46 protein-coding genes and 1 pseudogene are annotated in these 44,473 nt (G+C 71.4%); 27 read left to right on the top strand and 20 right to left on the bottom strand.

Annotated elements, in window-relative coordinates; translation table 11 throughout:
• Nucleotides 1-55: 55 nt before the first annotated feature.
• Both AB0J36_RS27075 and AB0J36_RS27070 read right to left on the bottom strand, forming a co-directional pair.
• Nucleotides 56-595 carry a phospholipase gene (locus tag AB0J36_RS27075; protein ID WP_357172313.1) on the bottom strand — a complete coding sequence of 180 codons (540 nt, stop codon included), beginning with the start codon at nucleotides 593-595 and terminating at the stop codon, nucleotides 56-58.
• A gap of 177 nt (nucleotides 596-772) precedes the next feature.
• Nucleotides 773-2,419: a family 10 glycosylhydrolase gene (locus AB0J36_RS27070; protein ID WP_363661266.1), complete on the bottom strand. Its 1,647-nt coding sequence runs from the start codon at nucleotides 2,417-2,419 to the stop codon at nucleotides 773-775.
• A gap of 198 nt (nucleotides 2,420-2,617) precedes the next feature.
• Between AB0J36_RS27070 and AB0J36_RS27065 the strand changes: the two genes are divergently transcribed.
• Together AB0J36_RS27065 and AB0J36_RS27060 are read left to right on the top strand one after the other, a co-directional pair.
• Nucleotides 2,618-4,114 carry an amino acid permease gene (locus AB0J36_RS27065; protein ID WP_357134457.1) on the top strand — a complete coding sequence of 499 codons (1,497 nt, stop codon included), beginning with the start codon at nucleotides 2,618-2,620 and terminating at the stop codon, nucleotides 4,112-4,114.
• Nucleotides 4,115-4,232: 118 nt separating this feature from the next.
• Nucleotides 4,233-5,240 carry a LacI family DNA-binding transcriptional regulator gene (locus AB0J36_RS27060; RefSeq protein WP_357134455.1) on the top strand — a complete coding sequence of 336 codons (1,008 nt, stop codon included), beginning with the start codon at nucleotides 4,233-4,235 and terminating at the stop codon, nucleotides 5,238-5,240.
• On the opposite strand, the gene AB0J36_RS27055 is transcribed toward AB0J36_RS27060, so the two are convergent.
• The 3 genes from AB0J36_RS27055 to AB0J36_RS27045 all read right to left on the bottom strand — a co-directional run bounded on the left by AB0J36_RS27055 (nucleotide 5,237) and on the right by AB0J36_RS27045 (nucleotide 8,299).
• Nucleotides 5,237-5,962 (bottom strand): methyltransferase domain-containing protein, encoded by a 726-nt coding sequence (locus tag AB0J36_RS27055; protein WP_357172308.1) that lies wholly within the window; start codon nucleotides 5,960-5,962, stop codon nucleotides 5,237-5,239. The genes AB0J36_RS27060 and AB0J36_RS27055 overlap by 4 nt on opposite strands.
• 352 nt (nucleotides 5,963-6,314) lie before the next feature.
• Complete coding sequence (locus AB0J36_RS27050; RefSeq protein WP_363661265.1) at nucleotides 6,315-6,623, bottom strand: hypothetical protein; 309 nt, start codon at nucleotides 6,621-6,623, stop codon at nucleotides 6,315-6,317.
• Nucleotides 6,624-6,661: 38 nt separating this feature from the next.
• On the bottom strand, nucleotides 6,662-8,299 hold the full coding sequence (locus AB0J36_RS27045; protein ID WP_363661264.1) for an ABC-F family ATP-binding cassette domain-containing protein: 1,638 nt from the start codon (nucleotides 8,297-8,299) through the stop codon (nucleotides 6,662-6,664).
• 62 nt (nucleotides 8,300-8,361) lie between these two features.
• Here AB0J36_RS27045 and AB0J36_RS27040 point away from each other — a divergent pair, with 62 nt between their 5' ends.
• The 3 genes from AB0J36_RS27040 to AB0J36_RS27030 all read left to right on the top strand — a co-directional run bounded on the left by AB0J36_RS27040 (nucleotide 8,362) and on the right by AB0J36_RS27030 (nucleotide 9,972).
• Complete coding sequence (locus AB0J36_RS27040) at nucleotides 8,362-9,132, top strand: ROK family protein (protein WP_357397312.1); 771 nt, start codon at nucleotides 8,362-8,364, stop codon at nucleotides 9,130-9,132.
• Between the two features lie 89 nt (nucleotides 9,133-9,221).
• Nucleotides 9,222-9,590 carry a tetratricopeptide repeat protein gene (locus AB0J36_RS27035; RefSeq protein WP_234582401.1) on the top strand — a complete coding sequence of 123 codons (369 nt, stop codon included), beginning with the start codon at nucleotides 9,222-9,224 and terminating at the stop codon, nucleotides 9,588-9,590.
• Between the two features lie 127 nt (nucleotides 9,591-9,717).
• Nucleotides 9,718-9,972, top strand: coding sequence for a Smr/MutS family protein (locus tag AB0J36_RS27030; protein WP_088987488.1), 255 nt, complete (start codon nucleotides 9,718-9,720; stop codon nucleotides 9,970-9,972).
• 43 nt (nucleotides 9,973-10,015) lie between these two features.
• Here the strand turns inward: AB0J36_RS27030 and AB0J36_RS27025 are convergent, their stop codons facing one another.
• Both AB0J36_RS27025 and AB0J36_RS27020 read right to left on the bottom strand, forming a co-directional pair.
• Nucleotides 10,016-11,125: a site-specific integrase gene (locus AB0J36_RS27025; RefSeq protein WP_363661263.1), complete on the bottom strand. Its 1,110-nt coding sequence runs from the start codon at nucleotides 11,123-11,125 to the stop codon at nucleotides 10,016-10,018.
• Nucleotides 11,112-11,573, bottom strand: coding sequence for a helix-turn-helix transcriptional regulator (locus AB0J36_RS27020; protein WP_363661267.1), 462 nt, complete (start codon nucleotides 11,571-11,573; stop codon nucleotides 11,112-11,114). The genes AB0J36_RS27025 and AB0J36_RS27020 overlap by 14 nt, the downstream gene beginning before the upstream one ends.
• A gap of 89 nt (nucleotides 11,574-11,662) precedes the next feature.
• Here AB0J36_RS27020 and AB0J36_RS27015 point away from each other — a divergent pair, with 89 nt between their 5' ends.
• From AB0J36_RS27015 to AB0J36_RS26985, 7 genes are all read left to right on the top strand, one after another.
• A complete protein-coding gene (locus AB0J36_RS27015; RefSeq protein ID WP_363661262.1) occupies nucleotides 11,663-11,851 on the top strand; it encodes a helix-turn-helix domain-containing protein in 189 nt (62 codons plus the stop codon).
• Nucleotides 11,848-12,141 carry a hypothetical protein gene (locus AB0J36_RS27010; RefSeq protein WP_363661261.1) on the top strand — a complete coding sequence of 98 codons (294 nt, stop codon included), beginning with the start codon at nucleotides 11,848-11,850 and terminating at the stop codon, nucleotides 12,139-12,141. The genes AB0J36_RS27015 and AB0J36_RS27010 overlap by 4 nt, the downstream gene beginning before the upstream one ends.
• The gene (locus tag AB0J36_RS27005) at nucleotides 12,138-13,985 is read left to right on the top strand and encodes a YfjI family protein (RefSeq protein WP_363661260.1); all 1,848 of its coding nucleotides are present in this window, start codon (nucleotides 12,138-12,140) and stop codon (nucleotides 13,983-13,985) included. The genes AB0J36_RS27010 and AB0J36_RS27005 overlap by 4 nt, the downstream gene beginning before the upstream one ends.
• Nucleotides 13,982-14,287: a hypothetical protein gene (locus AB0J36_RS27000; RefSeq protein WP_363661259.1), complete on the top strand. Its 306-nt coding sequence runs from the start codon at nucleotides 13,982-13,984 to the stop codon at nucleotides 14,285-14,287. The genes AB0J36_RS27005 and AB0J36_RS27000 overlap by 4 nt, the downstream gene beginning before the upstream one ends.
• A gap of 284 nt (nucleotides 14,288-14,571) precedes the next feature.
• Nucleotides 14,572-14,703, top strand: coding sequence for a hypothetical protein (locus AB0J36_RS26995; RefSeq protein WP_363661258.1), 132 nt, complete (start codon nucleotides 14,572-14,574; stop codon nucleotides 14,701-14,703).
• Entirely contained in the window at nucleotides 14,700-14,825 is a 126-nt protein-coding gene (locus AB0J36_RS26990) for a hypothetical protein (protein WP_363661257.1), read from the top strand. The genes AB0J36_RS26995 and AB0J36_RS26990 overlap by 4 nt, the downstream gene beginning before the upstream one ends.
• Before the next feature lie 202 nt (nucleotides 14,826-15,027).
• A complete protein-coding gene (locus AB0J36_RS26985) occupies nucleotides 15,028-16,185 on the top strand; it encodes a phage major capsid protein (RefSeq protein WP_363661256.1) in 1,158 nt (385 codons plus the stop codon).
• A gap of 1,160 nt (nucleotides 16,186-17,345) precedes the next feature.
• Here AB0J36_RS26985 and AB0J36_RS26980 read toward each other — a convergent pair.
• The 5 genes from AB0J36_RS26980 to AB0J36_RS26960 all read right to left on the bottom strand — a co-directional run bounded on the left by AB0J36_RS26980 (nucleotide 17,346) and on the right by AB0J36_RS26960 (nucleotide 19,459).
• A complete protein-coding gene (locus tag AB0J36_RS26980; protein ID WP_363661255.1) occupies nucleotides 17,346-17,726 on the bottom strand; it encodes a hypothetical protein in 381 nt (126 codons plus the stop codon).
• Nucleotides 17,723-17,974 (bottom strand): hypothetical protein, encoded by a 252-nt coding sequence (locus tag AB0J36_RS26975; RefSeq protein WP_363661254.1) that lies wholly within the window; start codon nucleotides 17,972-17,974, stop codon nucleotides 17,723-17,725. The genes AB0J36_RS26980 and AB0J36_RS26975 overlap by 4 nt, the downstream gene beginning before the upstream one ends.
• Nucleotides 17,974-18,267 carry a hypothetical protein gene (locus AB0J36_RS26970; protein ID WP_363661253.1) on the bottom strand — a complete coding sequence of 98 codons (294 nt, stop codon included), beginning with the start codon at nucleotides 18,265-18,267 and terminating at the stop codon, nucleotides 17,974-17,976. Before AB0J36_RS26970 ends, AB0J36_RS26975 begins: the two co-directional genes overlap by 1 nt.
• The gene (locus AB0J36_RS26965) at nucleotides 18,267-19,013 is read right to left on the bottom strand and encodes a hypothetical protein (RefSeq protein ID WP_363661252.1); all 747 of its coding nucleotides are present in this window, start codon (nucleotides 19,011-19,013) and stop codon (nucleotides 18,267-18,269) included. The genes AB0J36_RS26970 and AB0J36_RS26965 overlap by 1 nt, the downstream gene beginning before the upstream one ends.
• 137 nt (nucleotides 19,014-19,150) lie before the next feature.
• Complete coding sequence (locus AB0J36_RS26960; protein ID WP_363661251.1) at nucleotides 19,151-19,459, bottom strand: hypothetical protein; 309 nt, start codon at nucleotides 19,457-19,459, stop codon at nucleotides 19,151-19,153.
• A gap of 149 nt (nucleotides 19,460-19,608) precedes the next feature.
• On the opposite strand from AB0J36_RS26960, the gene AB0J36_RS26955 reads away from it, so the two are divergent.
• Entirely contained in the window at nucleotides 19,609-19,818 is a 210-nt protein-coding gene (locus AB0J36_RS26955) for a hypothetical protein (RefSeq protein WP_363661250.1), read from the top strand.
• Nucleotides 19,819-20,048: 230 nt separating this feature from the next.
• Here the strand turns inward: AB0J36_RS26955 and AB0J36_RS26950 are convergent, their stop codons facing one another.
• A complete protein-coding gene (locus tag AB0J36_RS26950) occupies nucleotides 20,049-20,618 on the bottom strand; it encodes an AAA family ATPase (RefSeq protein ID WP_357397308.1) in 570 nt (189 codons plus the stop codon).
• Between the two features lie 60 nt (nucleotides 20,619-20,678).
• Here AB0J36_RS26950 and AB0J36_RS26945 point away from each other — a divergent pair, with 60 nt between their 5' ends.
• Nucleotides 20,679-21,155, top strand: coding sequence for a DUF4279 domain-containing protein (locus AB0J36_RS26945; protein WP_357397306.1), 477 nt, complete (start codon nucleotides 20,679-20,681; stop codon nucleotides 21,153-21,155).
• Nucleotides 21,156-21,207: 52 nt separating this feature from the next.
• Here AB0J36_RS26945 and AB0J36_RS26940 read toward each other — a convergent pair whose 3' ends face one another.
• Entirely contained in the window at nucleotides 21,208-22,377 is a 1,170-nt protein-coding gene (locus AB0J36_RS26940) for a helix-turn-helix domain-containing protein (protein ID WP_357172297.1), read from the bottom strand.
• A gap of 129 nt (nucleotides 22,378-22,506) precedes the next feature.
• On the opposite strand from AB0J36_RS26940, the gene AB0J36_RS26935 reads away from it, so the two are divergent.
• Together AB0J36_RS26935 and AB0J36_RS26930 are read left to right on the top strand one after the other, a co-directional pair.
• Nucleotides 22,507-22,662: a hypothetical protein gene (locus AB0J36_RS26935; RefSeq protein ID WP_357134411.1), complete on the top strand. Its 156-nt coding sequence runs from the start codon at nucleotides 22,507-22,509 to the stop codon at nucleotides 22,660-22,662.
• A 68-nt stretch (nucleotides 22,663-22,730) separates the two neighbouring features.
• The gene (locus AB0J36_RS26930; RefSeq protein WP_357397303.1) at nucleotides 22,731-22,958 is read left to right on the top strand and encodes a hypothetical protein; all 228 of its coding nucleotides are present in this window, start codon (nucleotides 22,731-22,733) and stop codon (nucleotides 22,956-22,958) included.
• Nucleotides 22,959-23,105: 147 nt separating this feature from the next.
• On the opposite strand, the gene AB0J36_RS26925 is transcribed toward AB0J36_RS26930, so the two are convergent.
• Entirely contained in the window at nucleotides 23,106-23,921 is an 816-nt protein-coding gene (locus AB0J36_RS26925; RefSeq protein WP_357397301.1) for a hypothetical protein, read from the bottom strand.
• Between the two features lie 177 nt (nucleotides 23,922-24,098).
• Nucleotides 24,099-24,275 (bottom strand): hypothetical protein, encoded by a 177-nt coding sequence (locus AB0J36_RS26920; protein WP_355053517.1) that lies wholly within the window; start codon nucleotides 24,273-24,275, stop codon nucleotides 24,099-24,101.
• Nucleotides 24,276-24,577: 302 nt separating this feature from the next.
• Between AB0J36_RS26920 and AB0J36_RS26915 the strand changes: the two genes are divergently transcribed.
• Nucleotides 24,578-25,378, top strand: coding sequence for a hypothetical protein (locus tag AB0J36_RS26915; RefSeq protein ID WP_357134406.1), 801 nt, complete (start codon nucleotides 24,578-24,580; stop codon nucleotides 25,376-25,378).
• 16 nt (nucleotides 25,379-25,394) lie between these two features.
• The gene (locus AB0J36_RS26910) at nucleotides 25,395-26,336 is read left to right on the top strand and encodes a threonine/serine dehydratase (protein WP_357397298.1); all 942 of its coding nucleotides are present in this window, start codon (nucleotides 25,395-25,397) and stop codon (nucleotides 26,334-26,336) included.
• 4 nt (nucleotides 26,337-26,340) lie between these two features.
• Here the strand turns inward: AB0J36_RS26910 and AB0J36_RS26905 are convergent, their stop codons facing one another.
• A complete protein-coding gene (locus AB0J36_RS26905) occupies nucleotides 26,341-28,488 on the bottom strand; it encodes a tetratricopeptide repeat protein (protein WP_363661249.1) in 2,148 nt (715 codons plus the stop codon).
• A gap of 284 nt (nucleotides 28,489-28,772) precedes the next feature.
• On the opposite strand from AB0J36_RS26905, the gene AB0J36_RS26900 reads away from it, so the two are divergent.
• The gene (locus AB0J36_RS26900) at nucleotides 28,773-29,264 is read left to right on the top strand and encodes a hypothetical protein (protein ID WP_357134400.1); all 492 of its coding nucleotides are present in this window, start codon (nucleotides 28,773-28,775) and stop codon (nucleotides 29,262-29,264) included.
• Between the two features lie 69 nt (nucleotides 29,265-29,333).
• Here AB0J36_RS26900 and AB0J36_RS26895 read toward each other — a convergent pair whose 3' ends face one another.
• Complete coding sequence (locus tag AB0J36_RS26895; RefSeq protein ID WP_357397292.1) at nucleotides 29,334-31,754, bottom strand: M28 family peptidase; 2,421 nt, start codon at nucleotides 31,752-31,754, stop codon at nucleotides 29,334-29,336.
• A 250-nt stretch (nucleotides 31,755-32,004) separates the two neighbouring features.
• Between AB0J36_RS26895 and AB0J36_RS26890 the strand changes: the two genes are divergently transcribed.
• From AB0J36_RS26890 to AB0J36_RS26860, 7 genes are all read left to right on the top strand, one after another.
• A complete protein-coding gene (locus tag AB0J36_RS26890; RefSeq protein ID WP_357172283.1) occupies nucleotides 32,005-33,249 on the top strand; it encodes a fused response regulator/phosphatase in 1,245 nt (414 codons plus the stop codon).
• 5 nt (nucleotides 33,250-33,254) lie between these two features.
• Entirely contained in the window at nucleotides 33,255-34,979 is a 1,725-nt protein-coding gene (locus AB0J36_RS26885; RefSeq protein ID WP_357172761.1) for an ATP-binding protein, read from the top strand.
• Nucleotides 34,976-35,428 carry a response regulator gene (locus AB0J36_RS26880; RefSeq protein WP_088950306.1) on the top strand — a complete coding sequence of 151 codons (453 nt, stop codon included), beginning with the start codon at nucleotides 34,976-34,978 and terminating at the stop codon, nucleotides 35,426-35,428. Before AB0J36_RS26885 ends, AB0J36_RS26880 begins: the two co-directional genes overlap by 4 nt.
• Nucleotides 35,421-36,230, top strand: a complete 810-nt coding sequence (locus AB0J36_RS26875) for an inositol monophosphatase family protein (protein ID WP_357134394.1) — start codon at nucleotides 35,421-35,423, stop codon at nucleotides 36,228-36,230. Before AB0J36_RS26880 ends, AB0J36_RS26875 begins: the two co-directional genes overlap by 8 nt.
• A gap of 254 nt (nucleotides 36,231-36,484) precedes the next feature.
• Nucleotides 36,485-37,447: a hypothetical protein gene (locus tag AB0J36_RS26870; protein ID WP_357134464.1), complete on the top strand. Its 963-nt coding sequence runs from the start codon at nucleotides 36,485-36,487 to the stop codon at nucleotides 37,445-37,447.
• 36 nt (nucleotides 37,448-37,483) lie between these two features.
• A complete protein-coding gene (locus tag AB0J36_RS26865; protein ID WP_357397289.1) occupies nucleotides 37,484-39,037 on the top strand; it encodes a fused MFS/spermidine synthase in 1,554 nt (517 codons plus the stop codon).
• A gap of 71 nt (nucleotides 39,038-39,108) precedes the next feature.
• Nucleotides 39,109-40,752 (top strand): serine/threonine-protein kinase, encoded by a 1,644-nt coding sequence (locus AB0J36_RS26860; protein WP_357397285.1) that lies wholly within the window; start codon nucleotides 39,109-39,111, stop codon nucleotides 40,750-40,752.
• Between the two features lie 39 nt (nucleotides 40,753-40,791).
• On the opposite strand, the pseudogene AB0J36_RS26855 reads toward AB0J36_RS26860, so the two are convergent.
• A pseudogene (locus AB0J36_RS26855) lies at nucleotides 40,792-41,372 on the bottom strand (TrkA family potassium uptake protein).
• Nucleotides 41,373-41,475: 103 nt separating this feature from the next.
• The gene (locus AB0J36_RS26850) at nucleotides 41,476-42,810 is read right to left on the bottom strand and encodes a potassium transporter TrkG (protein ID WP_357397282.1); all 1,335 of its coding nucleotides are present in this window, start codon (nucleotides 42,808-42,810) and stop codon (nucleotides 41,476-41,478) included.
• A gap of 141 nt (nucleotides 42,811-42,951) precedes the next feature.
• Here AB0J36_RS26850 and AB0J36_RS26845 point away from each other — a divergent pair, with 141 nt between their 5' ends.
• Nucleotides 42,952-44,064 carry a glycerophosphodiester phosphodiesterase gene (locus AB0J36_RS26845; protein WP_357397279.1) on the top strand — a complete coding sequence of 371 codons (1,113 nt, stop codon included), beginning with the start codon at nucleotides 42,952-42,954 and terminating at the stop codon, nucleotides 44,062-44,064.
• The last annotated feature ends 409 nt before the right edge of the window (nucleotides 44,065-44,473 follow it).

Below are 44,473 nucleotides of genomic sequence, written 5' to 3'. Positions count from 1 at the left end.
GGAGGGGGTGGGGAGGGGGGTGGGGGTGGGGGGTGGGGGTGGGGTGGGGTGGGGGTTAGGGGCGGGTGTGGGCGTTGGATTCGGCTTGGGCCTTTAGCTGGGCGGCTCGGTCGAGGTCGGCCTGTTGGACTGCGGCTACCGAGCCGAAGATGTGGACCGCCTGGTAGTAGGTCCAGGCCAGGCTGTAGCAGGCCGGGCGGACGATTGTGTTGTACGTGGCGCAGACCCGCTTCAGGTCGGCGTAGAAGGCGCTGTCGAGGCGGGCCTTGTTGGCGGAGAACTGACCGACCGCCTTGTAGTTGCGGTAGCCGAAGTCGTGCCGGTAGCAGCCCAGGTTGAAGGTGAAGCCGAGCGGGTTGTCCGGGCTGGACGAGCAGTAGTCGGTGGACCAGACGAAGTTGTACTCGGCCCAGGGGGCCCGGTTGAGGCGGGCGCTGTTCCAGGAGTTGTAGCTGGACGCGCTGGTCTGGGTCCAGCTCGACAGCACGGACAGCTTCTCGGCGGGGGTGACGGCGGCGGCGGGGGAGGCGATGGCGAGGGTGGCGAGCAGCGCGAGCGCGCCCGAGGCGAACAGGGTGGCGAGACGTCGGGGCACGGTTTACCTCCGCGGGGTGTGCGGTGGGACGGAAGTTACCGGCTGGTCACCGGATGTCGACAAGTTTCGATCAACTGATCAGCCTGCCGGTATGCGCCTCGCCAACTATCTGTGACATGCGTTGAAACAGACGAATGCCCCGGACGCGGGTGCGTCCGGGGCACTCATCGGACCTGGTCAGCGCAGCAGGAACGCCGGTGGGCTGACGTGGCTCTCGTTGGCCGTCCGGTCCAGCGCGGTCACCAGGTAGGTGTAGCGCCGGCCCGGCTCGGCCGACGTGTCCACCCAGGACTGGACGCCGCCCGGGGTGGCCCGGACGGTGTCGACCAGTCCGGTGGCGTCGGCGGTGGCGCACTGTCCGGGCAGCGTGGTCCCGTCGAACCGGTAGATCGCGTACGAGGTGGCCGTGCCCAGGGGGCCCCTGCCGTCGGCCGGCTGACGCCAGGTCAGCCGTACCCCGTCGGTGTCCCGCGCGACCCGGGTGACCACCGGCGGGAGCAGCGGCTTCGCCGGCAGGTGCGGCATGGCCGGTACGAGGGCCGGGCGCGAGTAGTGCTCGGCCGCGTAGATGTCGGTGGCGTCGAGCCGGTTGGCCCGTACCTGGACGGCGGAGAAGTGCACGTTGCCCTGCACCTCGGGGTACGACCGGTTGAGCGTCAGGTGGTCGGACAGCTCACGCGGGTTCTGCCAGTACGGCCCGTACGCGGGGTCGCCGCTCTTGTAGTCGGCCTGGCCGATGTAGAGCTGCACCCTGGTCCCACGTACCGTCTCGGCCCACCACGGCACGAGTCGCGCGTAGTCGGCCGCCGGGTACTGGCCGATGTACCAGTAGAGCTGCGGCACGACGTAGTCGATCCACTCCTGCTTGATCCACTTTCGGGTGTCGGCGGAGATGATGTCGTACGACTGGCTGCCGGTGGTGTCCGAGCCGAGCGGGTCGACGCTGGCGTTGCGCCAGATGCCGAACGGGCTGACCCCGAACTTCACCCACGGCTTCGCCGCCTTGATCTTGCCGTTCATCTCCTGGATCAGCAGGTTGATGTTGTCCCGCCGCCAGTCGGCCGGATCGGTGAAGCCCCGGTTGTGCGCCGCGAAGGTGGCATCGTCGGGCACCTGGTAGCTGCCGCTGGGGTAGGGGTAGAAGTAGTCGTCGAAGTGGACGCCGTCGATGTCGTACCGCTGGACCGCGTCCATCATCGCGGTCTGGACGAACTCGCGGACCTCGGGGATCCCGGGGTTGTAGTAGAGCCGGCTGCCGGCGACGCCGGCCGGCGGATAGGCGAAGGTCCAGTCGGGGTGCTGCCGGGCCGGGTGGCCGGGCGCGAGCTGGCCGGGGTCGGCGCCGGCGCCGCCGGGGGCCGGCATGGAGACCCGGTACGGGTTGAACCAGGCGTGGAATTCGAGGTTGCGCTTGTGCGACTCCTCGACGAGGAAGGCCAGCGGATCCCAGCCGGGGTCCTGGCCGCGCACCCCGGTCAGGTACTCCGACCACGGCTCGTACGGCGAGGGCCAGAGCGCGTCGGCGGTGGGCCGGACCTGTACGACCACGGCGTTGTGGTGCAGTCGTTCGGCGAGGTCCAGCAGGCCGCGGTACTCGGCCTGCTGGGCGGCGATCCGGTCCGGGCTGGTCTGGGAGGCCTTGCTGGGCCAGTCGATGTTGACCACCGACGAGATCCACATGGCCCGGAACTGGCGCTTGGGGGTGGCCGGGTTGGTGACACAGGCGGCGGTGGTGGGGGTGGTGGCGCTGGCGGGGGTCGCGGCCGCGAGTGAGCCGAGCAGAATCGCGGTCAGGCCGGCGGCGGTGACGCGGAGTGCTTTCATGCGGTATGTCCCTTCGTTGGGGCTCCCGGCGCAGTCGGTATGCGGCAAGATTCGCCGCTGCCTATCTGCGTACAGAAGGAAATTTTCACAATCGCGTCGCCGCCGCAAGTGTTCGTGGTTGACCATTCGCCCCGCTGGGTAGCAACGCCGGTCACCGGCCGCCACGGTGGTGGTCGCGCGGTGTGAAGGGGTGAGCGCATGTCCGTGCTGCGAACCAAACCGATCAAGGACGTCATAGCCCAGGGCGAGGCCGACGGCAGCGACGGCGGAGTCGGACTCAAGCGGCGACTCGGCGCCCTCGACCTCACCGGCTTCGGCATCGGCATCGTGATCGGCACCGGCATCTTCACGCTCACCGGCATCGAGGCCCGCGACAGCGCCGGCCCCGGCGTGGTGATCTCCTTCGGGATCGCCGGCGTGGTGGCCCTGCTCGCCGCCCTCTGCTACGCCGAGCTGGCGTCCAGCGTGCCGACCGCCGGCAGCGCCTACACCTACGCGTACGCCACGATGGGCGAGATCGTCGCCTGGATCATCGGCTGGGACCTGCTCCTGGAGTTCGCGCTCGGCGCGGCGGTGGTGGCCCGCGGCTGGTCCGGCTACCTGGCCGAACTGCTCGACCTGCCGACCCGGTGGTTCGGCGAGGAGGGCAGCGTCGTCAACGTGGGCGCCATCGCCATCGTGCTGATCCTCGGCATCGTCGCGATCGTCGGCATCCGGGAATCCGCCCGGATCACCAACCTGCTGGTGCTGGTCAAGGTGGCGATCTGCGTCTTCGTGGTGGTCGCCGGCCTGTTCTTCGTCAAGGCCGCCAACCTCACCCCGTTCATCCCGCCGGCCGAGCCCGCCGGCAGTGGCGACGACGGCATCAAGCAGCCGGTGACGCAGGCGCTGTTCGGGTTGGAGCCGTCGGTCTTCGGCTTCGTCGGGGTGCTCAGCGCCGCCGCGGTGGTCTTCTTCGCGTACACCGGCTTCGAGGCCGTCGCGAACCTGGGCGAGGAGACCCGCAAGCCCAAGCGGGACCTCACCCTGGGTCTGCTCGGTACGCTGCTGATCTCCACCGTGCTCTACATCGGCGTCTCGCTGGTGGTCGTCGGCATGGTGCCGTACACCGAGATCGACCGGGGCGCCCCGATCGCGTCGGCGTTCGAGTCGGTGGGCGCCGGCTGGGCGGCGACGCTCGTCTCCATCGCGGCGGTCGCCGGTCTGACCAGCGTCATCCTGGTCGACCTGGTGGCGATGGGTCGGATCGGCTTCGCCATCGCCCGGGACGGGCTCATCCCGCCCTCGATCGCGGCCGTGCACCCGCGCTGGGGCACCCCGTACCGGATCTCGGCGATCATGACGGTGGCGGTCGCGCTGCTGGCCGGTTTCCTGCCGCTCTCCGCCCTGGCCGACCTGGTCAGCATCGGCGCGCTCTGCGCGTTCGTACTGGTCTCGCTCGCCGTACCGATCCTGCGCCGCAAGCGTCCGGACCTGGACCGGCCGTTCCGGGTGCCGTTCTCGCCGGTGCTGCCGATCGTCTCGGCGGTCGCCTGCCTCTACCTGATGCTCAACCTGTCCGTGGAGACCTGGCTGCGGTTCCTGGCCTGGATGCTGCTCGGCGCGGTGATCTACTTCGGCTACGGCTACCGCCGCAACCGCCTCGCCCGCCACGAACCGGCCGTCGCGCCGGAGCAGCGCGAGCCGAGCGCCTGACCCCTCCGGCACACCACAAGGGCCCCCGCCACGCGGGGGTCCTTCGTGCGTGCCGGACCCCTTCTACAACGTTGTAGAGCGGGTATCGTGCGCGGGGCTACATCGGGGAGGTTGCGGGGTGCGACACAGGCTCAAGGACGTGGCCGAGCGGGCCGGCGTCTCGGTGAAGACCGTCTCCAACGTGGTGAACGGCTACCTGCACGTACGTCCGGACACCCGGGCCCGGGTTGAGGAGGCCATCGCCGAGCTGAACTACCGGCCCAACCTCTCCGCCCGTCACCTGCGCAAGGGGCGGACCGGGGTGATCGCCCTGGCGGTGCCGGAACTGGACATCCCGTACTTCGCCGAACTCGCCCGGCACGTCGTCACCGCCGCCGCCGAGTACGGCTGGACCGTGCTCGTCGACCAGCAGGCCGGCGGCCGGCGTGAGCAGGAGCGGGTCGTTGCCGCCGGCATCACCGACCACCTGATCGACGGGCTCATCTTCAGCCCGCTGGCGCTCACGGCGGAGGATCTGGCCAGCCTCGACGGCACCCCGATGGTGCTGCTCGGCGAGCGCGTCGACCACGGCCCCGCCGATCGCGTGGTGATCGACAACGTCACCGCCGCCCGGGAGATCACCGACCACCTGATCCGGCTCGGCCGCCGCCGGATCGCGGCGATCGGCGCGCAGCGCACCGACGAGGGCGCCAGCGCCCGCCTCCGCCTGGCCGGCTACACCGAGGCGCTGCGCGCTGCCGGCCTGGCCTACGACGAAACCCTCGTGGCGTCCGCGGCGGCCTGGCACCGCGCCGACGGCGCGGCCGCGATGCGCGGCCTGCTCACCACGGGAGTACGCCCCGACGCCGTGTTCTGCTTCAACGACACGCTCGCCCTGGGCACCCTGCGCGCCCTGCACGAGGCCGGCCTGCGCGTGCCCGAGGACGTGGCGGTGGTCGGCTTCGACGACATCGAGGACGGGCGTTTCTCGGTCCCCACCTTGAGCACCGTCGCTCCCGACAAGGAGCAGATCGCCCGGCTGGCCGTCGAACTCCTCGCCAATCGCCTCGACGGCGACCGCGCTGCCCCCGCCCGCGCGCTCAAGGCCCCGTACCGGCTGGAACTGCGCGAATCCACCAGGTCCTAGTCGAAGAAGCGGGCCAGGTGGAAGTTCGGAGCGGGCTCGGCGTCGGCGGGCAGGGGCGTCAGGTCGGCGAAGATCGACGCGCCGTCGCACCCGGCGTGCAGCGGATACCAACGCGGCGTGCCCGGCGGTCGGAGCTGGCAGATCCCCTTGAAGGTCTGCACGTCCATCAGCCGGACGTGGGTGGGGTCGGCCACCGCGTTGACGTGCCCCCACCACGGGCTCATCACGTGCAGGACGCCACCCGGGCGCAGCACCCGGTGACACTCGTCCACCAGGGGCAGGAAGTCGATCAGGTGCTCCAGGATGTGCACCGCGAACAGGACGTCCACCGAGTTGTCGGCCAGCGGCAGCGAGCCGGAGAGGTCCGCCACCGCGTCCACCCCCGGCGCGGGATAGATGTCCAGCCCGAGGTTGCCCGACCACTGCTTGGTCGGGCCGCAGCCGAGATCCACCACCACCGGCGCGCGTCCGCCGACCCCGACCCTGCACCAGACGCCGTAGACGCCGGCCAACCGTCCCACCAGGTCCCGCACCAGCCGTAGGTCGGCCGGCTCGGCCACCTCTCCGCTGAGGTGGGCGACCCCGCGGTCGAACCGCACCTCGACGGCCAGGCCCCGGAGCCGGTCGTCGTTCCGGACCTGGTCCGCCCACGCCTGCGCGAGGAATTCGTCGATCAACCGCAGCCGGTCGGCCGAGGGCGGAGTCTGTGCCAAAGCGACCATTCGGGCCACCTCCCGCCGCGCGTTACCCGCCTACGCGCCCGGTATTCCCGTTTCGCCGTCGCGCGACCGCCGACGGGCGTGTCGGGGCGTCCCGAGCACCTACCTGTCGAGCCTGATGACTGTGCGGCATCAAGATGCCCCATAGTCATCACGCCCGTCGGAGTGCCCGCGCTCCGGGCGCAAGGCCCGCGCTCCGGGCGCAAGGCCCGCGCTCCGGGCGCAAGGCCCGCGCTCCGGGCGCAAGGCCCGCGCTCCGGGCGCAAGGCCCGCGCTCCGGGTCCAGGGCCCGCGCTCCGGGTCCAGGGCCTGCGCTCCGGGCCCAAGGCCCGCCCCGGCCCGGCAGCGTCGAGGGTCAGCCCGACAGCGTCCGGCGACCCCCGCGCATCCGCTGGCGGGGTGGGGGAGTGGCGGGCTTTGGCCGCTTGAGGTGGTAGCGGTGCAGTTCGTGGTTGCCGGGCAGCGACGGGTCCTCACTCATCGCGACCAGCTCCCAGCCCTGGTCGCCGGCCCGGTTGAGGTGGGCCAGCGACGTGTCGCCGTACGGCGTGACGTCGACCATCGAGCCGTCCGGGCCGTACCAGACGAAGACGACCTCCCAGCCGAGGTCGTTGGTCGCGGCCTGGCGGCGGCGGACCAGCAGGGCGTACTCCCACTTGAGCATGGCGTCATTCTCACCCCACGCCGGCCCGCCGGCACGGATCAATCCTCGGCGATCCGCCCGGCGTCGACCCGCAGCCGCCGGTTGGTCTCGACGGCGGCCAGCATCCGCCGGTCGTGCGTGACCAGCAGCAGCGTTCCGGGGTAGCTGGCCAGCGCCGATTCCAACTGCTCGATGGCGGGCAGGTCCAGGTGGTTGGTGGGCTCGTCCAACACGAGCAGGTTGACCCCACGGCCCTGGAGCAGAGCCAGCGCCGCCCGGGTGCGCTCGCCGGGGGAGAGGGTCGCCGCCGGTCGGGGGACGTGCGCCGCGCGCAGCCCGAACTTCGCCAGCAGGGTCCGCGCGTCCGCGGGCGACATGTGGGGTACGGCCGCCTGGAACGCGTCGATCAGCGGCGCGTCGCCGAGGAACAACCCCCGGGCCTGGTCCACCTCACCGACCACCACGCCCGGCCCGAGCGAGGCGGTGCCCTCGTCCACCGGCAGCCGCCCCAGCAGCGCGGCCAGCAGGGTGGACTTGCCGGAGCCGTTCGCCCCGGTAACCGCGACCCGGTCCGCCCAGTCGATCTGGAGGTTGACCGGCCCGAGGGTGAAAGCTCCCCGGCGTACCACCGCGTTGCGCAGCGTGGCCACGACCGCGCCGGCGCGGGGCGCGGCGGCGATCTCCATCCGCAGCTCCCACTCCTTGCGGGGCTCCTCGACCACGTCGAGCCGTTCGATCAGCCGCTCGGTCTGCTTGACCTTGCCGGCCTGCTTCTCGGTGGCCTCGCTCCGGAACTTGCGGCCGATCTTGTCGTTGTCGGTGGCCTTGCGGCGGGCGTTCTTCACGCCCTTCTCCATCCAGCCGCGCTGGGTACGGGCGCGCGCCTCCAGACCGGCCTTCGTGTCGGCGTACTCCTCGAAGTCGGCGCGGGCGTGCCGCCGCGCCACCTCGCGCTCCTCCAGATAGGCCCCGTAGCCGCCGCCGTAGTGGTTGACCTGCTGCTGCGGCAGGTCCAGCTCCAGCACCCGGGTCACCGTGCGGGTCAGGAACTCCCGATCGTGGCTGACCAGCACCGTGCCGGCCCGCAGCCCGGTAACGAACTCCTCCAGCCGCTCCAACCCGGCCAGGTCCAGGTCGTTGGTCGGCTCGTCGAGCAGGAACACGTCGTACCGGCTGAGCAGCAGCGACGCCAACCCCGCCCGGGCCGCCTGACCGCCGGACAGCCCGGTCATCAGGTGGTCCAGGTCGACCGTGAGCCCCAGATCGGCGCTCACCTGGTCGGCGCGTTCGTCGAGGTCCGCGCCGCCGAGGGCCAGCCAGCGCTCCAGCGCGTCGCCGTACGCGTCGTCGGCGCCCGCCGACCCGGCCGTCAACGCCTCGGTCGCGGCGTCCAGCGCCGCCTGCGCGCCGGTCACCCCGGTCCGGCGGGCCAGGAACTCCCGTACCGTCTCGCCCGGCCGCCGCTCCGGCTCCTGCGGCAGGTGCCCGACGCTCGCGGTGGGCGGGCTGAGTCGCACGCTGCCGGCCTCTACCGGCAACAACCCGGCGAGGGTACGCAGCAGCGTCGACTTCCCGGCCCCGTTCGGCCCGACCAGGCCGACCACGTCGCCCGGGGCGACCACCAGGTCCAACCCGGCGAAGAGGGGGCGGTCGCCGTGCCCGGCGGCCAGGTCCTTGACGATCATCGTGGCGCTCATCAGGACGGCAGCCTATCGGGCCGCCCGCATGAGACCGGCCGCGAGCGGGCAGACTCCATGACGTGGTGACCACACTGGCGATCGACTGCGGTGGTGGCGGCATCAAGGCGTCGGTGCTCGACGAGGCCGGCACGATGCGCGCCCGACCGCTGCGGGTGCCGACCCCGTACCCGCTGCCGCCCGATCTGTTCGTGCGGACCCTGGTGGACCTCGGTGGGCGACTGCCCACGGCCGACCGGCTGACCGTCGGCGTCCCCGGGATGATCCGGCACGGCGTCGTGGTGGCCACCCCCCACTACGTCACCCGCAGCGGACCCCGGTCCCGGGTCGACCCGGAACTGCTGGCCGAGTGGTCCGGCTGGGACGCGCGCGGAGCGCTCGCCGACGCGTTCGGGGTGCCGGCGCTGGTGCTCAACGACGCCGAGGTGCACGGGGCCGGTGTGGTGGCCGGTACCGGCTGTGAACTGGTGTTGACGTTGGGAACGGGGTTGGGCAGCGCTCTCTTCGACGGCGGCGTCCTCGCGCCGCACCTGGAGCTGTCGCACGCGCCCGTGCGGTGGGGCACCACCTACGACACGTATGTGGGCGAGCCGGAGCGGCGGCGACTCGGGGACGCCTTCTGGTCCCGCCGGATCCGGCAGGTCGTGGACGGGCTGCGCCCGGTGTTCCGGTGGGACCGGCTCTACCTGGGCGGGGGCAACTCGCGGCTGATCCGACCGGAGCAGCTCGCCCGGATGGGCGACGACGTGGTGGTGGTGCCGAACACGGCGGGGATCGTCGGCGGCGTACGGGCCTGGGAGCTGTCCGCCGGCCGCCGGGACGCCCGAACCTGACCCTATTTCGACCCGGGGAACAGTCGCCAAACGCCGAGTGTTGTGCCAGCGTCGGAACAGGTGACGGCGCGACCCGAGGAGGTGGGCAGATGGATCTCCTGGCGGACTACCGACGGGCGACCATGTTCTTCGAGACCGGTGACCCGAGCGGAGCGGCCCGACTGCTGGAGCCGATCGTGGACGCCGAGCCCGGCAACGCGGCCGTCCGGCAGTTGCTGGCCCGGGCGTACTTCCAGTCGGCCCAGCTCAACCGGGCCGAGGAGCAGTTGCGGGAACTTGTCGACCGGGACCCGAGCGACCACTACGCGCACCACGTGCTGGGTCGGACGCTGGAGCGGCTGAACCGGCACACCGACGCGCTGCGGCACCTGCGGATCGCCGCCGCGATGTACGCGGCCAACGACGACTACCGGATCGCGCTCCAGCGGGTGGAGACCCGCGTGGGCGGCACGCGCTGAGCACGGAGCAGGCGGTGTACGAAGGGGCGGTCCCACGGGACCGCCCCTTCGTCGTCGGGCCGTGGGGTGGGCCGACGGGCGTGCCTAGGATGGCGGACATGGGACCTGACCGGCCGGGGGCTGCGGCATGAAGCTCAAGCTGGACCTGCACGACATCTTCAACAAGGGCCAGGACATCGACCGCGCGCTGCGCGGGATCATGGACGAGGCGGTCGCGAAGAAGGCCACCCTCGTCGAGATCATCCCGGGTAAGGGGTCGGGGCAGCTCAAAAAGCGGGTGCTGCGGTTCCTCGACCAGAAGGACGTCAAGCAGCTCTACCACCGGGTCGAGAAGGACTCGAAGAACTTCGGCCGCCTCTTCGTCCACTTCCGTTGGAAATAGAGCCACCAGACGTGAAACCGGCCCTGACCTGCGTCGCCTTAGATCACTTCCCGTCGCTGGGGCGCATGTGGGGCACATGGCCCGTTAGGACGTCGTCAATCGCCTGCCTCGTCCGGTCCTCGTCGTCCGGCCAAAGGTGACTGTACGTATTCAGCGTCTCGGCGGCGTTGCCGTGCCCGAGCCTCGACGACACCACCTTGACCGACAGGCCGGCACGGATCAGGGCTGACGCGTAGAAGTGCCGCAGGTCGTGGAACGTCGCCCCCTCGACGCCGGCCGCCTTCACCGCCGGCCGCCAGATCGACTCGTTGTAGCGCGACCGGTGCAGCGGCTTCCCGTCCGCCGTGCGGAACAACCACTGACCCGGCTTGGTGTCGTCGAGGTGACGCGCCAGGGCGTCGAGCACGACCTGGCCGACAGGCACCGTGCGGTAGCTCGGCCGGTTCTTCAGGTCGCACTCCTGGACCGTGCCGTCCGGCCCGGGTTGCACCTGCCGGTCGATCGTGACCGTCTTCGCCGTCAGGTCGACATCCTCCGGGCGTAGGCCGAACACCTCGCCCTGCCGTGGCCCGGCGCCGGCCGCCACGCCGGCGGTAGCGGCGTACGCCGGCGGCAGGGCCGCGAGGATCGCCGCCACCTGCTCGACGGTCAGCGGGACCACCTGGCGGCGGGGGATCTCGGGCAGCGCGATCCGGTTCAGCTTCCGGTCGGCCGGCGACCGCACGATCAGCCGGTCCCGGACCGCTGCGGCGAAGACGGCCCGCACCGTCGAGTAGACCGGCCGGACCGAGCTGGGTGCCAGCTTGAGGCCCGTCGCCCACGCCTGGATCTCGCTCGGCCGGATCGCGGCCAGCGGGCGGCTACCGAGCACCGGGTAGGCGTGGGTTTCGAGCTGCGACTTCGTCCGCGCGGCGGTGTTGTGCCGGTGTGGCTGTCCGGCCCGCCACGTCTCCGCGTACGCCCGGAACGTCTGGCGCCCCAACTTCGGGTCGACGTACTCGCCGACGTTGAGCTTGTGCTCGACCTCGCTGCGGAACCGGTCGGCGTCGACCTTGCGGGCGAACGACTTCTTGCGCTGCTTGCCGGCCTCGTCGCGCCAGCGGACCAGCCACGGCTTCGGCCGCCCGTCGTCGCGCTTCTCAACGCTCGCCACTGCTGGCCCGGAACTCTCGCGTCATGTTGTCGGCCGACGCCTGGTCGATGCGGAACTCATCGGCGGGGACCTCGCTGAAGTAGACCCGCGCGTCCTGCCCGAGCTCCTGAAGCGGCATCCGGCCGCGGATCCACTCCCGGGCCTCCCACGCCGAGACTGGCCGCCCAGGCGCTACCTCGTACGGGTCCGCCTCGTCACCTCCGGTCGGCACCACCAGGTGCACCGGCGCCACACCGAGCACCAGGGCGAGCGCCATCCACTCCTCGACGCTGACGGATGGCCGGCGGCCCGTTTCCAGCTTCGTCACAACGATGCGCGTCCACGGGACACCCGCTGCAGCCATTCGTTCGGCAAGCCCGTCGGCGCTCCAACCGTGGCGCTGCCGGAGGGATCGAACGCGAGCGGCGATTACTGCTGTCGGGCGCGCGGGATCTGGGGTTTGTTCCATGCGGGAACCATAGCGGACCGGCTTGACACAGGCCAGACCGTCCCGCATAGTCCTCGCAGGTCCATGTTTGTGCCTGAGAGGAACAGAAGATGACCGAGCGGAAACCGCTGGCCGACCCGCAGCAGGTCGCGGCGTACCTGGGTGTTGCCGAGAAGACCCTCCGTCAGTGGCGGTACCTCAAGACCGGCCCGAGGTGGACGAAGGCCGGCGGGCGCATCCGCTACCGGTGGTCCGACGTGGAGAAGTACCTCGGGGACCGGGAGGCCGCAGCAGCATGAGCATCACGCAGAACGCCCGCCCCGCGGTGAACGGGACGGGCGGCGAGCAGGTCGGCGAGACCAGTAGGCAGCCTACGCGTATGCCGGCCGGATGGCACGAACAGGCCGACTGGGAAGCCGAGCACGCCTACGCCGAGGGCTACGCCGCCGGCTGGGCCGCCGCTGAGCGCGCCATCGCTGACGAGATCACCGAGGCGGTCGGCGTCCAGCCCTACAAGCGGGGCGACGTCATCCGTGGACTGATCCGCAGCATCGGCCAGGTCCCGTCGAGCGGAAGGCCCGCAGCATGACCAGCCAGTACGAGCGGGACGCCATCGAAGCGGCCATTGCCAAGATCGAAGAGGACGTGATCACCGAGGGGTGGGACGACCCGCTGCCGCTCGGGTGGTCAGCCGACCTTCCGGCATTCCCGGTCGACGCGCTACCGCCGGTGCTGGCCCGCTTCGTGCGCGGCCTGGCCCTGGAGGTGCAGACGCCGGCCGACCTGCCCGGGTCGGTGGTGCTCGGCATCCTCGCCGCCACCGTCGGCGGCCGGGTCATCGTCATCGTGCGCCGTGGATGGCGAGAGCCGACGAACCTGTTCGTCGTGCCCGTGATGCCGCCCGGGTCGCGCAAGAGCGCCGTCATCTCCGTGTGCCGGGCACCGCTCACCGAGGCAGAGGTCGCGCTCGCCGAGAAGGTCGGCAGCCTGATCGCCGACCGGCGCACCGAGAGGGAGATCCGAGAGCAGATCGCCGATGCCGCGAAGCGGAACGCCGCGAAGGACGGCGACCCCATCAAGATCATGGAAGCGCAGGAAGCCGTACGGGCCGCAGAGCAGGTCATCGTGCCGGCCTGGCCACGCCTGACCGCCAGCGACGCGACACCAGAAGCCCTCATCACGCTGCTCGCCAACCAGGGCGGCCGCATCGCGGCCATCTCCGCAGAGGCAGGCATCTTCACCTCGCTGACCGGCCGGTACAGCAAGTCGCCCAACCTGGACCCGATCCTGATGGCGCACGCTGGCGACGCGATCCTCGTGGACCGGCGCGGCCGGGAGCCCGAGCGGGTCGACGCCCCGGCGCTCACGCTGGTCGCGTCCATCCAGCCGTACGCGCTGCGCGAGCTGGTCGAGCGGCCCGACTTCGGCGGCCGGGGCGTGCTCGCCCGGATCCTCTGGGCACTGCCGGTCGACAACACCGGACACCGCGACGTCGAGCCCCCGGAGATGCCCGAGCGCGACCGGGAGGCGTACCGCCACCTCGTGTACGACCTGGCTCTCTCCATGGCCGAGCGGGAGGGGCCGGTAGCCGTCACCCTCACCGAGGCCGCGCGGAAGGTGCATCTCGAGTACCACCGCACCGTCGAGGCACGGCTACGCCGCGGCGGCGACCTCGGCGCCGACCTCGTGCGCGAATGGGGCTCCAAGCTGGCCGGAGCGGTCGCCCGCATCGCCGGCTGTCTCCACGCGGCCAGCGCGCCCTTGGCGGACCCGATCAGCGAGAGCACCATGCGCGCCGCCGTCGAGTTGGGCGACTACTACCAGGCTCACGCCGTCGCGGCCCTGGCGACCGGGGGAGAGGACGCCAACACGGCCAAGGCGCGACTGCTGCTCGCCTGGGTGGCGGACAAGGGCATCACCCGGCTCAAGCTGCGCGACATCCAGCGGACCGGCCCCAAGACGCTCCGCAAGGCGTCCGACGTCCGCCCGGTGCTCGACAGCCTCGCCGAGCTGGGCTGGCTCCGTGAGCACCAACTCGGCGGGTGGGAGGTACACCCACGCGCCGATCGACTCCTCAAGGCGGGCGACACGGGCGACACGGGCGACAACCCGAGCGTTTCCGCAGCTCACGACCTGTCGCACCCTGTCGCCCCCATTGTCGCCCCGACGGGCGACACGGGCGACGTCCCGGAGGTGGATGGGTGGCCTGTCGCAACTGTCGCCCCGGCAGGCGACAACACGGGCGACACCCTGTCGCACCCACTGACCAGCGCAAACACGGAATCTGTCGCCCCTGTCGCCCCTGTCGCCCCGATTCCGAGGGCGATGGCGATGCCCGACGTTCAGGACGGCGAACACACCGCCTTCTGCCCGGTGTGCGGCTTCGGCTGGGACACCAACGGCCACTACGTCAACTGCGAGGAACCCCGATGAAGAAGCTCACCGCCGCGCAGCTGCGCGAGGCACGCAAGGCCCACCGCTGCCCCGACTGCCGCAGCGACGTCACCGTCAACCGACGCACCGGGCAGACCGACGTCTACCACGACGACACCTGCCCGATGCTGGCCCGTCTGCGGCGCAGTGGCCGCACTGCCGGGCTGGTGCTCATGCGCCAGGACCACCAGACGCCCGAGCAGTTCGCGGCCGAGGCGGCGGAGTTGGTTGCCGAGCTACACCAGCGCACCGGCATGAGCTTCCAGATCCGCACCGACCCGTACCGCGGGCTGCCGACGTGACCAGCGACAGCCCGCTCAGCGCCACGCACAGCCAAGATCCGGACCTGCTGAGGGGTACGGGCGCCGGCCGCACCAAGCCACGTACGCGGCGAGGCACCAGCAGGGGGAGGGGCGGTCGGAATCGCTCCACGACGTCCGCCGGGAGACCCCACGTCCCCGGCTCCCGTCTCTCCCCCCGCGAATTCTCACGAAGGCGGCCCCTGTGACACACGCGAAACTGCAGGTCAGTCCCCCGTTACGCCCGTGACGCGTCACGTAACGCGTCACGTCACTCTGGAGGCACCGTGAAGACGATCGACGTTGACCAGGAGACCGCCGAGCGCGCCCTGGTGGTCATCGCCGCGCACGTTCCGCTGACTGTCGACATCGGGTGCCCGCTGGTGGCGTCCGCGACGGCCTGGCGGTGCTGCTGGTGACCAGCTCGGGCACCTGGTGGGTGCGCCCCGGTGAGGTTGAGCGCCTGGCGCAGCTTCCCGACGGGCGGTCGGAGTTGACCCGCTGGTCGGAGCGCGTCGAGCTGTCCCGGTCGATCTCGTGACCGGTATGATCAGGGCAGTCGGTTCGCTGACCCAGCGCCCCCAGGCACCACGGCCCCAGGCTTTCGCCTCGCGCCCCCGCCTCGCGGCCCCCGGTCGACGGCACGGCGGCAGACCAGTAGGTCCCCCGCCGATGTGCCCTCCCCCGACATCTCACCCCGGCGTGTGCGCCGGACACCCCATGACTTTGCCTGGAGGGCAATCGTGAGCACCAAGATGTACGACCGTCTCCGCGCCGACCTGAGCACCCTCGGCCGTGAGACGAAGGCGCTGACCGACAAGGCGACCGCCGAGGGCCGCGAGCTGACCGAGCCGGAGAAGGAGCAGGCCGCGTCGCTGGTGGCGCAGATGGACGGCGTCAAGACGCGCATGGAGCAGATCCGCGCGGACGAGAAGCTGCGCAAGGCGATCGGCGACCTGGGCGACGGCGGCCCGCGGTTCAACGACGGAGGCCCCGGCGAGTACGTGCCGGCCGGGAAGGGCTCGACGTGGGCCCGCCAGGTGGCCGGGAAGCTCATCATGCAGGCCGAGCGGCACGGCGTGAAGGCGCTCGTGTCGGGCTCGATCGACGTCCCGTCCATCGTCGAGCCGGTCGTCGACCTGCCGGCCCGCCCGACGCGCATCCTCGACCTGATCCCGCGACGACCGCTGACCGGCAACACGTATGAGTACCTGCGGCAGACGCTGCGGACGAACAACGCGGCGGTGGTCGCCGACAATGCCACCAAGCCGACATCCATCTACACCGTGGGTTCCGTCGAGGACCGGGCGCGGGTCATCGCCCACCTGTCCGAGGCGATCCCCGAGCGGTACTTCGCCGACCACCAGGAGCTGTTCCAGCTCCTGGACCGGGAGATGCGCGAGGACGCGCTGATCGCCCTGGAGACGGAGATCACCACTGGCGACGGCACCGGGGAGCACTTCACGGGCATCATCAACGTGTCGGGCACCCTCAGCCAGGCGTGGTCGACGGACATCCTCACCACCACCCGCAAGGCCCGGACGACGCTGGAGAACGCGCTCCAGCAGCCGACCGCGTACGCCATGAACCCGACCGACTGGGAAACCATCGACCTGCTCCAGGACAACGAGGGCAGGTACTACTACGGCGGTCCGTCGTCGATCGCCACCCCGGTGCTGCACGGCCTGCCGGTGGTGGTCACGCCGGCGGTAGCGGCCGGCACGGCGATCCTCGCGGACTGGCGCCAGGCCCGCCTGCGGGTGCGGGAGGACATGCGGATGGACGCGGACCGGTCGGGGACGCTGTTCGACAAGAATCAGGTGAAGCTCCGCGTGGAGGGCCGCTTCGCGTTCGACCTGGTGCGCCCTCCGGCGTTCTGCGAGATCGACCTGACTGCCTGACCTGTGCCGGCGGCGTCAACGTCAGCCCGGCTCATCGGGCAGCGAAGGGCGCGAGGGTCCTCCGTCCTGTAGACCGTCCTGCGCCAGCTGGCACGAACACAGAGCACCCCCGGGGCCAGGCCGCCCGGGGGTGCTCTGCTGTCTGTCGATCTTCGTCACACACCGTGGGGAGAGAGGGGGGATGGCACGAGGGGTCCCTCCGGCCGTCACTCTCCGCGAGATTCCGACCGCCCCTCCGGTGCTAGCCCGTACCACTCACCCCGCAGCCACCTGTGGCGGTCTGTACCGCGGTTCTGGTGGCGAGTGGTACAGGGGCTAGCGCCCTGCCCAGAGGGGCTAGGGGAGGGTCTAGCAGTAGCCCCGGCCGGGGCTAGCAGTGGCGGTCCGTACCACGCGGTATAACCCGTCCCCGGCGACCGTCACGACAGCGTCACGTACCACGCCGTTGACGGTCCACTGACGCCGTCAGGCGGCGGGTTCGTACCACGCTGCTGACGGTCCGTACCACGCTGGCCGTACCGCAAAAATGGCCGTTTCTGCGGCCATCCGTGGCGGCCATCTGGCCGCAGAAATGGCCGGTCCGGTGGCTGGTTTTTGCGGCCGTCAGACCGGCCACTGACACCGTCACGGTGGCCGGTCTGACGGTCGTCCAGGGGCGATAGCGCGGCCGTCTGGTGGCCGGCCCGGTCGCGCTATCGATAGCGGGAGGGCTAGCGCGCGGGCAGGCTCAGGAGCAGCGTGGACGGCCCTGGATAGCGGATAGCTCGACCGCCCTGGAGATGTCCCCGCAGACCCTGATGGCGCGCTGAGCTGGGATGTCCTCGGGGACCGGGGACATGGTCGCGGGGTTGGTCGCGGCACGGGTGGTGGTCGCGCTTCCGCGACCAGCGTGGGCGCGGCTCTGGCCTGCCGAATCCTCGGTGGTCGCGTGGTCGCGGCACCTCGCCGCAGGCGCCGAACCGGGCCCTGGGGAGGTAGCGCGGGTAGCGGCCGGTCGCGGCGAGGTAGCGGCACCGCTACCTGCTGCCGCTACCTCGACGACGCTGGCTGACCTGCGAGAACCGTCCGGCGGCGTGATCAGGTAGCGGGTAGCGCGGACATGGCGCGACCCCCGGAAACCCCTGATTTCGGGGGTCCGGGGGTCTCTGGTGCCGCTACCGCTACCCGCCCAGGGCTTCGTCCTGCCGGCGGTTCTGGTCGGCCGTCTCGGCCTCGCACCGCTGCGCCATGACCACGCAGTAGCGGGCCAGCCGGCGCAGTTGCTCGGCGGTCAACTCCATGTCGTCCATGCGCCCCTTCTGGCAGAGGTCCATGTCGACCAGGTCGACGGTGATGACGCCGACCGCTCGCCGCTCGCCGTCACGGCTCACGCGCAGCTCGGTCCAGATGTGCAGCTCCATCGGCATGTTCTCGCGCGTGGCCGACTCGCCGACCACGCCGTGGGTGAACGAGCTGGAGTGGTTCGCGGTGCCGTCCTCGCCGTGGTAGTGCTCGGCGCACCAGGCAGGGCACTGGCCGTGGGGAATCTCGGGGCGGGTCATCGGGTGCCTCCGGCGGCGAGCAGGGAGCCGGCCGGGCGACCGGCGGCGTGGATGGCGGTACGCATCATCAGCGCGACGGCGCCGCGCTGGTCGAGCTGCTCGGCGACGATCCGGTCGGCGCTGGCGACCCGCCAGCCGTCCGGGCCGTTCACCGCGGCGGCCAGCGGGCCGCGCTCGGGGTAGTCGACGTCACGGACCACGTACGCCTGGCCGGCGCGGATGGTCTGCTTGAGCAGGACGGGGTCCATCAGCTGCCACCCCCGACGCGCTCGATCATGTCGGCGATCGTGTTCACGAGCAGCGACGCCCGCTCGACCGTCAGCGTGATGACCTCGCGGGGCTCGACGCCGGCGGCGGGCACGTCCCCGGGGTTCCATGCGGCGATGTGGATCGTCGGGCGGCCGATGGACTCCGGCTTGATGATCTGCACGGTCAGCAGCTCGTCGACGTAGAAGTACCGGGAGCCGTGCGACCCGCTCCCCTCGGCGGTCGCGCTGCACTCCGGCGGGTGGCACCAGCGCGGGTGCTCGATCTCGGCCATCAGGCGTGCCGGGCGATGCGGGCGGCGGCCAGCAGCGCGTGAGCCAGCTGCTCGACCTCGGACGGGGTGCCGGACCAGCCCTGGACGTCCTGACCACCGGCGTAGTGGCCGGTGTCGCCCTCGGCGAGCGTGAGCACCACCCGGGTCGGGGTGGTGACCTCGCCGCGCTCGGTGGTCGACTCCACCAGCACCCGGGCGGTCGCCGCCCCGGTCGTCGAGGACGGCTCGTTGGCGGTCAGGTCCGTGACCACGACCTCGTGGCACAGGCCGATCGAGAACCCGTCGACCTCGGTCACCTGGCCCCGGTGGTCCTCGGTGCAGAACGGCGGGCAGCCGGCCGGACGGGCGGCCAGAGCGCGCTGGAGGCCGTCGGCGTAGCCCTCGGCGTACCGGCTGTCCCCGACGCGGATCGCGTCGGCCAGCTCCCGCACAGCGGCTGGGTTGGCATCGATCGCGGCCCGGATCAGCTCCAGATCGGCGGCCTCGACGCGGCCGGCGGACGCCGCGTTCATCGGGAAGTCGGCCGCCGGCGGGGCGGTCGCGGCCTGGATGTCGGCCTCGGTGACCCGGAGCCGCGCGGCCAGCTCGGCGACGGTCAGCGGACGCGGGTACGCCTCCTGGAGAGCGGCGATCCGCTCGGCCAGCGGGGCGGGCTGGTAGGGCCGGTTGACCGGGAACAGGTCGGTGGTGTCGGCGTCGATCAGCCGGTTCGACGGGGGGACGGACGCAGATGCGATGATGCTCATGGGTCGCCTCCTGGGGCGATCAAGGGCCCGGATCACAGGAGCTGGAACTCCTGCCGGGCCCGTCCCTTTTCACTGGCCGGGTCGGTCAGCTACCGATGCGGCCGGCGCGGGGCCGGACGCACGGGGAAGCCGACCGATCAGGCGGCGACCGGGGTACGGAGGATGCGGCCGATGAGCTGCGCCTGGCGGACGGTCACCGGCACGGTCCGGATGGCGGAACCCTCGGCGGGCTCGATGATCAGGCGGGCCGGGCGGTACCCGGGCTCGATGAGCTGGTGGTCAGCGTCGGTGCGCTGGTCCGGACGCACCAAGCGCAGCATGAGCGGCTGGTCGGCGTCGAGGACGGTCACGGACCGGCTGGCGTGGCTGCCGGTGGTGTCGTCCGCGCTGACCGTGCACCGGGCCGGGTCGCACCACTTCGGGTGCTTCGGGGTCGCGTTCTCCATCTGGTCGCCTCCTGGGGCGATTGAGGCTCGCTCGGTGCTGGAACACCTTGCGGGCCGTTCGGTTGTGCCAACAGCTTGGCATGCATCTCGGAAGACCGTCAAGGGGTTGGCATAGCCCTTTGCCAAGATCTTGTGAGATGATGCCCGGCATGACCTACGACCTCTCACGCCTGACCGATCTGGGCCGGACGTACGCCGAGCAGCGCGCCGCCGCTGAGACGACGCGCCAACTGCTGACGCCGGAGATACTGGCCGCCGCCCGGGCCAAGGTGAAGCAGGGCGAGATCGTGCGAGCGTCGGGCCTCACCCGCGAGCGCGTACGTCAGCTCTGCCGGGCGGCAGGGATCGAGCCTGAGTGACCCTCGGTGTTGGGGCACATGTGGGGCACGCCCCACCGGGACGGAGCGAGACATTGCGGGACACGAGAAGGCGCAAAACCGCAGGTCAGGGCCGGTTTACCGGCCCTTTCTGCTGGTCAGAGAAAGATGCCGTTCATTCCCGTTGGAAGTAGCAGCGTGATGGCCTCCGACCGACGCTTCCGTACGCCCCGGGCCGTCGAACCGTGACACCTTAACCACGGTCACGACTCTCAGGGCTGAGCTTCCCTCAGTGGGCCGAGCAACCAGCGATTGGCGGCGGCGTGACTGCGGAGGTGAACCACGGGAAGGTCCGGACGCCGGGCCGACAGGGCCTCGATACGTGTGGCCGTCTGAGGATGCGTGTTCCACGCCCAGCGAACGATGTGCTCGGAGTCGGTGAACAGGGTCCAGAGCGGCGGTTCCACGTTGCCGTTCCAGAGCTGTTGGCGTCGAAGGCGGCGTACGACGGTCCGCCGGACGACCTGGCGCATCACGGTGATCTTCGGCAGATCCAGCCACACCAGCAGGTCCGCGAGATCGGCGAGGTGAGTGCGTACCGCCCTGTACTGCCACTCGGTCACCCAGGAGGGACCTGCGCTGAAGCGGCGTACGTCGTCTTCGAAGGACGGCCGTCTGGTCCACGACGGTCCGTGGAACAGGCCGTCGATCTCAATGTGCGGCGCTTGCAACGACGTGGCGATGCGGGAGGCGAGGGTCGTCTTTCCGGCGCCCGAGGTGCCGGCGACCAGCACGCGGCGGGGACGCCACGGCAGGGGATCGGCGGCGTGCAGGTGCGGCATGGCAATGAGGGTAGTTCGACCGGATCGGCTTGGTACCTACCGCGACTCTAGAGTGCCCGCATGCCCGTATCCCAGTACGCGTACCTCGCGCTGTCCTCCGTCCGGGTGTCAGCGGCCGAGATCACGAGCAGGTTGGGCATCAAGCCCGACGAGGTGCTCGTTCGTGGCAGTCGCCAGGGCGATCCGGTTCGGCCCACCGCTCATCGGTGGAAGATCGTCTGTCGCAAGCCCGGACTTACCGTGGACGAACAGCTTGCGGAGATCGTGGATCGCCTGTTCGACCACGCCGAGCGGATCGGGGAACTTGCCGCTGAGCTGGACCGCGTCGATGACGTGCCCGGTGCGAGTGTCCTGCAAGTCGTCCGGGTGTTCGAGCACCCGGACGGCGAGGAGGAAAACCTGACCAGTCCCGTCGACGGCATGCAGAAACTCGCGGGGCAACACCAGTTGCTGGGCTGGCACCTGAATGCCCAGGTGCTGGAATTCCTCCGGCTCACGCGGGCGGAACTGGACGTGGACGAGTACCTGTACGGATGAAGAGCCCAGGCCGGCGATAGGGCGGAGATGACGTCAGCGCTTGCGGATGTGGCTACCGAATGGCGTTCAGCGCGTCTCGGAAGTCGGCGGTGGCCTGCTCGTGGGGGTAGCGACGGTGAAGTTCGACGTCAACTTCACCGGCGACGAGCAGCAGCGAGGGCAGGGACCGCCGAGTAGCGGCGAACGCCGTCACCCCCTCCTCGACGGCCCGGTCCAGCTCGCCAGCGCGCAGGGCTGTGGCGGCGAGCGTGAGTCGGGCTTCGGCCATCCGCATGGGTGACCGCTCGGTGCCGTCCGATCCGGTGCCGAGACGCAGAACCTCGTTGGCGTAGTGCTTGGCGAGAGTGTCGTGTTCGGCGAGGCGGTAGGCGTCCATCGCGTAGAACAGCCATTTGCCGGGATCGACCTCGAAGTGGTTGTCGGGTCGGTCGGGCGCACCGAGGTCGTCGAGGAGCCGCCGACCTCGATCGAGCGCCGTCCGCGCGCCCTCAAGGTCGCCTAGTCGTGCCAGCGATTTGGCTTCCTGTGCGATCAGTTGCACCCCCACCCGCTGTCGACCGGCGGCTTCCTGCCCAGCTCGGGCGGCGGTCAACGCTGCCTCGTGCCGGGACTGGGTGAGTGCGAACCACGCCGTCATCTCCCACGCCCAGCCGGTGATGCCGGCGTGCCCGGCTTCCTCGCCGAGCTGACGGGCGGCAGTGCGGGTGGCCTCGGCACTGGCGCGTTTGCCGAGGTCGTATTCGACACAGCCGATCAGCAGCGCCAGCCAGCCTGCGCACACCAGCAGTTCGCGGTGCTGCCGCAGCCCGGTGGGTCGCTGTAGCAGTCGGGCGACCTCGCGCAGCCAACCCTGACCTTCGGCGCGGAGTTCCCCGGCGTCGCGCCACCCGTACTGGCAGCACAGCTCGGTCACGGTCGCCTGCAACGTCTCGATGGTGGCGGGGGCGGTGTCGCTGGCGTGCATTCGATGTAGCAACTCGACGGTCTCCGACGGCCGGATGTCGGAGGCAGCGGCGATGTCCAGGGCGGCGCAGGCGATCAGCTCCCCACGAGCGGCCAGGACGTCGTCGATCCGGCGGGCCAGATCCTCACCCGGTCGACGACGGCCGTTCTCAAGCCGTGAGAGGTGACCCTTGTCGGCGGGCAGCAGCTCGGCGAGAGCGGCCAGGCTGAGCCCGCGCGCTTCCCGCGCTGTCCGCATTCGGGCGCCGAATGTTGGCATGTCTCGCGCCTCCCACCGGAGTTGCCAGGTTGCCGGTGCGCATTGGCAACGCGCAACCCGTCGACCGATGTGAGCGTACCGCCGCACGGTGTATCGGACGAGCACACGCAGTGATCGGCGGGAGGCGTGGTGGCGATTCGGGAGCGGTTCAAGCGCTGGTGGAGCAGGCGGAGGCAGGTCCAACTGGACGTGACCGGAGCAGCGACCTGTTACCCACAGCGGTTCGGCGCGTACGGGATCACGGTGCGGGACGGCAACCGCGACGGTGGGCGGGCGGCTCGGTGACGGCTGGAGAACGGCAGACTGTACGGGCCAATCGGGCTGAACGGTCGGTGTCAGCGCTCGATCGCCGGATGGACGGGGAGCACCTGCCGCGCCGCCCGCAGTGGCACTGCCAGACGTGTGTGGCAGACACGCCCTGGCCGTGCCATCCCGCGCGGGTGCGCCTCGCCGAGGCGTACGGGCGCGACCGCATCGGCCTTTCCATCTACGTCAGTGGGCTGCTCTTCGTCGTCGTCGTGGAGCTGCCCGAGGTGGCGCCGACCGAGTTGTACGAGCGGTTCGTGGCCTGGACGCGCTGATGGGCAGCGTCCACCCAGGCGACGGGGTCATGTCCTATTCCGACTGGGCGCACGGTCACAGGCTGGCCGTGAGGAGGCCGCGCACCGCCAGCGGTAGCACCGCGCTCAGGTTGCCCACCAGGGCTTGTCCCATTCGGACTACTCGCGTCAGCCGCCGGGCTTACCGGTCGGGAGCGGCGGACCCGCGGTGACGAACCGGACCGTCGGTTTCAGCTTGGCGCAGAGCTTGCGGGGAAAGGCCGGAGCCGCCTTGATGATCGCACCGCACCCGCCCGACGTGGTGCGGGTGACGGTCGACCAACCGGCCGGCTCGTTACGCAGGAAGTAGCGCCGTACGGCGGTGTCCACCTCGCACCCGGGGCGCGGCTCGACGCCGCACGACGTCGGGTCGTCCGGCACCGTCATGATCAGCCAGTTCCCGTCGCAGGCCTCGACGTGGCCCTGCGAGTGGCGGGACACGTCCATCCCCCGTACGGCCGCACGCGTCCAGGTCGGGTCGCAGCGGTCCTCCGGTGGCTTGCAGCCAAGGTGCTCGTCACACCGGCTGTACGCGCCGTTCTTCAGCGCCCACGTCTTCTGGTTGAGCGACAGCGGGCGGTCGCCGATGGGCTCCGCCGACGTGAGGGTCACCTGGGCGGGCTCGGAGGTCGGGCAGGCGCCCACGATGGCGGACCCGGCCGATTCCTCCACGATGTCGGCGAAGATGACGCCGTTCTCCTCGGTCTGGTTGTCGACCCGGACGTTGCGGGAGCAACCATCGCCACCAGCGAGCGCCTTGACCTGCACGGTCACCGCCCGGACACCCGGACCGGGCGTCACGCCGCTCACCTCGGCCTGGTAGGTGTCCCACGCGGCGGACGCGCTCGGTGCGGCGTCTTCGGGCCGGGTCTGCGGCGCCGCGCAGGCAGCCACTCCCGGCACGACGACAGTCAGCAGGCAGAGAACGGTTGCGAGCCGGCGCATGGATGACATCCTGCCCGTCCGCGCCGCGTTTCGTGGTCCCGCTCCGGTGATCCACTCCAGTTTGGCGAACTGGGGCTATCCCCGCAGCAAGACGCCCCCAGTTCGCCGATCTGGAGTCGATCATCCACGCGCGGAGGACGGCGCGACCAGCGGCCGAGGTGCGGGCCGGCGTGGGAGTCAGGCGTCGGTGCGGGAGGTGTGCGCGACCGGTCGTCGGGACCAGCACTGCGGGCGCTGGCGAACGGCCAGCTCCAGCGCGAGGTGGTCGGACTCGATCATTTCCCGGGCTATTCGACGCGCCATCTCGAGGCGGTCGACGTACGCGTCAAGATCGGTCGGGCCGGCGCCAGCCATAATCGAACTCCTCGTCCCATTCGAACTAGTCGCATCATGCACCGTGCCGGCGAGCCGCCACCATTCTCCGATCGGTGGAATCGATCCGCCGTACGGCTCTGGGTGTCGTACCCCCGGCTGGGCCGATGGTAACGGCGCGTCCACCACCTCGCCCGCGAACTGCCAAAAGTGTCCACCAGATACGTCGCGATCAATGGTGACGGGTGGATTTGCCGGTGCTCGCTACATTGCACGGTGCACGGTGCGCGGATCCGCAGGGCGCGACGTGTCCGGTGAGGGATCTTCGATACGAGAGGACCGCCGTGCGACAACCGAGCAGAACCGACCCGTTGTTCGTGGCCGTCGAGTCCGAAGCGATCACCCGCGCGGACGTCGCCGGTCTGGTCGCCGGGCGGATCGCCGCCGTCCGGGTGCCGGGGCTGCTGCCGGCGGCCTGCTGCCACGCCATCACCACCGCGCTCGCCGGCGCGGAGATGGACCGCTACGACGAGAGTCGCGTGTTTCCCGTCGTCGCGAAGTTCGGCCCGGCCATCAACGACCACCGCGATGGTGGGGAGCTGCGCGAGGACTACTGGGCGGCGGCCGACGCCGCGGAGAAGGGCTGGTCCACGTTGGGCCTGCCGGACTCGCCCCGCGAGCTGTGCCTGGCCGCGTTCCGGGCGGCCTGGCCGGACGTGTCGTCGGGGCGGCGGCAGGACCGGCAGATGCATGTCGGCATCGTCCGTGAGATCAACGCCGGCCTTCAGGTGCACTTCGATGACGCGGTCCGGGAGTACGCCGGCCGGCTGCTCGACAGCGAGGTGGTGGCCCAGTTGGCGTTCAACATCTACGTCCAGGTGCCGCCCAGGGGCGGGGAGACGGTGCTGTGGCGTCGCCGGTGGCAGCCGGACGACGAGGACCTGCGGATCCCCGGCGGGTACGGCTACCGGGAGTCGGTGGCCGACGGTACGCAGTCGTTGACGTTGCGGCCGACGTTGGGAGAGGGATTCCTCTTCGACCCGCGCCACTATCACACGGTGCGTCCGGCGACGGATGGCCGGCGAATCTCCATAGGATGTTTCGTCGGGCTCACCGACGACGGTCGACTGGCTCTCTGGTCGTAGTGAAGGGCGTTTCCCCATGGTGGACAGAAGCGACGTCGAGGCGGCTGCGGCGCGGGTCGAGGGGCGGGTCCGGGAGACGCCGGTCATCACGGTCGACGGTGCCGACCTGGGCGTCCCCGGGTTGCTCAGCCTCAAGCTGGAGCTGCACCAGCACACCGGTTCGTTCAAGCCGCGGGGAGCGTTCAACCGGATGCTCCAGGGGCCGCTGCCGTCGGCCGGGGTGATCGCCGCCTCGGGGGGCAACCACGGCCTCGCCGTCGCGTACGCGGCCCGTTCGCTGGGCGTACCAGCGGAGGTTTTCGTGCCGGTCACCGCCTCGCCGGTCAAGGTGCAGCGGCTGGCCGGGCTGGGCGCGCAGGTACGGCAGGTGGGCCAGCACTACGCCGAGGCGTTGACGGCCAGCTCCGAGCGGGCCGCCGAGACCGGGGCGCTGGTGGTGCACGCCTACGACCAGCCGGAGGTGGTGGCCGGGCAGGGCACCGTGGGCCGGGAGTTGGAACGCCAGCTCGGCGGGGTCGACACCGTGCTGGTCGCGGTCGGTGGCGGTGGGCTGGTGTCCGGCATCGCCACCTGGTTCGACGGGTCGGTGCGTGTCGTCGCCGTCGAGCCGGAGCAGATCCCCACCCTGAACGCCGCCCTGAAGGCGGGCCGGCCCGTCGACATCGAGGTGGGCGGTATCGCCACGGACTCGCTGGGCGCCCGCCGGATCGGCGAGATCGCCTTCGACACGGCCCGTCGTACCGGTGTGGTCTCGGTGCTGGTACGCGACGACGACCTGACCCGCGCGCGTCGTCTGCTCTGGTCGGAGCTGCGGGTCGCCGCCGAGTTGGGCGGCTCCGCCGCGTTGGCCGCGCTGGTCGGCGGGGCGTACGTGCCCAGGGCGGGGGAGCGGGTCGCGGTGATCGTCTGCGGTGGCAACACCGACCCGAGTGACCTGGGCCCGTCAGCGCCCCACTGACTCCTCACCCGCCGTTGCGCAGGCGGCGCAGCGCATGTTCCACCTGGAGGGTGTCCAGGTGGAAGTCCCCGAGCAGCCGCCGTCGGTCGGCCAACAGGCGCTCGTACACGTCGATCGCCTCGTCGACCCTCCCGTCGAGCAGGAGCACCACGGCGAGGGTGGCCCGGATGGCGAGCACCTCGCTGCGGTCGGCGTGTCGGGGATCCACGGTGGCCAGGGTCGCCCGCAGCTCGGCCTCCGCCTCGGCGAGGCGGCCCTGCTCCTGCAGGCATCGGGCCAGCGTGTGCCGGGCCTGCCACGTTTCCGGCTGGTTCGACGGCCACCGCCGGTACCGAACCTCCAGGACCGCGTGCAGCATCTCCTCCGCCTCGGGGGCGCGGTGCTGGGCGAGGACGGCCAGCGCGAGGCTGTGCCGCACGACCATGGTCTCCCAGTGCTCGGGGCCGCGTACCTGTTGCTCCGCGGCGACGATCTGTCGTAGTTCCGACTCGGCCTCCGGCCACTGACGCTGCGCCATGATCGCCTTGGCGAGTTTGTGCCGGCTGGCGAGGGTGTCGGGGTCGCCGCTGCCCAGCACCCGGGTGCGGTCGGCGATCACGTCGCGCAGCACCCGGTCGGCCATCTCCGGCTGGTTACGCTCCAGCCAGGTGCGGCCCAGCTCGTGGCGCAGCGCCAGCACCTCGGGCCGGTCCAGCTCATGGTCGTACGCGGCGCAGCCGCGCACGATCGGGTCGAGGATGTCGAAGGCCGAACCGGGCAGGCCGACGGCGATGAGGTAGCGGGCGGTGAGCCGGGTCAGTTCCAGCGCCCGGCGTACCGTCTCGGGGTCGTGCTTGTGTTTCGGCGCCAGATATTCACGCACAGCCTCGACCAGGTGCGGCACGAGTACGTCCCAGTTCGACCAGACGGTCGGATCGTCCGGATTCTGGCCCTCGGTGGCGGCGAGCAGCAGCTTCATCACCACGCCGTGGTACTCGGCGATCTGCTCGCGGACCTCGTCGCGGTCGCGGAACATCGCGTGCACCAGCGGGTGCAACGACAGCACGTGCGCGAACGCCGGGTCGGTGACGTCCTCCTGGACGTCGAAGTCGACCAGGGCGAGGTCGCCGATGCCCTCCAGCACCTTCACCCGCTGCCGGGCGGTCAGCCCTTCGAACAGGGGGGACCCGGCCAGGATGGCCGGCTTGAGGACCACCTCGTAGGGCACCGGGGAGATGCTCAGGCAGGCCAGCACGTTGAGCAACGGTCGGCTCTGCTCGAGCCCGCGGCGGGCCAGCAGGTCCAGGGAGATGTCGTCGACCTCGCGGACGATCTCCAGGCCGAGTGATTCGTCGAGGTCAACGTCGGGGGCGTCGAGCGGCGCGCGGAAACGGCGTTCCACCGCCCGGCGGTAGTCGGCGAAGGTGGTGATGGTGGAGGAGCCGCGCCAGACCGGGCTGGCGTTGACCGACCGCAGGTAGTTGCCGGCGGCCCGCAGGGCCAGTGGCAACCCGCCCAGGTCGCGCGCCAGTTCACGGGCGTCGTCGAGGCCGCCGGCCTGCGCGCCGGCGCGGTCGATGAGCACCTGCGCTCCGGCATCGGCGTCGAGTGGACGCACCTGGTGCAGGGTCGACCAGGTGCCCCAGGTGGCCCGGTTGCCGTCCCGGGTGGTCACCAGGACCATGCCGTCCTCGGCTTCCGGCCTGCGCAGCCAACCGGTGCCGTCGGCGAGCACGCCGTCGGTGGGGCCGAGCGTGGCGGGCTCGTCCGCGCTGTCGAAGATCAGCAGCCACGGCTGTCGGGCGTGGTTGAGGTAGCGCCAGACCAGGTCGGTGGCGCTGATCATGCCGGACCAGGCCTGGTCGACCTGGCTCTCCGACGCGCCGAGCTGGCTGACCACCTCGCGCATCCCGGAGTTCAGCCGGCCGGCCTGCACCCACCAGACGGTACGACCGTCCGCGCGGGCCCGACGCGCTATCTCCAGGGCCACGTGACTCTTGCCGGAGCCGCCCATGCCGCACAGGATGTGCACCGACGGCTCTTCCCCGTCGGTGTCCGCCGGATGCATGATCTCGTCGATCAGGTCGTCGCGGCCGTGCAGTGGGCTGTCCAGGCGCCCGAGTGGCGGGTCGACGGAGACGCGGCTCGGTCGGTCGTAGGCCGGCCGGCGCACGCCCGCATCCTCGGGTGGAACGTCCGCAGTCAATGCGGTCCCCCTTCGGTGGCGAAATTGCGGCGCGGCGGGTGGCAGAAGAGATCATGTCCACTGGATGGACATTCGGAGGGGTCGTCACCCGCCCTACGTCAACCGCAAGGGTATCCACCGCCGTACTGGGTTGCACACTCTCCGTTTAGGTCACCCGACCGACCGGAATCGACACCGCCATTTACAATTCGTCGGCCATTCGAACCGATCCGCCGTCCTCGGCGTTCGCGCGGGGCATCCACGATGGACGCATGAACTGGTTGCCGTACGACGATGTGGCCGACTGGGGTTCGGTGCCGGACTGGTTCGGCGCGCTCGGCTCGATCGCGAGTGTGCTCTTCGTGTACCTCGGTCTGCGCCGGGAGATCCGCGCCCGTCGCGTCGACGAGATGCGGGTCCGGGCCACCCAGGCCCGGCTGGTCTCCACGGTCACCGAGATCCGGGGCAACGCGGTGCTGCGGGTGACCGTGACCAACGAGAGTGACGCGCCGGTGCTCGATGTGACGGTACTGCCGCGACTGGTGCCGTCCGAGGATCCGGACGGCCCGCCCGTCGACCTCGCCGGCGCGAAACAGGTCGGACGCATTCACGGCCGGAAAAGCGCGGAACTGTTCGTCACGGTCGCTGCCGCGCGTCGGCTGCACGCGGCGACCGACAGCGTTCTGGTGGAGCTGACCTTCACCGATCACGACGGAAACCGGTGGCGGCGTATCGGCTCCGGTCAACCCGAACCGGTGAACTGACGGAAACACGATTCACAAACCGGTGGTTCGGCGACACGCATCGGCCGCCGAACCACCGGTTTGTCTTTCTCAGATCGGATATGTGCGGGCGACGGCCAGCATCTCGGAGCTGTGCGACCCCACGACACCGACGGCCGGCGGCCGGGGCCGGAAGCCGGGCAGCGCGTCCAGCCCGTCGCTGGCGTCCATCGCCCGCAGCGCCACCTGCGCGGCGATCGGTCGCAGCGTCAGCGTGACCTCGACGCCCTCCGGTGGCGGGGCGTGGAAGACCAGACCGAACCCCCACCTGCCCGCGCGCGGCTCCACCGGCGCCGCGCGCCCGGCGACCTCGGCGCGCAGCACGGTGGCGGTCGTCGTGTCGACGTGCAGGGTGGCGAGGCGGACCGCCCGCTGCGGAGTGAGGCGCAGCCGCAGCGTGCGTTCACCGCCGGCACTGGTGTCGGCCAGCACGTCGAGCTTCGGCGCCGGCAGGCTGGCCGCCTGGGCCGGGCCGACCCGCAGCTCACCGTCGCCGAGGCCGGGGAAGTCGTCCGCCACGCTGGCCACCCCGTCGACGTAGCCGTCCGTCCACGGCTGCGGGTCGGTCTCGTGGCTCAGCCAGCGGGCCTGCCCGGTGCCGGCGTCCATGGCGTACATCAGGTGGGTAGGCGCGGGATGGGCGGCGTCGAAGCGGTCCACGACCAGCCCGACCCCGGCGAGCACCAACGCCGCCACGGCGGCGGCACCGGCCGGCAGCGCGGCGCGTCGCCGGGCCCGCAGCGCCAGCAGGCCGCGCTGCCCGCCGGCCTGCGGATGCAGCAGGTCGACCACCGGTAGCGCGGTCAGGCCGAGCAGCACCGCGACAAGCGCGGCCACCCCGCCCATCGCCATCCCCAGCGCGGGGAAGAGCAGTACCACCGTCGGCAGGAGGATCACGACGCCGACCGCGGCGGCGGCGGTCACCGCCACCACCGGCCACGGCCCGGTCTGCCGGGTACGCAGCGCGACCAGGCCGCCGAGGGTGCCGGCCAGGGCCGGCAGGGTGGTCAGGTACGCCCCGCCGGGTACCGCCACGGCGAGCAGCACCCCGAGCAGGGCCAGCCAGGCCAGACCGCCCACGGCCAGCGCGGCCGGGCCGATCCGGCGGCGGGTCAGCGCGTACCAGGTGAAGACGATCGCGGTGGCGAGCGCCAGCACGGCCATCCGGTACCAGATCGGGCGGTACGGGTCGAGCAGCTCCGCGTAGCCCGGCCGGATCGTGGTGATCGCCAACCAGAGCAGTTGGGCGGCGACCGGCGCGGCCACGATCGGTACGAGGGCGAGGCCGAAACCGGCGACCAGTCGGCCGGTGCTGGCCCGTCCGCTGCGGCGGGTCAACCAACCCAGCGCCGCTACCGCGAGCACCGCGAGCAGGGCCAGCGGCAGGACGAGCCAGCCCGGGTAGCGGGCCAACCCGCCCGGCAGTGGGAAGTAGGTGGCGTCGTGCCCGGAGCGCAGGTCGGTCAGGTCGACCGCGCCGAACTCCCGGGCCAGGCCCAGCGCGTTGTCCCCGTGCTGCTGGAGGCTGCCCCGGTCCATGGCGGCCGGCGTGTCCAGCGGCGTGTGGTAGATCGCGCCGCCGTCGATGTAGGCCGAGTTCAACCCGACGAACTTCTGGTCGAGGAAGGCGGTGAAGTCGGTGTCGTTGGGCAGCGCCCGATAGATCTCCACCGCGAACGAGGTGCCCACCGGGTGGGGTGCGGCCCGACCGAAGACGTCCACCAGCTTCGCGTTGTTCTTCGAGGTCTCGAACATGATCACCGGACCGGTGGAACCGCGCGCCTCGAGGTTGAGCACCACGCCGCCGTCGGCGGCGAGCGGGTTGCTCGCGGCGAACGCCGCCGCGCCGCAGAGGCACGCCTCCTCGGCGTCCGTCAGCACGAAGACGACGTCGTTGCGGGGCCGTGGGCCGGTGGACAGCGCGCGGGCCACCTCGAGGATGGCCGAGGTGCCGGCCGCGTCGTCGTTGCCGCCCGGTCCGGTCTGCACCGAGTCGTAGTGGGCGACCAGGAACACCCGACCCGTCGGATCCGTCCCGGGCAGCCGGGCCACCACGTTGCGGACCCGGGCGAAGGTCGCGCCGCCGGCCGCCCCACTGAGCTGGCCGGCCTCCGGCGCGACGGTGTCCTGCACCTGCGTCTCCAGGCCCAGGCCGCGCAGCTTCTGCTCGACGTGCGCGCGAACCTGCTCGTTGGCGGGGCTCCCGGCGACGTGCGACCGGGCCGCGATCACCTGGACGTCCGCGTACGCCCGGGCGGCGCTGAACTCGCCCGTCGGCGCGTCCGCCGGCCGTGGCGCCGGGGTCCGCAGGTCGAGCAGGCTGCCGGCGCCGACGGCCGCCAGCGCGACCAGCGCCGCCGCGGCGGCCGCAAGGCGCCGTCGCGGTCGGGTCAGCGCGCGGTCGGCAGGGGGTACGCCCGGAGGTGCCTTGAGCGGTACGTCCGCCGTGACGGGGGTGGGGGGTGCGCCCATCCGAACTCCTCGAAGGTGGTGGGGCCTGGGGGTGGCACCATCCTGCCGGTCGGCGGGTGGGAGGGGGATGGCCGGGCGTACCCGGATCGTCGCGTCCGCTCGGTCCCCGATTCCCCCGACGGCAGTGATCCTGCCCATCCCCGCCCCGTGCCGCGGCCATCGTGTTGTGTGCGACCGTTGTCTAATACAGGATCAGCAGGGCACTCGGAAGGAGCCCGACATCACCAGCGAACTCCCGCGTCTCGCGGCGGTGACCCGGCCCCACCGGGGAGGCGGCCTGGCCGGCTCCCCTGTCGTGCCGTACCCGCACGGCGGGCTGGCGCGGCACGGCAACCTGCCGCCCGGCGAGCGGCTGCGGGTGCTGCTGGTGGAGGACGACGAGGGCGACGCCTTCCTGGTCGGTGAGCTGCTCGCCGAGACGAACTCGATGATCGACCTGCTGGTCGCCACCAGCCTCCGGGAGGCACGGCAGCGGATCGGCGACGTGGACTGCGTCCTGCTCGACCTGGGCCTGCCGGACGCCCAGGGGCTGGACGGGCTGCGTCAGGTGCTGGAGATGTCCAGCGGCGCGGCGGTCTGCGTCCTGACCGGCCGTTCGGACGAGCACCTGGGCGTCGTGGCGGTCGCCGAGGGCGCACAGGACTACCTGGTCAAGGGCCAGGTGGACGGGGTGCTGCTGACCCGGGCGCTGCGCTACGCGGTCGAGCGTAAGCGCGCCGACGAGAACGCCCGCCGGCTGCGCGAGGTCGAGCTGCGCCAGGCCGAGTCGGCCCGCCTCGAACGCGGCCTGCTGCCGCAGCCGCTGATGACGACCGACCAGGTGGCGGTACACACCTTCTACCGGCCGGGCCGGCACGCCGCGCTGATCGGCGGGGACTTCTTCGACGTGGTGCAGACCCGTCCGGACCGGCTCGACCTGATCGTCGGGGACGTCTGCGGGCACGGGGTGGACGAGGCCGCGCTCGGTGTGGAACTGCGGGTGGCCTGGCGGGCCCTCGTGCTCGCCGGGGTGCCGGACGACGAGGTGCTGCCCGCCCTGGAACAGGTGCTGATGAGTGAGCGCCGCCTTCAGGAGATCTTCGCGACGGTGGCCACCACCCGACTCGACCTGGACGCCAACCGGGCCACCGTCCGACTCGCCGGGCACCCGCCGCCGCTGCTGCTCTCCGGCGGCCGGGTCGTCCCGGTGCCCGCCCCCGGCGGCCTGCTGCTGGGCGTACGACCCCGCCGGCCGATCGCCTTCGACCTGGAGTTCGACACCGATGACTGGTCCCTGCTGATGTACACGGACGGCCTGATCGAGGGACGGGTGGGCACGGGCAACGAACGGCTCGACGTGCCGGGCCTGAGTGGGCTGCTCGACGAGCCCGCCAACCGGGAGGTGTCGCTGCCCGAGCTGCCCGCCTGGCTGGTGGGCCGGGCCGAGCAGATCAACGGTGGCCCGCTCGCCGACGACGTGGCGATGCTGCTGGTCAGCCGCGGTGGTGGCCGGTGACGCCGATGGTCGGCGGCTGGAGTCTGCGCCGCCGGGTCATCACGCTGCTCACCGTCGTGGGTGTGCTGCTGATCGGCCTGGCCGTCGCGGAGGCCGCCATGGCCGCCCGCAACCGCACCCAGATCGACGCGATCCTGAACCAGACCGGGCCGCTGCGGGTGCAGTCGCAGGAACTGCTCAACGCCGTGCTCGACCAGGAGACGGCGGTGCGCGGGTACGCGGTCAGCGGTGACCCGGCCGACCTGGGTCCGTACGACGCGGGCCTCGAACAGGAGAAGGTCACCGTCGCCGGGATGCGGGCCCTGCTGCACGACTACCCGCAGATCGGTCAGGAGCTGCGGACCGTTGAGGAGCGTTCGGCGCAGTGGCGGGAGACCGTCGCCGAGCCGGTGATCACCACGACGGAGCGCGAGGGCACCCGGGCCGGTCAGGCGCTCGTCACCGAGCAGGCCCGGCAGCGGTTCGACCAGGTCAGGTCGGCCGTCGACGACCTGCAGAAGGAGATCCTGGACGCTCGGGAGCAGTCCGCCGCGGACGTCCGCAACAGCAGCAACGTGCTCGTCGTACTGCTGATCATTGCGGCCCTGGTGGTCGTCGTGGCCGGCGCGGTGCTGCTGCTCTCGCTGGACCGGATGGTGGTCCGGCCCCTGACCGGCCTCGCCGACCAGGTTCGCGAGGTCGCCGCGGGCGACTACCAGCACCGCGTCGCCACCGTCGGCCCACCAGAGTTCATCCAGCTCGGCGACGACGTGGACGCGATGCGCCAGAAGATCGCCTCCGACCTGGCCGAGGTGCGGGAGGCCCGCGAACGCATCGAGTGGGTCAACAGCCAGCTCCAGAAGCAGGCCGAGGAGCTGACCCGGTCCAACCGTGACCTGGAGCAGTTCGCGTACGTGGCGTCCCACGACCTGCAGGAGCCGCTGCGCAAGGTGGCCAGCTTCTGCCAGTTGCTCCAGCGCCGCTACGCCGGGCAGCTCGACGAGCGGGCCGACCAGTACATCGCCTTCGCGGTGGACGGCGCGCAGCGGATGCAGCGACTGATCAACGACCTGCTCGCGTTCTCCCGGATCGGCCGGCTCACCACCGGCTTCGTGGACGTCGACCTGAACAAGGTGATGGGCGACGTGGCCGGCCAGACCGAGGCTGCCCGGCAGTACGCGGACGCGGAGCTGACCTGGACCGGGTTGCCGGTGATCCGTGGCGAGGAGCCGCTGCTCACGAACCTGCTGGCCAACCTGGTCAGCAACTCGATCAAGTTCCGCCGTCCGGACCTGCCGCCGAAGGTGCACATCTCGGCTCGGTTGGTCGACGCCGAGTGGGAGATCAGCTGCCAGGACAACGGCATCGGTATCGAGCCGGAGTTCGCCGACAAGATCTTCGTGATCTTCCAGCGGCTGCACTCGAAGGACGCGTACCCGGGCACCGGCATCGGGTTGGCGATCGTCAAGAAGATCGTGGAATATCACGGCGGGCGGGTGTGGGTGGACACCGACGTGCCGGAGGGCACCGCCATCCGGTTCACGCTCCCGGCGCGTCCGGAGGACGTGGAGGCGGCTGCCGCCGGCGAACCGGTCGAGGAACCGCAGGAGGGCTCGGCGGGCGACGTGACGCCCGCGGACGGGGCTTCTCCCGCGCTGTCGGAGCACTCCGCCGGGGCGGACCAGCCGGACCGGGCCGACGGGCCGCCGGAAGGCGGTAGAACGGGTGACATGAGGGAGACGGTGGGATGACCGCGCCGGCGGACGGCAAGAGCCCGATCGAGGTCCTGCTGGTCGAGGACGACCCGGGTGACGTGTTGATGACCCAGGAGGCGTTCGAGGAGCACAAGCTGCGCAACCGGCTGACCGTCGTCTCCGACGGTGCCGAGGCGCTGGCCTACCTGCGGCGCGAGGGTCAGTACGCGGACGCCGTGGCGCCCGACCTGATCCTGCTCGACCTCAACCTGCCGCGCCGGGACGGGCGGGAGGTGCTGGAAGAGATCAAGAAGGACGAGGAACTGCGCCGGATCCCGGTGGTCGTCCTCACCACCTCCCAGGCCGACGAGGACATCCTGCGCAGCTACCAGCTGCACGCCAACGCCTACGTGACCAAGCCGGTCGACTTCGAGCGCTTCATCTCGGTGGTCCGGCAGATCGACGAGTTCTTCGTCAGCGTGGTCAAGTTGCCGCCGCGTGGCTGACACCCTGCTCGACGACGTCGGCGACCTCCTCTCGGAGGCCGCCGACCAGGTCGTGCTGCCGCTGTTCCGCAAGCTCGACGACGACGACGTGTCGGAGAAGGCGCCCGGCGAGGTGGTCACCGTCGCCGACCGTCGCGCCGAGGAGCTGATCTCCGCCGGGCTGCGTCGGCTTCGGCCGGGCTCGGTGGTGGTGGGTGAGGAGGGCGTCGCCGACGACCCGGAGCTGCTGGGCCACCTGCGCGACACCGGGGACGTGTGGCTGGTCGACCCGGTCGACGGCACGGCCAACTTCGCCGCCGGCCGCCGACCGTTCGCCCTGATGGTCGCCCTGCTGACCGACGGGCGGCCGAAGGCGGGCTGGATCCTCGACCCGATGGCGGGGACGCTTGCCGCCGGCCTTGCCGACGAGGGCACCCTGCTCAACGGCCAGCCGGTCGGCACCGCCGACGTCGTGCCGTCCCTGGGCGACATTCGCGGCGTGGCGATGACGCATTTCCTGCCGCCGGAGGCCCGCGACCGGGTCCGTGCCGGTGGTCGACGGCTCGGCGAGCTGCTGCCCGGCCAGCACTGCGCCGGCCGGGAGTACCTGGACATCCTCACCGGCGAGCAGCAGTTCGCCCTCTTCTGGCGCACCCTGCCCTGGGACCATGCCCCGGGCAGCCTGCTGGTGCGCGCGGCCGGTGGCGTGGCGCGCCGGTTCGACGGCGTGGACTACCACCCGGCCGACGAGGGTCGCGGGTTGCTCGTCGCGGCCAACGAACAGGTCTGGGCCCAGGTCCACGAGGCGTTGCTCAGCTCCTGAACCGGAGCCCTCGCGTGCGGCGCGCTACGACGCCGGCACGCTGCGTCGACACCGGGGCCGGTGGGCGGTCGCGGGACTGGTCACCGGCGCGCGTTCCGGTATCGTGACCGGCGGTCTCCGCCAGCAGGCCGCCGCCCGGCGCCGGCGGGGACGCCGCCGCGCAGAGTTCACCGGGGGCCGGCGGTCGACGGAAGGACGCTTTCGTGCCCACCACCAGGCTCAGTCAGCCGCGCGTTCGCCGCGTACTGCTCCCTCTGCTCGCCGCCCTGGCACTGGTGCTCGCTCCAGGTGTGCCCGCATCGGCGGAGCCGGACGAGGGCGGCACCAAGAAGTTGCGGGACGCGCTGGAACTGACCGCCAAGGGCCACATCGAGGCCAAGGCCAAGCTGGACAACTCCAAGCGGCGGCAGACGGCGTTGAACGGCGAGCTGAAGGCCGTCGAGGTTCGCCTGGTCGGGTTGACCGCCCAGGTCGGCGAGGTGGCCGCGCAGTCGTACCGGGCGGGTCGGCTCACCCCGACGGCGATGCTGCTCAACACGGCGACTCCGCAGGCGTTCCTGCAACGGGCGGCCGACCTGGACCTGATGGCCCAGCGGGACAGCAAGCGGTTGCGTGATCTCACCGAGGCCCGGCAGCAGGCCCAACAGGCCAAGATCGCTATCGACACCGAGGTCCGTGAGCAGCAGAAGCAGCTCGCCGTCATGGCCAAGAAGAAGAAGGAGGCCGAGGCGGCGCTGGCCGAGGTCAGCTCGGGCGGCAGCAGCGGGTTCAGCGGCGGCAGCTCGTCCTCGGCGAAGCCGGCGCCACGGAACTCCGACGGCTCGTGGCCGTCGGAGTCCTGCTCGGTGAAGGACCCGACGACCTCGGGATGCATCACCCCGCGCACCCTGCACGCGCTCAAGGAGACCCAGGCGGCCGGCTACAAACGGCACGTCTCCTGCAAGCGCAGCGGTGGCGGTGGCGAGCATCCGAAGGGTCGGGCCTGCGACTTCTCGGCCGCCACGAACGGCTTCGAGGACAAGAACGCGACCGGCGGCGACAAGGCGTACGGGGACAGCCTGGCCGCCTGGCACGTCCGCAACGCCGAGCGTCTGGGTGTGCTCTACGTGATCTGGTACCGGCAGATCTGGCATCCCGGCACCGGGTGGCGTGCCTACAGTGGCAGCGGCAGTCCCGCCGCATCGCACACGAACCATGTTCATCTCTCGATGTACTGACCCGGAGCGGCAGCTTCGCTGCGTACCATCGCGACGATGAGTTTCCCATCGTCCGACGTAGCGGCTCCCGAAGCTCCGCCCGTGCCGGTCACCGGCGGGGCGCTGCCCAACGGCCTGGCCGCCTTCCTGGTCTTCTTCGCCAGCGGTGCTGTGCTGGTGCTGGAGACGGTCGCGCTGCGCCTGGTCGGCCCGTACGTCGGAGTGACCCTCCAGGTGACCAGTTCGGTCATCGGCATCGCGCTCGCCGCGATCGCCTACGGCGCGTGGTCCGGCGGCTGGTTGGCCGACCGGCGCGACCCGCGTGGCCTGCTGGCACCCGCCCTCGTGCTGGCCGGGATCGCCACCGCGATCACCCTGCCCGTGGTGCGCTACGCCGGCGAGGTGCTCCGTGGCGGGGCGGCCAGCGCCATCCTGCTGCTCGTGGCACTCGCCGTGTTCGTGCCGGCGGCGCTGCTGGCGGCGGTCACCCCGCTGGTGGTGAAGCTCCAGCTCGCCGACCTGCGCCGGACCGGCCAGGTGGTCGGCCGGCTGTCCGGCATCGGCACCCTGGGCGGCATCACCGCCACCCTGCTCACCGGCTTCGTGCTGGTCGCCGCGCTGCCCAGCACGGTCATCCTGCTGGCGCTGGCGATCTCCCTCGGCCTGGTCGGTATCGGTCTCGGCTGGTACCTGCGCCGTCAGACGCGTACCGACCTGCCCGGTCGGGCCCGCGCCCGCGCAGCGCTGGCCGTCCTCGGCCTGCTCGGGGCGGGACTGAGCACCATCGCGCCGAACCCGTGCGACATCGAGACGGCGTACCACTGCGCCCGTGTCACCACCGACCCGAACCGGCCCAGCGGCCGGATGCTGCTGCTCAACTCGGCCCAGCACTCGTACGTCGATCTGGCCGACCCGAGGCACCTGGAGTACGCGTACACGAAGTGGATCGGCGCGGTCGCCGACGTGGCCGCGCCGGCCGGGCAGCGGTTGGACGCCCTGCACCTGGGCGGCGGCGGCTTCACCGTGCCGACGTACCTGACCGCCACCCGGCCGGGCACCGACAACGTGGTGTTCGAGATCGACGGTGGGCTGGTCGAGCTGGGCGAACGGGAACTCGGCGTACGCCCGGGCCCAGGGCTGCGGACGGTCGTGGGCGACGCCCGGATGCTGGTCGCCGGTGAGCCGGCGGACAGCCGCGACCTGGTCGTCGGCGACGCGTTCGGCCACCTGGTGGTGCCCTGGCACCTGGCGACCCGGGAGATGGCCGCCGAGATCCGGCGGGTGACCCGCCCCGGCGGGGTGTACGTGCAGAACGTCATCGACTACCCGCCGCTGCGGTTCATCCGCGCCGAGCTGGCCACGGTCGCCGCCGAGTTCACCAACGTCGCGCTGATCGCCCCGCCGGAGGCCCTCGCCGAGGAGCGGGGCAGCAACTTCCTCATCGTCGCCTCGGACGCGCCGCTGCCGCTGGCCGCCGTCCGCGCCCGCCTCGACGTGGTCGACCCGAGCGTCAGCCTGCTCTCCGGCGCGGACCTCACGGATTTCGTCGGCACGGCGATGGTGCTGACCGACGACTACGCGCCGGTGGACCAACTGCTGGCGACCGCCTGATCGGGTGAAATTCCTGACCGATTCCGATCCTTCAGGTGTAGACCGGTCCGCGCTGGGCAACAACGGTCACCATGGGCGGTGGGGACCGTAACGGCGCGCAACTCCTCGACGAGCGGTATCGGCTCGTCGAGCAGCTCGGCGCGGGTGGCATGTCGGTGGTCTGGCGCGGTTACGACGAGGTGCTGGGCCGCCAGGTCGCGGTGAAGGTGTTGGCGTCACGGCTGGCCACCGACCGGGCCTTCCGGCACCGCATCCGCGTCGAGGCCCAGGCCGCCGCGCGGCTCTGCCATCCCAACATCACCAACGTGTACGACTACGGCGAGTCCCACCAGGTCGGCCTGACCGTGCCGTACGTCGTGATGGAACTGGTCGACGGCGGTTCGCTGGCGACCCGGCTCGGCCGCGAACTGCGGCTGCCGTGGCGTGAGGCGGTGACGATCGGCGCGGAGGTCAGCTCGGCGCTGGCCACCGCGCACGGCCGTGGGGTCGTGCACCGCGACGTCACCCCGGGCAACGTCATGCTCACCTCGACCGGGGTGAAGGTGGTCGACTTCGGCATCTCCGCGTTGGTGGGGGAGAGCGAGAAGGGGCCGGACGGCGCGTTGCTGGGCACGCCCGCGTACCTCGCGCCGGAGCGGCTGGACAACGGCCAGGTCTCCCCGGCCACCGACGTGTACGCCGTGGGGCTGCTGCTCTACCGGATGCTCACCGGTCGGTTGCCCTGGGAGGCGACCACGACCACCCAGATGCTGCGGGCGCACATGTACAGCGACCCGGAGCCGATGCCCCCGGTGCCCGGGCTGCCCGACGAGGTGACCGACCTGGTCCGGCGCTGCCTCGCCAAGCGACCCGCCGACCGGCCGGCCACCGCCGAGTTGGCCCGGACCCTCGCCGAGGCGGCCGGAATGCTGGCGGCGGTACCGGTCTCACCGGCCGGCGGTCCGCTGGACCCCGCCGAGCTGGCCAACGCGGGCACCACGATCCTGCCCTGGTCGGCGGAGACGGACGCTCTTCCGCTGTCGCGGACCCGGCGAGGCCGCATCCGGCAGGCGAACCGGCGTCGGCGGGTGGAGGCCGGGGTGGCGGCCGTCGGGTTGATCGCGGTCACCGGGGCGATGTGGGGGCTCACCTCCCGCAGCCCGGCCAGCGGCCAGGACCGGCCCACCACCGAGGCGCGGATGGGTCTGCCGGAGAAGGCGCCCTGCGAGGTGGCGTACGCGCTGCGCACCGACTCCGGCAAGGACTTCACCGCGGAGCTGACCCTGACCAACACCGGCGACCGGGCGCTGAGCGACTGGACGATGAGCTTCACGTTCCCCGGCCAGCAGAAGGTGACCAAGGCCGAGCCCGCCCCGGCGCAGCAGCAGGGCGGCGCGGTGCAGATCCGCCCCGCAGCGCAGCGGACGACGCTGGCACCCGGCGCGGCCGAGAAGCTGACCCTGGCCGGTACGTACACCGGGGCGAACCCGCTGCCGGTGGAGTTCCGGCTCGGCGACGCGACCTGCGGGGTACGCGTTTCCGGGGTGGCCGGGTCGGTCCCGTCCACCGCCCCGGCCGTCAAGGTCGCCCCGACCAAGGCCGCACCGAAGAAGACGACGAAGACCACCACCAAGGTCGCGCCCAAGGCGCCGACCCAGCCGAAGGCGCCCGAGCAGCCGAAGGCGCCGAAGAAGCCGTCCGAGGGCAAGGGGCCGGGTGGTCCGGGAAAAGGGTGACAGCGCCTGAGGGGCACGCGCGTCACCCGAAGTGAGGTGTCAGCGCCGCCCCGCGAACCGCTGCACCTGGTCGATCCCGCCCTCCACGACCAGCACTCCGCCGTCTACGAGCGCGGTGTCGTCCGAGGCATACCGGAAGCGCTCGCCCGGCACCTTCGCGCCGATCACCCGGACCCCGTCACGCTCGTGCGGACGCAGGTCGTGCAGCGTCCGACCGACCAGGGACGGCGGAACCCGGACGGTGGCGATCGCGAAGTCGTCGTCGAACTCGATGAAATCGAGCAACCGACTGACGATCAGGTGCGCCACCCGTCACCGGTCTCCGCCTCCGGGAAGATCACGTGGTGCGCGCCGACGGACGACAGGATCTTGGCGTGCTTCTGCGACGTGGCGCGGGCCCAGATCTGCGGCAGACCCAGCTCGACAAGCGCCAGCACGGTGAGCACGCTCGCCTCCACCGACGCCCCGATGGCCACCACGGCCCGGCCGAAGCTCGCCACGCCGAGCTGCCGCAACGCCCCCTCCTCGGTCGCGTCCGCCTGCACCACCCGGTCGAGCTGGGCCGAGAAGCGCTGCACCTGGTCCGGATTGCGGTCGACGGCCAACACCTCGCGTTCCATCCGGGCGAGGGACCCGGCCAGGTGGCAGCCGAACCGGCCCAGCCCGATCACGACGACGCCACCGCCGTCCGCTCGTCTCGTCGACACCTCGACCTCCTCGTCGCTAGCCGACAATCGGCTGTTCCTGGGGATAGCGGTAGAGCCTGCGTCGGGTGTTCAGGGCGATCGCCGACCCGAGGGTGAGCGGCCCGACCCGACCGATGAACATCAACACCGTCAGCACCACCTGACCACTGCTCGGCAGTTCGCCGGCCAGGCCGATGGTCAGCCCGGTGGTGCTGAACGCGGAGGTGACCTCGAACAGCACCGCGACGAACCGCACGCCCTCGGTGAGCAGCAGCAGGAGCATCGTCCCGGCGGTGACCAGCGCGACGCTCAGCAGAGCGACGGTGACGGCCTGCCGTTGGCTGGCGGTGGCCACCCGGCGGTGCCCGACCGTCACGTCGGGCTCCCCACGCAGCTCCGCCCAGATGGTGAACGCCAGCAGGAAGAACGTGGACACCTTGATGCCGCCGGCCGTGCTGGCGCTCCCGCCACCGATGAACATCAGGACGATGAGCAGCGGGTAGCTCTCCTCCTGCAGGTCGGCGATGTGCAGGACACTGAACCCGCCGGTCCGGCTCAACGCGATCTGCGTGAACGACGCGAGCGTCTTTCCGGCGGCGTCGTACGGGCCGATGGTGCTGGCGTTGGTCCACTCGGCGGCGAGCAGGCCGACGAAGCCGAGCAGCAGCAGCGCCGCGCTGCCCCAGATCGTCAGCTTGGTGGCGACCGCCCAGCCCGCTGGCCTGCGCCACTCGCGCACCGCCTCGAACAGGGCGGGGAACCCGAGACCGCCGACGATGGCGCCGAACGCCAACGGCAGCGACACCCACGGGTCACGGTCGAAGGCCAGCAGGCCGTCCGAGTAGAGCGCGAACCCACCGTTGTTGAACGCCTGGACGGAGTGGAACACCCCCGACCAGAGGGCCCGGCCGGGCGGGTAGTCGTACGCCCACCAGAGGCGGCCGGCGACCAGCGCCGTCATCACCGCCTCGCAGGCGAAGACGGTCACCGCGATCCGGCTCAGCAGCCGGGTCACGTCTCCAACGCCGAACTCCGCCGTCTCGGCCTGCACCAGCAGCCGGTTGCGCAGGCCGAGCTGACGGGAGACCACCAGGATGACAAGCGCCGCGACGGTGAGGATGCCGAGACCGCCGAGCTGCGTGAGCAGAGTGATCACCACCAGGCCCCCGCCGGACCAGTAGTTCGGGGTGTCGGTGACCGCCATGCCGGTGACGGACACCGCCGAGGTGGCGGTGAACAGCGCGGTGACCAGGGGCGGTCGCTGGTGCTGAACGGTCGACCAGCGCGTCATCAGCAGCCCGGCGCCGAACAGGATCGGCACCAGGAACCCCAACGGCACGAGCCGCACGGGGTTGCGGAGTAACCGACGCACCAGACAATCTTCCTTTTCCGTACGACCGCCGGAGTCGGAACGCCCATTCCGGAGATTCACCTGCCGGTCAGACATCGACCAACTCCCGGCCAATCGCACCGGGTCTGCTGTCTGCGACACCCTCGATGACAGGAGACGGCGTTGCGACGTACCCTCTCGACCCTCGGTGTGGCCGGCGCGCTGTTCGCCGCCGCCGTGGCCGTGCCCACCATGGCCGCCGCCGGCCCCTCGTCCGACGCGGACCGCGCCCGGCCCACCGACCGGCCGATCGTCATCGGTCACCGTGGGGCCAGCGGTTACCGGCCGGAGCACACCCTTGAGGCGTACCGGCTGGCGATCCGGATGGGGGCCGACTACATCGAGCCGGACCTGGTGTCCACCTCCGACGGCGTGCTGGTCGCCCGGCACGAGAACGAAATCTCCGGCACCACCGACGTCGCGGCCCACCCGGAGTTCGCGGCCCGCAAGGCGACGAAGACCATCGACGGCGTCGCCGTGACCGGCTGGTTCACCGAGGACTTCACCCTCGCCGAGCTGAAGACGCTGCGGGCCAAGGAGCGGCTGCCGCAGGTACGCGTGGCGAACACCGCCTTCGACGGCCGCTTCGAGGTGCCCACCCTCCAGGAGGTCATCGACCTCGCCCGGACCGAGGGGCGGGCACGGGGCCGCACCATCGGCATCTACCCGGAGACCAAGCACCCGAGCTACTTCACGTCCATCGGCAAGCCGCTGGAGGAGCCGCTGCTGGCGGTGCTGCGGCAGAACAAGCTGGACCGGAAGAACTCGCCGGTCTTCATCCAGTCGTTCGAGACGGCCAACCTGCGCCGCCTGAGCCGGCTGACCGAGGTGAAGCTGATCCAGCTCCTCGACGCGACCGGCCGCCCGTACGACTTCACCGCCGCCGGTGACACCCGCACCTACCAGGACCTCGCCACGGCCGCCGGCCTGAAGTGGATCGCCGGGTACGCCGACGGCATCGGCGCGAACAAGAACCTGATCGTGCCCCGCGACGCCGCCGGCAACCTGCTCGCCCCGACGAACGTGGTCCGTGACGCGCACCGCGAACGGCTGCTCGTGCACTCCTGGACGTTCCGCGCGGAGAACCAGTTCCTCCCCGTCGACTTCCGCATCGGCACCGACCCGAACGCGCGCGGCGACATCACGGCCGAGTACGAACTGTTCTTCGGCCTCGGGTTGGACGGCGTCTTCAGCGACCACCCGGACACGGCGGTCGCCGCCCGCGCCGGCCGCTGAACCCGCCGACACCGTCCCGGGCCACTGACCCATCGCCGGTCCTCGGCCCGCCCGCTGGTCCTCGGCCCGCCCGCTGACACCCGCCGCTGGTCCTCGGCCCGGAGCTGACCCGCTCCGAGTCGACCACCGGGCCGATCACGCCCGGCCCCCACGCTGGCCCGTCGTCCGTCACCTCGGACGCCGGGCCAGCGGCGTTCCCGGCGCAAGCGGGCGCGGGTGCGGGCGCAAGATCGTGCTCGATCCAGGAAGTAGTGGCATCGCCGTGCCCCGGAGGCCACTACTTCCACGATCGAGCACGATCTTGATGGGGTGAGGCGGCATGGGGGCAGCAACTTCCCTGTTGTTGCTGCTTCCGCCGGCCCTGAAGCAGCAACAACAGGGAAGTTGCGCGGATCTTCGCCCGCTCGAC

The sequence above is a fragment of the Micromonospora sp. NPDC049662 genome (assembly GCF_040675055.1).
Lineage (GTDB): Bacteria > Actinomycetota > Actinomycetes > Mycobacteriales > Micromonosporaceae > Micromonospora.
The sequence above is the reverse complement of the archived record's forward strand: the minus strand, read 5'-3'. Positions and strand labels throughout refer to the sequence as shown.

Coding starts and splice junctions, on each gene's coding strand:
- AB0J36_RS27070 (WP_363661266.1), bottom strand. CDS start 2,419: ATGAAAGCACTCCGCGTCACCGCCGCCGGCCTGACCGCGATTCTGCTC.
- AB0J36_RS27065 (WP_357134457.1), top strand. CDS start 2,618: ATGTCCGTGCTGCGAACCAAACCGATCAAGGACGTCATAGCCCAGGGC.
- AB0J36_RS27055 (WP_357172308.1), bottom strand. CDS start 5,962: ATGGTCGCTTTGGCACAGACTCCGCCCTCGGCCGACCGGCTGCGGTTG.
- AB0J36_RS27050 (WP_363661265.1), bottom strand. CDS start 6,623: ATGCTCAAGTGGGAGTACGCCCTGCTGGTCCGCCGCCGCCAGGCCGCG.
- AB0J36_RS27045 (WP_363661264.1), bottom strand. CDS start 8,299: ATGAGCGCCACGATGATCGTCAAGGACCTGGCCGCCGGGCACGGCGAC.
- AB0J36_RS27035 (WP_234582401.1), top strand. CDS start 9,222: ATGGATCTCCTGGCGGACTACCGACGGGCGACCATGTTCTTCGAGACC.
- AB0J36_RS27030 (WP_088987488.1), top strand. CDS start 9,718: ATGAAGCTCAAGCTGGACCTGCACGACATCTTCAACAAGGGCCAGGAC.
- AB0J36_RS27020 (WP_363661267.1), bottom strand. CDS start 11,573: ATGGAACAAACCCCAGATCCCGCGCGCCCGACAGCAGTAATCGCCGCT.
- AB0J36_RS27015 (WP_363661262.1), top strand. CDS start 11,663: ATGACCGAGCGGAAACCGCTGGCCGACCCGCAGCAGGTCGCGGCGTAC.
- AB0J36_RS27010 (WP_363661261.1), top strand. CDS start 11,848: ATGAGCATCACGCAGAACGCCCGCCCCGCGGTGAACGGGACGGGCGGC.
- AB0J36_RS27005 (WP_363661260.1), top strand. CDS start 12,138: ATGACCAGCCAGTACGAGCGGGACGCCATCGAAGCGGCCATTGCCAAG.
- AB0J36_RS27000 (WP_363661259.1), top strand. CDS start 13,982: ATGAAGAAGCTCACCGCCGCGCAGCTGCGCGAGGCACGCAAGGCCCAC.
- AB0J36_RS26980 (WP_363661255.1), bottom strand. CDS start 17,726: ATGACCCGCCCCGAGATTCCCCACGGCCAGTGCCCTGCCTGGTGCGCC.
- AB0J36_RS26975 (WP_363661254.1), bottom strand. CDS start 17,974: ATGGACCCCGTCCTGCTCAAGCAGACCATCCGCGCCGGCCAGGCGTAC.
- AB0J36_RS26970 (WP_363661253.1), bottom strand. CDS start 18,267: ATGGCCGAGATCGAGCACCCGCGCTGGTGCCACCCGCCGGAGTGCAGC.
- AB0J36_RS26965 (WP_363661252.1), bottom strand. CDS start 19,013: ATGAGCATCATCGCATCTGCGTCCGTCCCCCCGTCGAACCGGCTGATC.
- AB0J36_RS26960 (WP_363661251.1), bottom strand. CDS start 19,459: ATGGAGAACGCGACCCCGAAGCACCCGAAGTGGTGCGACCCGGCCCGG.
- AB0J36_RS26955 (WP_363661250.1), top strand. CDS start 19,609: ATGACCTACGACCTCTCACGCCTGACCGATCTGGGCCGGACGTACGCC.
- AB0J36_RS26950 (WP_357397308.1), bottom strand. CDS start 20,618: ATGCCGCACCTGCACGCCGCCGATCCCCTGCCGTGGCGTCCCCGCCGC.
- AB0J36_RS26945 (WP_357397306.1), top strand. CDS start 20,679: ATGCCCGTATCCCAGTACGCGTACCTCGCGCTGTCCTCCGTCCGGGTG.
- AB0J36_RS26940 (WP_357172297.1), bottom strand. CDS start 22,377: ATGCCAACATTCGGCGCCCGAATGCGGACAGCGCGGGAAGCGCGCGGG.
- AB0J36_RS26930 (WP_357397303.1), top strand. CDS start 22,731: ATGGACGGGGAGCACCTGCCGCGCCGCCCGCAGTGGCACTGCCAGACG.
- AB0J36_RS26925 (WP_357397301.1), bottom strand. CDS start 23,921: ATGCGCCGGCTCGCAACCGTTCTCTGCCTGCTGACTGTCGTCGTGCCG.
- AB0J36_RS26920 (WP_355053517.1), bottom strand. CDS start 24,275: ATGGCTGGCGCCGGCCCGACCGATCTTGACGCGTACGTCGACCGCCTC.
- AB0J36_RS26910 (WP_357397298.1), top strand. CDS start 25,395: ATGGTGGACAGAAGCGACGTCGAGGCGGCTGCGGCGCGGGTCGAGGGG.
- AB0J36_RS26900 (WP_357134400.1), top strand. CDS start 28,773: ATGAACTGGTTGCCGTACGACGATGTGGCCGACTGGGGTTCGGTGCCG.
- AB0J36_RS26895 (WP_357397292.1), bottom strand. CDS start 31,754: ATGGGCGCACCCCCCACCCCCGTCACGGCGGACGTACCGCTCAAGGCA.
- AB0J36_RS26885 (WP_357172761.1), top strand. CDS start 33,255: ATGGTCGGCGGCTGGAGTCTGCGCCGCCGGGTCATCACGCTGCTCACC.
- AB0J36_RS26880 (WP_088950306.1), top strand. CDS start 34,976: ATGACCGCGCCGGCGGACGGCAAGAGCCCGATCGAGGTCCTGCTGGTC.
- AB0J36_RS26865 (WP_357397289.1), top strand. CDS start 37,484: ATGAGTTTCCCATCGTCCGACGTAGCGGCTCCCGAAGCTCCGCCCGTG.
- AB0J36_RS26860 (WP_357397285.1), top strand. CDS start 39,109: ATGGGCGGTGGGGACCGTAACGGCGCGCAACTCCTCGACGAGCGGTAT.